Annotated in this window: 49 protein-coding genes, 1 tRNA gene and 1 rRNA gene (1 of these 51 running past the window's edge); 30 read left to right on the top strand and 21 right to left on the bottom strand. The window is 65.1% G+C overall.

Annotation, left to right across the window (positions count from 1 at the left end; genetic code table 11):
- From CH302_RS14090 to CH302_RS14080, 3 genes are all read right to left on the bottom strand, one after another.
- Positions 1–385, bottom strand: the 5' portion of a protein-coding gene (locus tag CH302_RS14090) for an AAA family ATPase (protein WP_037192666.1). The gene continues 347 nt to the left of window position 1, outside the view; only the first 385 of its 732 coding nucleotides appear in the window; the start codon lies at positions 383–385; its stop codon lies beyond the left edge, outside the window.
- 3 nt (positions 386–388) lie between these two features.
- Positions 389–565 carry a hypothetical protein gene (locus CH302_RS30070; protein WP_170945993.1) on the bottom strand — a complete coding sequence of 59 codons (177 nt, stop codon included), beginning with the start codon at positions 563–565 and terminating at the stop codon, positions 389–391.
- Positions 566–639: 74 nt separating this feature from the next.
- Positions 640–716: transfer RNA gene (locus CH302_RS14080), tRNA-Leu, on the bottom strand.
- A 120-nt stretch (positions 717–836) separates the two neighbouring features.
- Between CH302_RS14080 and CH302_RS14075 the strand changes: the two genes are divergently transcribed.
- Entirely contained in the window at positions 837–1,469 is a 633-nt protein-coding gene (locus tag CH302_RS14075) for an ANTAR domain-containing response regulator (RefSeq protein ID WP_037192661.1), read from the top strand.
- A gap of 173 nt (positions 1,470–1,642) precedes the next feature.
- Positions 1,643–2,977: an ABC transporter substrate-binding protein gene (locus CH302_RS14070; protein WP_037192660.1), complete on the top strand. Its 1,335-nt coding sequence runs from the start codon at positions 1,643–1,645 to the stop codon at positions 2,975–2,977.
- 145 nt (positions 2,978–3,122) lie between these two features.
- Here CH302_RS14070 and CH302_RS14065 read toward each other — a convergent pair whose 3' ends face one another.
- From CH302_RS14065 to CH302_RS14050, 4 genes are read right to left on the bottom strand one after another with little or no spacing between them, the layout of a single operon-like run.
- Positions 3,123–3,923, bottom strand: coding sequence for an ABC transporter ATP-binding protein (locus tag CH302_RS14065; RefSeq protein ID WP_032394315.1), 801 nt, complete (start codon positions 3,921–3,923; stop codon positions 3,123–3,125).
- Positions 3,923–5,017, bottom strand: a complete 1,095-nt coding sequence (locus tag CH302_RS14060) for an ABC transporter ATP-binding protein (RefSeq protein WP_230596336.1) — start codon at positions 5,015–5,017, stop codon at positions 3,923–3,925. Before CH302_RS14060 ends, CH302_RS14065 begins: the two co-directional genes overlap by 1 nt.
- Complete coding sequence (locus CH302_RS14055) at positions 5,010–5,999, bottom strand: branched-chain amino acid ABC transporter permease (RefSeq protein ID WP_032404006.1); 990 nt, start codon at positions 5,997–5,999, stop codon at positions 5,010–5,012. Before CH302_RS14055 ends, CH302_RS14060 begins: the two co-directional genes overlap by 8 nt.
- A gap of 7 nt (positions 6,000–6,006) precedes the next feature.
- On the bottom strand, positions 6,007–7,347 hold the full coding sequence (locus tag CH302_RS14050; RefSeq protein ID WP_052047893.1) for a branched-chain amino acid ABC transporter permease: 1,341 nt from the start codon (positions 7,345–7,347) through the stop codon (positions 6,007–6,009).
- A 260-nt stretch (positions 7,348–7,607) separates the two neighbouring features.
- On the opposite strand from CH302_RS14050, the gene polA reads away from it, so the two are divergent.
- Complete coding sequence (gene polA, locus CH302_RS14045; RefSeq protein WP_037192659.1) at positions 7,608–10,349, top strand: DNA polymerase I; 2,742 nt, start codon at positions 7,608–7,610, stop codon at positions 10,347–10,349.
- Between the two features lie 94 nt (positions 10,350–10,443).
- On the opposite strand, the gene trxA is transcribed toward polA, so the two are convergent.
- The 3 genes from trxA to CH302_RS14030 form a co-directional block, all read right to left on the bottom strand.
- Positions 10,444–10,815, bottom strand: a complete 372-nt coding sequence (gene trxA / locus CH302_RS14040; protein WP_037192657.1) for a thioredoxin — start codon at positions 10,813–10,815, stop codon at positions 10,444–10,446.
- An 87-nt stretch (positions 10,816–10,902) separates the two neighbouring features.
- Positions 10,903–11,901, bottom strand: coding sequence for a helix-turn-helix domain-containing protein (locus CH302_RS14035; RefSeq protein ID WP_037192655.1), 999 nt, complete (start codon positions 11,899–11,901; stop codon positions 10,903–10,905).
- 210 nt (positions 11,902–12,111) lie between these two features.
- Positions 12,112–12,618 carry a 2'-5' RNA ligase family protein gene (locus tag CH302_RS14030; RefSeq protein ID WP_037192653.1) on the bottom strand — a complete coding sequence of 169 codons (507 nt, stop codon included), beginning with the start codon at positions 12,616–12,618 and terminating at the stop codon, positions 12,112–12,114.
- 10 nt (positions 12,619–12,628) lie between these two features.
- On the opposite strand from CH302_RS14030, the gene CH302_RS14025 reads away from it, so the two are divergent.
- Positions 12,629–13,726 (top strand): isocitrate/isopropylmalate dehydrogenase family protein, encoded by a 1,098-nt coding sequence (locus CH302_RS14025; protein ID WP_094649964.1) that lies wholly within the window; start codon positions 12,629–12,631, stop codon positions 13,724–13,726.
- Between the two features lie 15 nt (positions 13,727–13,741).
- Here CH302_RS14025 and CH302_RS14020 read toward each other — a convergent pair whose 3' ends face one another.
- Positions 13,742–14,569 carry a class I SAM-dependent methyltransferase gene (locus tag CH302_RS14020; protein ID WP_037192652.1) on the bottom strand — a complete coding sequence of 276 codons (828 nt, stop codon included), beginning with the start codon at positions 14,567–14,569 and terminating at the stop codon, positions 13,742–13,744.
- Positions 14,570–14,784: 215 nt separating this feature from the next.
- Here CH302_RS14020 and rpsA point away from each other — a divergent pair, with 215 nt between their 5' ends.
- The gene (gene rpsA, locus CH302_RS14015; RefSeq protein ID WP_027497255.1) at positions 14,785–16,263 is read left to right on the top strand and encodes a 30S ribosomal protein S1; all 1,479 of its coding nucleotides are present in this window, start codon (positions 14,785–14,787) and stop codon (positions 16,261–16,263) included.
- 156 nt (positions 16,264–16,419) lie between these two features.
- Here rpsA and CH302_RS14010 read toward each other — a convergent pair whose 3' ends face one another.
- Positions 16,420–16,629 (bottom strand): hypothetical protein, encoded by a 210-nt coding sequence (locus CH302_RS14010; RefSeq protein ID WP_032394307.1) that lies wholly within the window; start codon positions 16,627–16,629, stop codon positions 16,420–16,422.
- Between the two features lie 129 nt (positions 16,630–16,758).
- On the opposite strand from CH302_RS14010, the gene coaE reads away from it, so the two are divergent.
- A complete protein-coding gene (gene coaE / locus CH302_RS14005) occupies positions 16,759–17,976 on the top strand; it encodes a dephospho-CoA kinase (protein WP_037192650.1) in 1,218 nt (405 codons plus the stop codon).
- A 16-nt stretch (positions 17,977–17,992) separates the two neighbouring features.
- Here the strand turns inward: coaE and CH302_RS14000 are convergent, their stop codons facing one another.
- Complete coding sequence (locus CH302_RS14000) at positions 17,993–18,538, bottom strand: DUF402 domain-containing protein (RefSeq protein WP_037192648.1); 546 nt, start codon at positions 18,536–18,538, stop codon at positions 17,993–17,995.
- A gap of 77 nt (positions 18,539–18,615) precedes the next feature.
- Between CH302_RS14000 and uvrB the strand changes: the two genes are divergently transcribed.
- Both uvrB and CH302_RS13990 read left to right on the top strand, forming a co-directional pair.
- The gene (gene uvrB, locus CH302_RS13995) at positions 18,616–20,778 is read left to right on the top strand and encodes an excinuclease ABC subunit UvrB (RefSeq protein WP_037192646.1); all 2,163 of its coding nucleotides are present in this window, start codon (positions 18,616–18,618) and stop codon (positions 20,776–20,778) included.
- 19 nt (positions 20,779–20,797) lie between these two features.
- The gene (locus tag CH302_RS13990; protein ID WP_037192644.1) at positions 20,798–21,664 is read left to right on the top strand and encodes an SCO6745 family protein; all 867 of its coding nucleotides are present in this window, start codon (positions 20,798–20,800) and stop codon (positions 21,662–21,664) included.
- Positions 21,665–21,670: 6 nt separating this feature from the next.
- On the opposite strand, the gene CH302_RS13985 is transcribed toward CH302_RS13990, so the two are convergent.
- Together CH302_RS13985 and CH302_RS13980 are read right to left on the bottom strand one after the other, a co-directional pair.
- Positions 21,671–22,528 (bottom strand): ABC transporter permease, encoded by an 858-nt coding sequence (locus CH302_RS13985; RefSeq protein WP_037192641.1) that lies wholly within the window; start codon positions 22,526–22,528, stop codon positions 21,671–21,673.
- Positions 22,525–25,380, bottom strand: a complete 2,856-nt coding sequence (locus tag CH302_RS13980; RefSeq protein ID WP_037192638.1) for an alpha/beta fold hydrolase — start codon at positions 25,378–25,380, stop codon at positions 22,525–22,527. The genes CH302_RS13985 and CH302_RS13980 overlap by 4 nt, the downstream gene beginning before the upstream one ends.
- A 182-nt stretch (positions 25,381–25,562) precedes the next feature.
- Here CH302_RS13980 and CH302_RS13975 point away from each other — a divergent pair, with 182 nt between their 5' ends.
- Positions 25,563–26,015, top strand: a complete 453-nt coding sequence (locus CH302_RS13975; protein WP_032378962.1) for a universal stress protein — start codon at positions 25,563–25,565, stop codon at positions 26,013–26,015.
- Between the two features lie 70 nt (positions 26,016–26,085).
- Here the strand turns inward: CH302_RS13975 and CH302_RS13970 are convergent, their stop codons facing one another.
- The 3 genes from CH302_RS13970 to CH302_RS13960 form a co-directional block, all read right to left on the bottom strand.
- Positions 26,086–28,407 carry a HelD family protein gene (locus CH302_RS13970; RefSeq protein ID WP_037192634.1) on the bottom strand — a complete coding sequence of 774 codons (2,322 nt, stop codon included), beginning with the start codon at positions 28,405–28,407 and terminating at the stop codon, positions 26,086–26,088.
- Between the two features lie 149 nt (positions 28,408–28,556).
- Positions 28,557–29,813 (bottom strand): DoxX family protein, encoded by a 1,257-nt coding sequence (locus tag CH302_RS13965; RefSeq protein ID WP_037192632.1) that lies wholly within the window; start codon positions 29,811–29,813, stop codon positions 28,557–28,559.
- A gap of 136 nt (positions 29,814–29,949) precedes the next feature.
- Entirely contained in the window at positions 29,950–30,639 is a 690-nt protein-coding gene (locus CH302_RS13960) for an MBL fold metallo-hydrolase (RefSeq protein WP_037192630.1), read from the bottom strand.
- A gap of 260 nt (positions 30,640–30,899) precedes the next feature.
- Here CH302_RS13960 and uvrA point away from each other — a divergent pair, with 260 nt between their 5' ends.
- Positions 30,900–33,830, top strand: a complete 2,931-nt coding sequence (gene uvrA, locus CH302_RS13955; RefSeq protein ID WP_037193459.1) for an excinuclease ABC subunit UvrA — start codon at positions 30,900–30,902, stop codon at positions 33,828–33,830.
- Positions 33,831–33,946: 116 nt separating this feature from the next.
- On the opposite strand, the gene CH302_RS13950 is transcribed toward uvrA, so the two are convergent.
- A complete protein-coding gene (locus tag CH302_RS13950) occupies positions 33,947–34,333 on the bottom strand; it encodes a DUF1844 domain-containing protein (protein WP_037193458.1) in 387 nt (128 codons plus the stop codon).
- A gap of 381 nt (positions 34,334–34,714) precedes the next feature.
- Between CH302_RS13950 and infC the strand changes: the two genes are divergently transcribed.
- The 17 genes from infC to CH302_RS13865 all read left to right on the top strand — a co-directional run bounded on the left by infC (position 34,715) and on the right by CH302_RS13865 (position 53,468).
- Complete coding sequence (infC, locus tag CH302_RS13945) at positions 34,715–35,455, top strand: translation initiation factor IF-3 (RefSeq protein ID WP_045199680.1); 741 nt, start codon at positions 34,715–34,717, stop codon at positions 35,453–35,455.
- A gap of 116 nt (positions 35,456–35,571) precedes the next feature.
- Positions 35,572–35,766, top strand: coding sequence for a 50S ribosomal protein L35 (rpmI, locus tag CH302_RS13940; protein WP_008715923.1), 195 nt, complete (start codon positions 35,572–35,574; stop codon positions 35,764–35,766).
- Positions 35,767–35,852: 86 nt separating this feature from the next.
- Positions 35,853–36,242, top strand: coding sequence for a 50S ribosomal protein L20 (gene rplT / locus CH302_RS13935; protein WP_032378959.1), 390 nt, complete (start codon positions 35,853–35,855; stop codon positions 36,240–36,242).
- A 38-nt stretch (positions 36,243–36,280) separates the two neighbouring features.
- Entirely contained in the window at positions 36,281–37,087 is an 807-nt protein-coding gene (locus tag CH302_RS13930; protein WP_037192629.1) for a TrmH family RNA methyltransferase, read from the top strand.
- Positions 37,088–37,193: 106 nt separating this feature from the next.
- Entirely contained in the window at positions 37,194–38,261 is a 1,068-nt protein-coding gene (gene pheS, locus CH302_RS13925; protein ID WP_037193457.1) for a phenylalanine--tRNA ligase subunit alpha, read from the top strand.
- Positions 38,262–38,317: 56 nt separating this feature from the next.
- Positions 38,318–40,804 (top strand): phenylalanine--tRNA ligase subunit beta, encoded by a 2,487-nt coding sequence (gene pheT / locus CH302_RS13920; RefSeq protein ID WP_037192628.1) that lies wholly within the window; start codon positions 38,318–38,320, stop codon positions 40,802–40,804.
- Positions 40,805–40,895: 91 nt separating this feature from the next.
- Positions 40,896–41,453: a hypothetical protein gene (locus tag CH302_RS13915; RefSeq protein WP_037192625.1), complete on the top strand. Its 558-nt coding sequence runs from the start codon at positions 40,896–40,898 to the stop codon at positions 41,451–41,453.
- A gap of 52 nt (positions 41,454–41,505) precedes the next feature.
- Positions 41,506–42,561: an N-acetyl-gamma-glutamyl-phosphate reductase gene (argC, locus tag CH302_RS13910; RefSeq protein WP_037192623.1), complete on the top strand. Its 1,056-nt coding sequence runs from the start codon at positions 41,506–41,508 to the stop codon at positions 42,559–42,561.
- Between the two features lie 32 nt (positions 42,562–42,593).
- On the top strand, positions 42,594–43,796 hold the full coding sequence (gene argJ / locus CH302_RS13905; protein WP_170946009.1) for a bifunctional glutamate N-acetyltransferase/amino-acid acetyltransferase ArgJ: 1,203 nt from the start codon (positions 42,594–42,596) through the stop codon (positions 43,794–43,796).
- Positions 43,793–44,707 carry an acetylglutamate kinase gene (gene argB / locus CH302_RS13900; protein ID WP_037192619.1) on the top strand — a complete coding sequence of 305 codons (915 nt, stop codon included), beginning with the start codon at positions 43,793–43,795 and terminating at the stop codon, positions 44,705–44,707. Before argJ ends, argB begins: the two co-directional genes overlap by 4 nt.
- Complete coding sequence (locus CH302_RS13895; protein WP_037192617.1) at positions 44,704–45,909, top strand: acetylornithine transaminase; 1,206 nt, start codon at positions 44,704–44,706, stop codon at positions 45,907–45,909. The genes argB and CH302_RS13895 overlap by 4 nt, the downstream gene beginning before the upstream one ends.
- A complete protein-coding gene (gene argF / locus CH302_RS13890) occupies positions 45,906–46,841 on the top strand; it encodes an ornithine carbamoyltransferase (RefSeq protein WP_037192614.1) in 936 nt (311 codons plus the stop codon). Before CH302_RS13895 ends, argF begins: the two co-directional genes overlap by 4 nt.
- Entirely contained in the window at positions 46,838–47,353 is a 516-nt protein-coding gene (locus CH302_RS13885; protein ID WP_037192611.1) for an arginine repressor, read from the top strand. Before argF ends, CH302_RS13885 begins: the two co-directional genes overlap by 4 nt.
- A gap of 51 nt (positions 47,354–47,404) precedes the next feature.
- Entirely contained in the window at positions 47,405–48,604 is a 1,200-nt protein-coding gene (locus CH302_RS13880; protein WP_037192608.1) for an argininosuccinate synthase, read from the top strand.
- Positions 48,601–50,049 (top strand): argininosuccinate lyase, encoded by a 1,449-nt coding sequence (argH, locus tag CH302_RS13875; RefSeq protein WP_037192605.1) that lies wholly within the window; start codon positions 48,601–48,603, stop codon positions 50,047–50,049. The genes CH302_RS13880 and argH overlap by 4 nt, the downstream gene beginning before the upstream one ends.
- A 108-nt stretch (positions 50,050–50,157) precedes the next feature.
- Positions 50,158–53,175 carry an AMP-binding protein gene (locus CH302_RS13870; protein ID WP_037192603.1) on the top strand — a complete coding sequence of 1,006 codons (3,018 nt, stop codon included), beginning with the start codon at positions 50,158–50,160 and terminating at the stop codon, positions 53,173–53,175.
- An 86-nt stretch (positions 53,176–53,261) separates the two neighbouring features.
- Positions 53,262–53,468, top strand: a complete 207-nt coding sequence (locus CH302_RS13865; protein ID WP_037192601.1) for a Trm112 family protein — start codon at positions 53,262–53,264, stop codon at positions 53,466–53,468.
- A 29-nt stretch (positions 53,469–53,497) separates the two neighbouring features.
- Here the strand turns inward: CH302_RS13865 and CH302_RS13860 are convergent, their stop codons facing one another.
- Entirely contained in the window at positions 53,498–54,253 is a 756-nt protein-coding gene (locus CH302_RS13860; RefSeq protein ID WP_037192599.1) for an ABC transporter permease, read from the bottom strand.
- Entirely contained in the window at positions 54,250–54,981 is a 732-nt protein-coding gene (locus CH302_RS13855; RefSeq protein ID WP_037192597.1) for an ABC transporter ATP-binding protein, read from the bottom strand. Before CH302_RS13855 ends, CH302_RS13860 begins: the two co-directional genes overlap by 4 nt.
- A 79-nt stretch (positions 54,982–55,060) precedes the next feature.
- On the opposite strand from CH302_RS13855, the gene CH302_RS13850 reads away from it, so the two are divergent.
- The 3 genes from CH302_RS13850 to CH302_RS13840 all read left to right on the top strand — a co-directional run.
- Positions 55,061–55,705, top strand: coding sequence for a DNA-3-methyladenine glycosylase (locus tag CH302_RS13850; protein ID WP_037192595.1), 645 nt, complete (start codon positions 55,061–55,063; stop codon positions 55,703–55,705).
- A 38-nt stretch (positions 55,706–55,743) separates the two neighbouring features.
- Positions 55,744–57,018: a tyrosine--tRNA ligase gene (tyrS, locus tag CH302_RS13845; protein WP_037192592.1), complete on the top strand. Its 1,275-nt coding sequence runs from the start codon at positions 55,744–55,746 to the stop codon at positions 57,016–57,018.
- Between the two features lie 564 nt (positions 57,019–57,582).
- A 16S ribosomal RNA gene (locus tag CH302_RS13840) occupies positions 57,583–57,671 on the top strand; the annotation flags it as partial.

Below are 57,671 nucleotides of genomic sequence, written 5' to 3'. Positions count from 1 at the left end.
AGCCCGGCATGCCGCCGAGGTTCTCGGCCATGTCGAATGCGGTCTCGGCGCGCAGGAAGAAGCCGCGCTTGTTCAGTCGTGGGCCACGAAGCATTCGAGAACCCCGCGGCGTGGTCTCGAGTTCGAGTACCTCGCCGAGCGCGCTGGTCACCTCGTCGAGTCGACGTGATTGCTGCGCTGCCCGACCACCGCGGGCATCGATACCGAAACCCTCGGCGATCGCCTCGACGAGGGTCGATTTACCGGAACCGTTGTCGCCGACCAGAATTGTGACCGGTGCCAGGAACTCGAGTCCGTCGCGAGCGAGGTCGGCGACAGCAGGCACGGTGAAGGGCCAGTCCGATCCGACGTCGTCGGCGTGGACGTGGGCGCGTTCTACGAACATTGTTCAGGCAGTGACCAGGCGGTCGACGTAACCGGTCTCGTGGGCGGTGTCGGCGCTGCAGGTGTAGTAGACCCACTCCGCAGACCGGTCCGCCGAATCCCCGAAACGATGGTCGACCTTCGCTGCGCACAAACTGCCCGCACTGGTGTCATGGCAACGGAGACTGCTGGGTATGTACATGACTCCACTGTAGGCGCGATCATGGGCGGCCATTACCGACCGCTCGATCGTGTGAAGACCGCGCTTCGCTGTTGTGGTGCCCTCGGTGAGACTCGAACTCACACTGGACGGGTTTTGAATCCGTTTCCTCTGCCAATTGGGATACGAGGGCTGGCGTCTTTCAAGCAACGATTGACGAGTTTAGAAGATGCGCTTTCGGGGGCGCGCACCGGTACCCTTCAGATGCTCGACGGCCCTGATGGGCGATGACTGTCAAAGGAGACCGATACAGATGAATGCTCCTGGTGCGCACGGTACTGGCAAGCCCCCGCTTCGCGTGGTGGTCGCGGAGGACGAATCCCTGATCCGACTCGACCTCGTGGAGATGCTCCGGGAAGAGGGTTACGACGTGGTCGGTGAAGCGGCCGACGGTCAGCAGGCGGTGGAGTTGGCCGTCGAACTGCGTCCCGATCTGGTCATCATGGATGTGAAGATGCCGCGTCGGGACGGAATCGATGCGGCATCGGAGATCGCCGAGAAGCGCATTGCGCCCGTTGTCATTCTCACCGCGTTCAGTCAGCGCGAGCTGGTGGAGAAGGCGCGCGATGCCGGAGCGATGGCGTATTTGGTCAAGCCGTTCACCAAAGCCGACCTGATGCCCGCGGTGGAGTTGGCCGCCAGTCGTTTCGGTGAGATCTCCGCTCTCGAATCCGAGATCGTGGATCTGCAGGACCGGCTCGAGACGCGCAAGCTCATCGAGAAGGCCAAGGGCATCCTGATGACCTCGCAATCGCTCACAGAACCGCAGGCGTTCAAGTGGATTCAGCGTGCCGCCATGGATCGCAGGACGACGATGAAGGCCGTCGCGGAGGTCGTGATCGAGACTCTCGGTACCCCCGCGAACAAGCCTGTGGCAGAGAGCTGATCGACCCGCGAAAGCTACGGACACGTAAAACTTCGACTCTCTAGGTCACAGTCAGGTCACGAGCGTCGTTCTAGGCCTTGCGAATCAGCTCCGAGCATTAGCGTCTGACCCACACGTGAGCCACATGTAACTCAGGTGCGCTTCATCGACGAGCAATTTCAAGGAGAACCTAGATGGCAATTCGGACCTATGTCCGCACGGCTGCGGTGCTGAGCGTTACCTCGCTCGCACTGTTCGGCTGTTCGTCGAGCGACGACTCGGGCTCGACCGACTCCACCAGTGCCAGCGGCGGCACTGCAGCCGCGGAAACGACCGTCTCCACCGACTGCACGCCCGAGCAGGCCACTGCCGGGGCAACCCCCGACACGGCACCGCTGGTGGTGGGAACCCTCCTCCCCGAGACCGGAACCCTGGCCTTCCTCGGCCCGCCCGAAGTTGCCGGCGTGCAGTTGGCCATCAACGACGTCAACGAAGCCGGTGGTGTCCTCGAGCAGCCCGTCACGCTCATCCCCGGTGACTCGGGTGACACGACGACAGATACCGCCAACACCACGGTGGACCGTTTGCTCGCCGGCGGCTCCGACGTCATCGTCGGTGCAGCGTCGTCCTCGGTCTCGCTCAAGGTCATCGACAAGATCGCCAGCGCAGGCGTCGTGCAGTTCTCGCCGGCGAACACGTCCGATCAGTTCGTCTGCTACCCGGACAAGGGCCAGTACTTCCGTACCGCACCCACCGACGTGCTGCAGGCACAGGCCTTGTCCCAGCTGATCGCCCAGGACGGCGCGCAGCGCGTGTCCATCCTCGCGCTCAACGACCCGTACGGCACGGGCCTGGCCGCGAACACCGCGGACAACCTCGAAGAGGCGGGCATCGCGGCGGACCAGATCCAGACCACGATCTACGACCCGAACGCACAGTCGTTCAACGCCGAGGTCGACGGTGTGAAGAACTTCAACCCGGACGCCGTGGCCATCATCGGCTTCGAGGAGTCCGCGAAGATCATCACCCGTATGCACGAGATCGGCATCGGACCGTCCGACGGCACGCTGGTCTACGGCGTCGACGGCAACATGGGTAACGCCCTCGGTGAGTCGGTTGCACCGGGTCTGCTCGACACGATGCGCGGCACCACCCCGTTGACCGATGTCGGCACCGGATTCCAGGACCGTCTCAAGGTCGTCGATCCGGCCCTGGTGGACTTCAACTACGCGGGTGAGTCCTACGACGCAGTGATCATCTCGGCGCTCGCTGCAGAGCAGGCCAAGTCGACGGCAGGCACCGACATCGCTGCCAACATCAACAGTGTCACCAAGGACGGCACCAAGTGCACCAGCTACGCCGAGTGCCTTCCGCTCGTCAAGGCCGGAACCGATATCGACTACGACGGAATCACCGGCGCGCTGAACTTCAGTGACGCAGGAGAGCCCGCCACCGGTTCCTACGGCAACCTGGTCTTCGGACCGGACAACACCCTGACGACGGAAGATTACATCGTCGTCGGTGAGTGATCTGTAACTGTCACACAGCCTCTGGGCCCGAGTCCTCGATCAGGACTCGGGCCCAGAGGTTTTCGTATGCGTCGCACGTTCGACGGCAGCGAGAAGGCCCCGGTTCGATGGCGATCGAACCGGGGCCTTCGTCGTTGTCGAGCAGCTACTTCTTCTCTTTGCTTCCTGCCAGTGTGCCGAGGTACAGCTCGATCACCTTCGGGTCGTTCATCAATGCCGGACCGGTGTCGGTGTAGGCGTTGCGGCCCTGATCGAGGACATAGCCACGGTCGCAGATTTGGAGGCAGCGACGGGCGTTCTGCTCGACCATGATGATCGAGACGCCCGCTGCATTGATCTTCTTGCAGCGGATGAACACCTCGTCCTGGAACATCGGTGACAATCCGGCCGACGGTTCGTCGAGCAGCAGTACCGACGGCTCCATCATCAGTGCGCGTCCCATGGCGACCATCTGCCGCTCGCCGCCGGACAGCGCGCCGGCCTTGACCTTCTTGCGCTCACCGAGCAGCGGAAACAGCTCGCTGACGAACTCGAAACGTTCGCCGAACTTCTTGGGACGCAGATAGATTCCCATTTCGAGGTTCTCTTCGATGGTGAGCGACGGAAACACGTTCTGGGTCTGCGGAACGTAGCCGACTCCCTTGGTGACCAATACGTGCGCTTCTGCGGAGGTGATGTTGTCACCTCGCAGTTTGACGCTGCCCTCACGGACGGCGACCAGCCCGAAGAGGGTCTTGAGGAGAGTCGACTTTCCGGCACCGTTGGGCCCGATGATGCCGACGATCTCCCCGTCGTTGAGGAAGAAGTTGCATTCGCTGAGGATGTTGACACCGGGGATGTACCCGGCCACCAGCCCGTCGGCGCGCAGCAGTGCACCCTCGGCGAGTCGCGCGTGCTCCTCGGGTGTCGCGGCGAATTCCGCAGGCGTCAATGTCTGTTCGCTCATCAGTTGTCCTCCTTGGCCCGGTGTGAGCCGCCCTCGGCGACGTCGGGCGTCACTGGGCTGACGAACTCCGGTTCCGAAAGATCGCCTCCCGCTTCGAGTTCCTCTTTCTCGGCCTGCTTCAAGGCCTCGGCCAGTTCGGCGGTGGCTCCGACCGGATTGCCATCAGCGTCGAATTCCAGAGCCTGATCGTGATGGCTTCCGAGATACGCGTCGACGACGGCTCCGTTGTTGGAGAGCTCCTCCGGGGTGGACTCGGCGATGATGCTGCCCTGCGCCATCACCACCACCCAGTCACTGATGTCGCGGATGACGTCCATGTCGTGCTCGACGAACACCACCGTCATACCGTCGTCGCGAAGCGACTTGATGTGCCCCAGAAGTGACTGCGTCAGAGCCGGATTGACCCCGGCCATCGGCTCGTCGAGCATGACCACCGACGGATCGGTCATCAGTGCTCGCGCCATCTCCAGCAGCTTGCGCTGGCCGCCGGACAACGAGCCGGCCAGGTCGTCGGCCTTGGCGTCGAGCTTGAAGCGGCTCAGTAGCTCGTAGGCGCGTTCGGTGATCTGACGTTCCTGGGCCTTCCACGTCCACGGCATGAACGTGTTGATCATGCGTTCACCGCGCTGACCGGTTGCACCCAGTCGAACATTGTCCAGCACAGTCAGTTTCGACAGCGCCTTGGTCAACTGGAACGTGCGCACCACACCTTTGCGGGCCACCTGGTGCGGATGCATCCGACCCAGTTCCTGGCCGTCCATCGACCAGGTTCCGGTGTCGGGTCGATCGAATCCGGTGAGCAGGTTGAACAGGGTGGTCTTTCCTGCACCGTTGGGCCCGATCAGACCGGTGATGCAGCCGCGCTGAATTTCGAGGTGCGCCACGTCGACGGCTTTGAGGCCGCCGAAGGTACGCGAGACGCCGTCGACCACCATGGTGGCGTCCGGCTTCGGCGCGCCGGGTTCGTTGGGCACACCGGCGAACAGGGCGGCGCGTTGATCGCTCGACAACGCCTGGGCAGCGCGTGATTCGAGGGTGCTGGCTTTCTTGCTCGGTGCGGCCGTTGCAGCAGCATCCTTGCTCGGGTCAGGCATTGAGTTGAACCTCTCGCTTGTTGCCGAGAATGCCCTGAGGTCTGAACACCATCAAGACGGCGATCAGGATTCCCAGGAGCACGAATCGCGTGGCACCGACCTGGGCACCGGTGAGGTTGAGCACCGGGTCGTCGCCGGAGATCAATTGCCGCAGAATCGCATCGGGAATGGACAGCAGGAACCAGAAGAGCATCGCGCCCAGCACCGGGCCGAACACTGTTGCCGCCCCACCGAGGATCAGTGCGCCGAAGGCGAAGAACGTCTGCGCGGTCGAGTAGAAGTCGGGGTTGATGGACTGGGTCTGCAATGCGTTGAACACACCGCCCATGCCGCCGATGACACCACCGAGAACCAGTGCCTGCATCTTGTAGACGAAGACGTTCTTGCCCAGTGAGCGGGCAGCGTCCTCGTCCTCACGGACGGCCTTGAGGACGCGTCCCCAGGGGCTGTGCGTCAGGAGGTAGATCACTCCGCACAACAGCAGGACCAGTGTCCAACCGACGAGCATGGCCCACAGGTCGTTGCCCAGGAAGCGCACGCCGAGGAAGCTGTACGACTTGCCGCCCTCGAACGGACTCATGCTGGTGAACGGTCCGGCGAAGCCGGTGATGCCGTTGGTCGACTTGGTCACCGAATCCGTTGCGGTCGAACGGAACACCAGTCGCAGAATTTCCGAGGCGGCGATGGTGACGATCGCGAGATAGTCGGCTCGCAGTCGCAGCGTCGGAATGCCGAGCACCAGGGCGAGCAGCCCCGCTGCGGCGAGTCCCACCAGAATGCCGAGCCAGAGCGGCTGTTCGTAGGTGATCGTGGTGATGCCGACGCCGTATCCGCCGAGCAGTGCGAAGCCGATCTGGCCGAAGTTGAGCAGTCCGGCGTAGCCGAAGTGCAGGTTCAGGCCGATGGCGAGCAAAGCGTAGAAGATGGCGGACGGGCCGACCAGCTGAGCGAGTGAGATCTGAAGTGCACCGATGATATCCATGTGAAGGTCACCCGATCCTTTGTCGCGAGCCGAGGATGCCCTGTGGGCGGACGACGAGGATGAGAATCAAGACGAGCAACCCTCCGATGTATTTGAGATCGGGATTGATGACCAGCGTCGACCACTGCACGAGCAGACCGACGATGACGCAACCGAGGAAGGCGCCGTAGGCCGTTCCCAGTCCACCGAGCGTGATGCCGGCGAACATGAGCAACAGGAGTTTGAAGCCCATCTCCCACTGCACGCGACCGCCGAGTTCGGAGAGCCCGAACAACACGCCGCCGAGGGCAGCCAGGCCACCGCCGAGGCACCAGACGAACGTGACCACGCGCTCGACGTTGATGCCGGAGGACGCGGCGAGGTCCCGGTTGTCGGCCACCGCACGCATGGCCTTGCCGATCTTGGTGCGCTGCAACATCAGTGCAACGCCGACCAGCACGACGATGCTGATGACGATGCAGGCGAGGTTGACGTTGGTGATCGACAGCGGACCCCAGTTGTTCTCGGTCTGAGCCTGGTAGTCGTCGAAGGGTTCGGAGCGGTCCGAGAAGAAGATCAGGATGAGATAGCGCAGTGCGATCGCGAGGCCGATCGTCACCACGAGCTGTGCGATGAGGCCGGTTCGTCGCTTGCGCAACGGCCGCCATATCAGGGCGTTGTTGAGCCAGCCGATCGCGACTCCCACGACGATCGCCAGCAGCGTGGCCGGAATCAGTTGTATCCCGACACTGACGTTGAAGAACCACGCCGCGACGGCACCGAGCGTGACCATTTCTCCGTGCGCGAAGTTCGTCAGACCGGTGGTGCCGAAGATCAGACTCAGTCCGACCGCGGCGAGCGCGATGACGAGGCCGAAGCGAAAGCCGTCGACGGTGGTGCGGACGAACTTCTCGTAGAACGGGATGCTGGTGGCGGTTCTGGCCTCACCGAACGAGAAGATGACGGTGTTGGAACGCCCTGCCTGCACATCGCGCTGGACCTCGCCCTGGACGCTGACCCCGTCGGGGAGCGTTTCCTGAACGACCTGGAATGTGTATGTGCCGGGAGACAATTCGAGGGTCCACCGGCCGCCGGTTTCACTGGTGGTGCGGGCGACTTCGGAGCCGGACGCGTCCAGCGCCGCGACATCGACGCCGATGAGTCGTTCGCCACCGTTGTTGAGAGATCCGGCGACGCTGACCGCGTCCGCAGGCGGTGCCTGTTCGGCGCTGGTCCCCGGTGCTGCCGGGGGAGTGGGGGTAGGTTCCTGGGCCAATGCCGGCGCACTGAACAGCAGCGCGGCAATGGAACTCAGAACGGCGAGTAGGAGTGTTCGCTGGAAGAGCCGAACGGCAGATCTTGCGCGCAACCTCGGCGGTTGCACCTTTCTGGTCCATCGAACATTTGGAGCCACGCACGTCCTCCGGACGGTTGTCGTTGAGTCACGGGTTGGGGATTTACTGCAATTGTCGGACTCTATCCGCTGAAACGACGCAAAATCGGCGACTGAGATTTCCGGAAAGTATCGGTTGTGTTTCGCGGTGCGCGACGCGAGCCGTGAGTGCGTTCGTGTCGTGGCACCTGCATCCGGCTACGAGTTGTCGGACCGGCTCCCTAGACTGATCAATCGTGAGCCCAGTAACGGAGAAAAGTGCAGCGCCGGCAGCCGAGACCGATGCGAAAGCGGGCGGGGAGCGGCCCACGTTGCTGCTCATCGACGGCCACTCGATGGCGTTCCGGGCATTCTTCGCATTGCCTGCGGACAACTTCAAGACCACCAGCGGCCAGTCGACCAACGCCGTCTACGGGTTCACCTCGATGTTGATCAATCTGTTGCGGGACGAGAAACCGACGCATATCGCGGCGGCGTTCGACGTCTCTCGGCAGACCTTCCGCGCCGAGCGGTTCCCCGAGTACAAGGCGAACCGCAGCAAGACGCCGGACGAGTTCGCCGGCCAGGTCGACATCACCAAGGACGTACTCGGGGCCATGGGTATCCCGGTGATGGCAGAGGCGGGCTTCGAGGCAGACGACATCATCGCCACTCTCGTGACCCAGGCGGAGGCGCTGGGCTACCGCGTTCTGGTGGTCACCGGCGACCGCGATGCGCTGCAACTGGTGACCGACAACGTCACGGTGTTGTATCCGCGCAAAGGCGTCTCGGATCTGACTCGCTTCACCCCCGACGAGGTCGCCACCAAGTACGGGTTGACGCCCTCGCAGTACCCGGACTTCGCGGCCCTGCGCGGAGACCCGAGCGACAACCTTCCTGGCATTCCCGGGGTCGGCGAGAAGACGGCCACCAAGTGGATCATCGAATACGGTTCCCTCACCGCGCTCGTCGACAACGTGGACAAGGTCAAGGGCAAAGTGGGAGATGCACTGCGCGCCAACCTGTCGAGCGTGGTGCTCAACCGCGAGCTCACCGAGATGGTGCGCGATGTGCCGTTGCCGTACACCCCAGATCAGCTCGAACTCGCTCCGTGGGACCGCGAGAAGATCCACGCCCTGTTCGACGATCTGGAGTTCCGCATTCTGCGGGACCGGTTGTTCGAGACTCTCGCGTCGGTCGAACCCGAGGCGGAGGAAGGGTTCGACGTCCGCGGTGGCATCGTCGCGCCGGGCGAATTGGCCGCGTGGCTGGCAGAACACGCAGCCGACGGCCGGCGGAGCGGGCTGTCGGTCCTCGGCCCGCGTCGGCCGTTCGACAGCGACGCGACGTCGGTGGCGATCGCCGCGGCCGACGGTGAGGGTGCGTTCGTCACGACGACCGCACTGGACGAATCCGACGAGCAGGCACTCGCCGCCTGGCTCGCCGATCCGGCGCAACCCAAGGCACTGCACGAGGCCAAGTGGGCTCTGCATGCGGTTCGTGGGCGGGGCTGGACCCTCGCCGGGTTGACCACCGACACCGCCCTGGCGGCGTACCTGGTTCGGCCCGGTCAGCGATCGTTCAATCTCGACGACCTGTCGTTGCGCTACCTCAAACGCGAACTCCGGGTGGAGGATGCAGGCGAAGGTCAGATGTCGTTGCTCGACGCCGAGGACACCGCAGACGCGGCGTTCGCGGAGGGCGAGATTCTCAAGGCGCGGGCCGTCATCGACCTGGCCGATGCGCTGGACGCCGAGCTCGCCGCCATCGAGTCGACCACCCTGCTCTCCGAGATGGAGCTGCCTCTGCTGACGGTGTTGGCCGATGTCGAGGCAACCGGTATCGCCGTGAACGGTGATCACCTGCGCGCACTGCAGTCCGGATTCGCCGCTCAGGTGGACGAGGCCGCGAACTCCGCGTACGGCGTGATCGACAAGCAGATCAACCTCGGGTCACCGAAGCAGTTGCAGGTGGTGCTGTTCGAGGAACTCGACATGCCCAAGACGAAGAAGACCAAGACCGGGTACACCACCGATGCCGATGCGCTGCAAGGGTTGTTCGAGAAGACCGAGCATCCGTTCCTCAAGTTCCTGCTCGATCACCGGGACGCGACGCGGATGAAGGTGACGGTCGACGGCCTGCTGAAGTCCGTTGCCGACGACGGACGGATTCACACCACGTTCAATCAGACGGTCGCGGCCACCGGACGACTGTCGTCCACCGAGCCGAACCTGCAGAACATTCCGGTGCGCAACGAGGCGGGTCGCCACATCCGTGACGGCTTCGTCGTCGGGGCCGGGTACGACACCCTGCTCACCGCCGACTACAGCCAGATCGAGATGCGCATCATGGCGCACGTCTCCGGCGACGAAGGGCTGATCGAGGCGTTCAACACCGGCGAGGATCTGCACAGTTTCGTCGGTGCCCGGGCGTTCGGCGTGCCGATCGAGGAGGTCACTCCCGAGCTGCGTCGTCGGGTCAAGGCGATGTCGTACGGATTGGCCTACGGACTGAGCGCATTCGGTCTCGCCGCGCAGCTCAAGATCTCCACCGACGAGGCGAAGCAGCAGATGGAGGCGTATTTCGCGCGGTTCGGTGGCGTCCGTGACTACCTGCGCAACGCCGTCGAGGAAGCGCGCAAGGTGGGGTACACCTCGACGCTGTACGGCAGGCGTCGCTATTTGCCCGATCTGAACAGCGACAATCGTCAGCGCCGCGAGGTCGCCGAGCGGGCCGCACTCAACGCCCCGATCCAGGGCACCGCCGCAGACATCATCAAGGTCGCGATGATCGACGTGCACCGATCGCTGGCGGAGTCGACGCTGAAGTCACGAATGCTGTTGCAGGTGCACGACGAACTGGTACTCGAGGTCGTCGAATCCGAGCGTGAGGAAGTCGAGGCGCTGGTACGCGACAAGATGTCCTCGGCCATCGAACTGTCGGTGCCGCTCGAAGTGTCGGTCGGTACCGGCCGCAGCTGGGACGCCGCAGCTCACTGAATCGGGCCAGCTCACCGATCGAACCCGTGGCACAGCGAAGGGCCGCTCACCGAAAACTCGGTGAGCGGCCCTTCGCGTCGTTCTGTGTGACGAGCTACTCCGCTGCGGGAGCCTGCTCGGCGATCTGCTGGCGCACGACGTCCATGTCGAGTGCCTTGATCTGACCGACGAGGTCCTCGAGCGCAGGTGCAGGCAGTGCGCCTGGCTGTGCGTACACGAGAATTCCTTCGCGGAACGCCATGATCGTCGGGATCGACTGGATCTGCGCTGCGGCTGCCAGCCCCTGCTCGGCCTCGGTGTCCACCTTGGCGTGCACGACGTCGGGGTGTGCGTCGGACGACTTCTCGAACGTCGGCGCGAACTGGCGGCACGGTCCGCACCAGGATGCCCAGAAATCGACCAACACCACGTCGTTGTTCGTCACGATCTCGTCGAAATTCTGCTGGGTCAAAGTCTGAGTGGCCACGCGGTCCCTTTCGATTGATTGCGCTTCTGGATTGTCTCAACGCAGCTACCGGCCGGAATCATCCCGGCCGGGTCGGAGCGCGGCGTGTCAGGCGGGCTGAGGTGCGGCACGGAACGTGCGGCGGTACGAGTTCGGTGTGGTGCATCGCAACCGCACGAAGTGCTGCCGCAGAGCGGCGGCATTTCCGAAGCCGACCACCTCGGCGATCGAATCCATCGGCAGATCCGAATTCTCCAACAGCTGCTGCGCTGCCAGTACTCGTTGGTCGTTGAGCCAGCGCGCGGGTGTGGTTCCGGTTTCGGCCGCGAACTTGCGGGCAAAGGTTCTCGCCGACATGTTCACCCGCGCCGCCAACCGACCGATGGTGAGCTCGGAGTCGAGATTCTCGGTCATCCAGTCCAGCAGCGGAGCCAGCGTCTCGGTGCGAGTGGCGGGCAGGGGACTGGTGACGAACTGAGCCTGGCCACCGTCGCGATGAGGCGGAACGACCATCCGGCGGGCGATCCCGTTGGCCACGACGCTGCCCTGGTACTTGCGCACGATGTGCAGGCACAGGTCGATGCCGGCTGCCGTGCCTGCGCTGGTCAGCACGTTTCCGTCGTCGACGTAGAGGACGTTCGGATCGACCTGCGCGAGTGGGTATTTCGCGGCCAGCAAAGCGGAATGCCGCCAATGCGTCGTACAGGGGCGGCCGTCGAGCAGGCCGGCCTTGCCCAGAACGAACGCGCCGTTGCACAGGCTGGCGACCATGGCACCCCGGTCGACGGCCGCGCGAAGTTTGGCCAGTAACGGCTCGATGGACGAGTTGTATCCGACTCCGCAGACATAGGTACCGTCATCGGCGGCTTCGGTGCCACCGGCCGGAATGATGATCAGATCGGCGCTGTCGAGACTGTCGAGATCGTGTGGCACGTCGATGGTGTAACCGACGCGGGTGCGGATCGGTTGGGGGACGCCTGCGATCAGGGAGAAGTCGTAGGTGGGTAGGCCCTCGTCCGAGCGATCGAATCCGAACACCTCGCAGGCGACGCCCAGCTCGAACTGTTCGGTCAACGGCATCAGCGCGACAACCACTCGTTTCAGCATGAAAAGCAGTATGGCAGAAAGTCGTCGATATATGGCGTTACTGCCACTCGTGCACGCTCTCCGCAGGTTGGAAGCTAGCGGCATGACAATTGTATTGGTAGTTGTGTTGTTGTTGCTCGCCCTCGACGCCCTCGTGGTTGCAGGCTTCGCTCCCGATACCCACGCGGAGGTGACCCAGTTCGGCGATTTCCGGTTCTGAGGTGCCCGGCCTCAGCCGATCCGCCATTCGCGCTTGGCCTCGCCGTCCCATCGGCGCAGCGCAACCGCAGATCCGACCAGATCGTCGACGTCGGCCGAGAGCAGGCGCACCGCCGCTCCTGCCTCCTCGGGCGTCAACCGTCGGGCCACCGTCACGTGCGGTGTCCATCGGCCGGGTTCGAGGTGGTCGAGCGAACGTTCGCCCACGACCTCGTGCAGCCGTGCGTGCAGATCGAGCAACTCGCTCGACGGAACGACCAGTCGGGCCAGGGTGATCGTTCGCCCGCCGAACACGACGAGTCCTCCGAGACGCACATCGAACGGATCGAAGCGGACCGCGTCGCCATCGTCCACCGCGGCCGGCATCGACGACGCCACCGCGACGGTGACATGCGGGCGGTTCGACTCACCGCGGTGGCTGTTCTGGCTCGGGAGTCCAGCGTCGGACAGCGCCGCCCACTCGCGGCGCACCGATGCGTCGAGGCCGGCGTCGAGGAGAAGTTCTGCGGACTGCACCATGGAGGCCATGATGTCTCAGACGGACGGTCCCCATGCAACGGCGCTACGGATCGGAGCCATGACCGGCGACGGCATCGGCCACGAGATCGTTCCCGCAACGATTCGGGTGGTCGACGCGGCCCTCGCAGCCGCCGGTGGACCGGCCGTCGACTGGGTGCACCTGCCGCTGGGGCTCGGTGCCATCGACGAGCACGGAACGCCGATACCCGACAGCACGTTGGGAGAACTGTCCGCACTCGAATGCTGGATTCTGGGACCACACGACAGTGCGTCGTATCCGGAACCGTTCCGATCGCAGTTGACCCCGGGCGGACGAATTCGCAAGAACTTCGACCTGTTCGCCAACATCCGGCCGGCGAAGGCACTGCCCGGCGTACGGGCGGTGTCCCCGCGGATGGATCTGGTGGTCGTGCGGGAGAACACCGAGGGGTTCTATGCCGATCGCAATATGTTCGTCGGCAGCGGGGAGTTCATGCCCACTCCCGATGTGGCATTGGCGGTCGGAGTGTTCACGCGCGCGGCCTGCGAACGCATCGCACGCGAAGCGTTCTCGCTGGCCGAGCGACGCAGCAGGAAACTGACCATCGTGCACAAGACCAACGTCCTGTCGATGACGACGGGACTGTTCCGCGATGCATGCCGCGCCGTGGGAGAGCAATTTCCGCACGTCGTTGTGACGGAGGAGCACGTCGACGCGCTCGCGGCGCATCTGGTTCGGCGGGGCGAGGACTACGACGTCATCGTGGCCGAGAACATGTTCGGCGACATTCTGTCGGATCTGACGGGTGAGCTGTCCGGGTCGCTCGGCACCGCGCCGTCGATCAATTCCTCGGAAACGCAGGCGATGGCGCAGGCCTCGCACGGATCTGCCCCGGACATCGCAGGCAAGAACCGTGCCAATCCGACGGCGCTCTTCCTGTCGGCGGCGATGCTGCTCGAGTGGCTCGCGCCGCGGCATCGCGACGAACGGTTGGCCGCGGCCGCAGGCAGGATCCGACACGCTGTCGACGCCACGGTCGAATCCGGGGTCGCGACAGCCGACCTCGGCGGGCAGGCGTCGACCAGTGCATTCACCGAGGCCGTCGAGGCCCGAGTTCACCGGCGCTGATCGCGGCGCTCCCGGTCAGAGCGGTTTGCGGCTGCTGAAGATCGCGGTGCCCGGAAAGAGTTGCCCGCGCAGTGGGCTCCACTGACCCCACTCACGGTCGAGCCACTCCGGCCAGTCCGGTTCGACGATGTCGCGCACCTCGAGACCTGCGGCGACCAGCTCGCGCACACGGTCACCGATCGTGCGGTGATGCTCCACGTAGTTCGGGGTCCCGTCGGCGTCGTACTCGACGTACGGGGTTCGATCGAAGTACGGAATCGTCGCGGTCAGACCGCCGACGCCGGGATCGTCGGGGAACACCCAGCGCATCGGATGATTGACCGCGAACACCCAGATCCCGCCCGGCCGCAGTACCCGCGCGACCTCCTTCATCACATTGGCGGAGTCCGCGACGAACGGCACCGCCCCGAAGGCCGAGCAGACGATGTCGAACCGCTCGTCGCCGAACGGTAAGGACTCGGCACTGGCCTGGACCAGCGGAACCGTCGATCCGCCCGTGTTCATCGCGTCGACGCCGCGCTGCAACATGCCCATCGAGATGTCGAGGCCGACGGCGTGCGCACCCTGAGCTCCGAGCCAGCGGGCGCACGGTGCGCTGCCACAGCCCACTTCCAGGACGTCCTTGCCCACGACGTCACCGAGCAGATGCACGTCGCCCTCGTGCAGTCCCTCCGGGCACCAGACGAACTCCCCGGATTCGGTCGTCACGCCGAGAAACGCGCCGTGCGTACGGTGGTAGTTGTCGGCGTCGGAATCCCACCAGAGACGACTCGCACGGTCGCTGGCGACCGAATCGATTCGGCCGCGGCCGGGAGTGGACGACGGTGTGGAAAGATCGGTCACACGCCGACTCTAACCGGGTTTGTGCTGGTACTGCGGCATCGCGTACCCTGTTCAACGCGAGTGTGTTCATGCTGCGCCCAGGTCGGGTTCGCTCGACGTCGGCGCATACGGATCCGTCAACGGATTCGCCGAAGATGCTCGTGTTGCACACGTTTCACCAAGTCCGACCGAACATCCATCAACCGATACCCAACCCGTCCGGAGCAACTCAACACATGCCCTCAACCACAACCTCACCGCAGGTAGCCGTCAACGATATCGGCTCCGCAGAGGATTTTCTCGCCGCCATCGACGCCACGATCAAGTACTTCAACGATGGTGACATCGTCGAGGGCACCATCGTCAAGGTCGATCGTGACGAGGTTCTACTCGACATCGGTTACAAGACCGAAGGCGTCATTCCTTCCCGCGAGCTCTCCATCAAGCACGACGTCGACCCCAACGAGGTCGTCTCCGTGGGAGATGAGATCGAAGCACTCGTCCTCACCAAGGAGGACAAGGAAGGCCGTCTGATCCTGTCCAAGAAGCGAGCTCAGTACGAGCGCGCTTGGGGCACGATCGAGGAGCTCAAGGAGAAGGACGAGGCCGTCAAGGGCACCGTCATCGAGGTCGTCAAGGGTGGACTCATCCTCGACATCGGTCTTCGTGGCTTCCTTCCCGCCTCGCTCGTCGAGATGCGTCGCGTCCGCGATCTCCAGCCGTACGTCGGCAAGGAGATCGAGGCCAAGATCATCGAGCTCGACAAGAACCGCAACAACGTGGTCCTGTCGCGCCGCGCATGGCTCGAGCAGACCCAGTCCGAGGTCCGCAGCGAGTTCCTGCACCAGCTTCAGAAGGGCCAGGTCCGCAAGGGCGTCGTGTCCTCCATCGTCAACTTCGGTGCCTTCGTGGACCTGGGTGGCGTCGACGGACTCGTGCACGTCTCCGAGCTGTCCTGGAAGCACATCGATCACCCGTCCGAGGTTGTCGAGGTCGGCACCGAGGTCACCGTCGAGGTTCTCGACGTCGACCTGGACCGCGAGCGTGTTTCCCTGTCGCTCAAGGCAACTCAGGAAGATCCGTGGCGCCAGTTCGCTCGCACCCACGCGATCGGCCAGATCGTGCCCGGCAAGGTCACCAAGCTGGTTCCCTTCGGTGCATTCGTGCGCGTCGAAGAGGGCATCGAGGGCCTCGTGCACATCTCCGAGCTGGCCGAGCGCCACGTGGAGGTTCCGGACCAGGTCGTGGGTGTCGGCGACGACGCACTCGTCAAGGTCATCGACATCGATCTCGAGCGTCGCCGGATTTCGTTGAGCCTCAAGCAGGCCAACGAGGACTACGCAGAAGAGTTCGATCCGTCCAAGTACGGCATGGCCGACTCGTACGACGAGGGTGGCAACTACATCTTCCCCGAGGGCTTCGACTCCGAGACCAACGAATGGCTCGAAGGTTACGAGAAGCAGCGTGAAGAGTGGGAAGGTCGCTACGCCGAGGCAGAGCGTCGCCACAAGATGCACACCGCTCAGATGGAGAAGACGGCCAAGGACGAAGCTGCCGAAGCCGCCAACACCAACTACTCCTCCGAGTCGGGTCAGGCCCCCGCCGATGCAGAAGGCGACGCTCCCGCAGCGTCGGCTCCGGCCTCGACCGGTGGATCGCTGGCCAGCGATGCGCAGCTCGCTGCACTTCGCGAGAAGCTGTCGGGCAACGCCTGATAGAAGTGGTCCACCCGTGAGGGTGTGACACCGAGCCCCGGTTCTCCACGTGAGAACCGGGGCTTTCTCGTTCGAATCAGGTGAGCAGAGAACGTGCGGACACGACAATGGACCCGGTTCGGATGAACCGGGCCCATGGTGGAGGGGGAGTGCGAACTACGCGGCGGTGGCTGGACTCCACTGGCCGACGCTCTCCGTGCGCTTGCGCATGGTGGCGAAGCTGTGGCGGGCGGGGGTCAGGAGGTTGGTGAACCAGTTACGCCGGTGGTCGGCCAACGCCGAGGCAACTTCCGGGATGAGAATGCAATGAACGCCTGCATCCATGCCAAGGCGGTGCCGACCCGGTTGGATCTGATTGCTTCGCATGGGTGTCCTTTTCAATAGCTGTGGGTCGGCACATCGAGGTCGCGCTCGTCGAAGATAACCGACCGGCCTCCGAAACCGGTGCATTTGAGGCTGGTGTGCTTCGGCGTGTTCGAGTGTCAGACTGGGTGCATGCTGAGACTGGGACTGACCGGTGGAATAGGTGCCGGAAAATCGACCGTTGCCAAGGTGCTGACCGAACTCGGGGGAGTGCTCGTCGACTCCGATGTACTTGCCCGTGAAGTCGTGGAGCCGGGAACACCTGGGCTGCAACGCCTGACGGATACCTTCGGAGCCGACATTCTCGCACCCGATGGCTCGCTCGACCGTCCGGCCTTGGCGGCCAAAGCATTCGGTGACGAGGAATCCCGCAAGAAACTCAACGCGATCGTTCATCCGTTGGTCGGTGAGCGCACCGCCGAGATCATCGACGGAGCAGCATCGGATGCCGTAGTGGTGCAGGACATTCCGCTCCTCGTCGAGGGATCGATGGGCCCGTTCTTCCACCTCGTGGTCATCGTGTGGGTCGACGCCGAGGAGCGGGTGCGTCGTCTGACGGGACAGCGAGGTATGCCCGAGGCCGACGCTCGCGCGCGTATCGCAGCGCAGGCAACCGATGATGCGCGCCGAGCCGCGGCAGACGTGTGGATCGACAACACCGGTGCGCCGGGCAGCGTCGACGACGTCGTCCGAGCCCTGTGGAACGACCGTCTGATTCCCTTCGAGCGCAACATCAGGGAGGGGGTCATCGCGCGTGTTCATCCGGAACAGGTGACGGCCGACCCCACGTGGGAATCGCAGGCCCGACGCATCATCTCGCGCCTGGCCCTGGCCTGCGCCGACAAAGCACTCCGAATCGACCACATCGGATCCACCGCAGTGCCTGGCCTCGACGCCAAGGATGTCATCGACATTCAGATCACCGTGCGAGGCCTCGACGACGCTGATTCCGTCGCCGAGCAGCTGCGTGTGGCGGGGTTCCCCCGACGAGAGGCGAGCAACTTCGACCATCCGAAGCCCGCATACGGAATCGGCGGCGAAGCGGATCCGGCCGTGTGGGCCAAGCGTTTTCACGGCAGCGCGGACCCCGGCCGGCCGGCGAACGTGCACATCCGGGTGGACGGCTGGCCGAATCAGACATTCGCACTACTGTTCCGTGACTGGCTGCGGGCGGACGACAGCATCACGACCGAGTACGCCGGAATCAAGCGACGCGCCTCCGAGGCCGCTGCCGGAATCACCGACTTCCGATCGGCGATCGAGGCCTACGAGAACGCGAAGGCCCCATGGTTCGATGTGGCATACCGTCGGGCATGGCAGTGGGCGGAGCAGTCGAACTGGACCGCGTGAATCGGGGTCGACCGACTCAGGACGGCTTGCCGTTCCACTCGGTGGGCATTCCGACGGATGCGAGCCACGCGTTCAGGTCGTAGTCGTGCCGCGTCAGTCCTTCGATGGCGGTGATCGATCTGGCCAGCGCGAGCTCGGCCGTCGGGGTGTCGAGGTGTTGCGCAACCCGAGCGTCGAACAATTCGTCGACGTCCAACAGGTCGTAATCGCGGCCGGTGCGGACACTGAGGTCGAGATAGTGGTCGACGGACGTCCACTCGGTGGTGCCGGCGGTGTACTCGCCGATGTCGACGTAGTAGTCCTGGTCCCTCGCGTGAGCCGGCAGGTAATGGAACACCGAGGCGCGGAGCCCGAGAGCGGGCAGTAGCCAGGACTCGAGGTAATCGAAGTGGGCATGGTCCGAGGGTCGGGCCATGTACAACCCCCACGGCTCGACGCGGTATTCGTCGACGACCCGGACGAACCCCTTGGGATCCACGTTCGTCTTGGCGACGAGGTCGAACGTCTCGTGCTTGGGGGCATGAACGACGGCGTGCGCACCGGCTGACGTGTGAGCGACCATGCCTGTAGAAGCTACCGGGAACGACGTCCTGGGTCTGCCCGACGGAACTTGTCGGTGGTCGCGTCTACGCTTGTGTAATGGCGTTTGCATCCGAACATCCCGTTGTCGCGCACTCCGAACACCGTCCGGTGGGTGCCATCGAGCGCACCGGACCGGCGTTCGAGGTCGTCAGCGAACACGTGCCGGCCGGCGATCAGCCGACCGCCATCGCCGAGCTCGAACGGCGGATCAAGGCGGACGAGAAGGACGTCGTTCTTCTCGGTGCCACGGGTACCGGTAAATCGGCCACCACGGCCTGGCTCATCGAGAAGCTGCAGCGCCCCACTCTGGTGATGGCACCGAACAAGACTCTGGCTGCGCAGTTGGCGAACGAGCTGCGAGACATGTTGCCCAACAACGCAGTCGAGTACTTCGTCTCCTACTACGACTACTACCAGCCCGAGGCGTACATCGCGCAGACCGATACCTACATCGAGAAGGACTCGTCCATCAACGACGACGTCGAGCGGCTGCGGCACTCGGCGACGGCATCTCTGCTCTCGCGCCGCGACGTGGTCGTGGTGGCGTCGGTGTCGTGCATCTACGGTCTCGGTACTCCGCAGTCGTACGTCGATCGGTCGATCGAGCTGGAGGTCAACGTCGAAGTACAGCGTGACGCGCTGCTGAGGCTGCTGGTGGACGTGCAGTACACCCGCAACGACATGGCCTTCACCCGCGGATCGTTCCGGGTTCGCGGTGACACCGTCGAGATCATTCCGTCCTACGAGGAACTGGCGATTCGCATCGAGTTCTTCGGCGACGAGATCGAGGCGCTGTACTACCTCCATCCGCTCACCGGCGACATCGTTCGGCAGGTGGATTCGGTGCGCATCTTCCCGGCCACCCACTACGTTGCCGGTCCGGAGCGGATGGAGCGAGCCGTCAAGGACATCGAAGCCGAACTCGAAGGTCGGCTCGCCGAGCTGGAGGGCAAAGGAAAGCTGCTCGAGGCACAGCGGCTACGGATGCGGACGCAATACGACCTGGAGATGATCAAACAGGTCGGGTTCTGCTCGGGCATCGAGAACTACTCGCGGCACATCGACGGCCGTGGGGCGGGCACTGCGCCCGCCACGCTGATCGATTACTTTCCCGAGGACTTTCTGCTCGTCATCGACGAGTCTCACGTGACGGTGCCGCAGATCGGGGCGATGTACGAGGGCGACATGTCGCGCAAGCGCAACCTCGTCGACTTCGGGTTCCGCCTGCCGTCCGCGACCGACAACCGACCGCTGACGTGGGAGGAGTTCACTCAGCGGATCGGTCAGACGGTCTACCTCTCGGCGACTCCGGGGAAGTACGAGCTGGGGCAGACCGGGGGAGAGTTCGTCGAACAGGTGATTCGTCCGACCGGACTCGTCGATCCCCAGGTCGTCATCAAACCGACCAAGGGCCAGATCGACGACCTGGTCCACCAGATCCGGGAACGCGCGGAGAAGGACGAGCGTGTGCTGGTGACCACGCTGACCAAGAAGATGTCGGAGGATCTGACCGACTACCTGCTCGAACTGGGCATTCGTGTCCGCTACCTGCACTCCGACATCGACACGCTGCGCCGCGTCGAACTGCTCCGGCAACTCCGGCTGGGGGAGTACGACGTACTGGTGGGCATCAACCTGCTCCGTGAGGGTCTCGACCTGCCCGAAGTCTCGTTGGTGGCGATTCTCGACGCCGACAAGGAAGGCTTCCTCCGCAGCGGTACCAGCCTCATCCAGACCATCGGACGTGCCGCCCGAAACGTCTCCGGTGAAGTCCACATGTACGCGGACAAGATGACCGACTCCATGACCTACGCGATCGAGGAAACCGAACGTCGGCGCGAGAAGCAGATCGCGTACAACAAGGAGAGAGGCGTCGATCCTCAGCCGCTGCGCAAGAAGATCGCCGACATCCTCGACCAGGTGTACCAGGAAGCCGAGGACACCGAGTCGGTCGTCGAGGTCGGTGGGTCCGGTCGCAACGCCAGCCGCGGACGTCGAGCGCAGGGCGAGGCGGGCCGGTCGGTCAGCACCGGGGTGTACGAGGGCCAGGACGTGTCGTCGATGCCGCGCGCCGAACTGGCCGATCTGATCAAGAACATGACCGACCAGATGATGAACGCCGCACGCGAGCTCAAGTTCGAGCTCGCCGGCCGACTGCGCGACGAGATCCAGGACCTGAAGAAGGAACTGCGCGGGATGGATGCGGCCGGCCTCAAATAGGTTCGGATACGGTTCAGCGATGGACGCAACCACCGCAGGCCGCACCTCTCGCGCGCTCGAACTGATCCACTCGATGACCTATTTCCTTCCGGAGACGCAGGACGCACTCGTCGCCACCGGGTTGCCGCCGCGGGCCTGCTACTTCGCGGGCCGGGCAGCGCCTCTGGGCCGGGTCGGTGCAGGTGTCGTCACCGCGACGTTCTACAACTTCAACCGAGAGCTGGTGGCGCCGCTCATCCCGGCCGCCTGGGACATCGCATCACCCGACGAGATCATGGCCATCCGGTACGCCACTCTCGATGCCGCCTTCGGTCGATTGCTCGGCCCCGAGGTTCTCACGTCAACGGACATGGCCGAGGCCGCCGACCTGGCATCGATCGCGGCCCGTGGAATTCCCGGTGACGACGGTCGACCCCTGTACGCCGCGTATGCCGAGCTCGACTGGCCGACGGCACCGCACCTGGTGCTGTGGCACGCCCTGACTCTGATCCGGGAATACCGCGGCGACGGCCACATCGCGGCGCTGCAGACGGCGGGCCTGAGCGGTCTCGAAGCGCTCATCACCCATACCGCCACCGGCTACGGCTTCGAGAAGGAGTTCGCGCGCAAGCGTCGCGGATGGTCGACCGAGCAGTGGGACGGGGCGGTCGCGTCTCTGGCCGACCGAGAGTTGCTCTCGTCCGACGGTGCGCTGACCCAGGACGGGAAGGATCTCCGTACGTTGGTCGAGGACATCACCAACGACCTCGCAGTTGCGCCGTGGGCCGCCCTCGGCGAGGACGGTGCCGCTCGGCTGGTTTCGCTCGCGACGCCGTGGCGCGAGACGATCGTCGGTGCGGGCGTCATTCCCGAGGGTGTCTTCGGGCCCGCAATCAAGAAGAAGTAGGCCGCCTCAGCTGGTGATGTCCTTGGTGCCGAAACGTCGCCACGCGATCAACCCGAACACGGCTGCGTACGTGATGGCCGAGAACGAGCCGACCACCATGTCGTTCCAGTCGATGCTCGTGCCGAAAGCGTCGATCCAGGAATTGGCGTAGTGCCCGGGCAGGTAGTTGCGGAGTGATCCCAGTGCCGTGATCTGATCGAGAATCTGCATCAGAATCGACGTCATCACGGCGCCGCCGACGGCCCCGAGAGGGGCGTCGGTGAGCACCGACAGCAGCATCGCGAGGCCGGCGACCCACAGCAGGTTGATCCCGATGTAGGCGACCGCGATCAGCAGCCGTACCAGCGAGGTGCCGTAGGGCAGTCCTTCACCCAGCGGGGTGATCAGCGACTCCGCGCCGTACATCACGGTGCCGATCAACAGTGACACCCCGACGAGCACCAGGATCGCAACACTGGACAGGGTCGCCGACACCAGTGCCTTCTGCGTCAGCAGACGACTCCTGGGCACGGGAATGGCCAGCAGGTACCGCAGGCTCGACCACGAGGCTTCGCTTGCCACCGAGTCGCCGAAGAACAGGGCCACCACCACGATCAGCAGAAAGCCAACCGACATGAACAGAGCGAAGACCGTGAAGTTCATGCCACCGCGGGTGCCGAGCTCGATGAGCCCATCGGCATCCGAGTCCGCACTCGAGCTGCCGACGGTGAAGGCAATGGCCAGGATCACCGGAAGCAGGGCGAGGAAGCCGATGGCCAGCTGAGTGCGGCGACGTCCCAGTTGCCTGCGCAACTCGGTACGGAACGGCAAGGTGCTACTGCCGGTGTACCCGGCAGCGCGCCCGTCTGCGTGTGTGGTGCTCATGAGCGATCCTTGCTGGTGTCGGACCCGGGGGTGTCTCGGTGGACGAGGTCGAGGAACACGTCTTCGAGACGCGTCGACTGCGAGAATCCGCGCACCGAGATCCCCGCGGTGACGAGCTCTCTGATCACGACGGCGGCATCCGCATCGGTCAGGTCGACGGTCACCGTGCCGTCGTCGACGATCACCGCGCCGTCGTGGCCGGAGGCACCCAGCACCGACTGCGCGCGGGTGGCGTCGTCGACCCTGATCTCCGTTTGTCCGCCTGCCGCGGTCAGTTCGCGGACAGTGCCCGAACTGATCACCGATCCGCGATTCATGACGACCACGTGGGTGCAGGTCTGCTCCACCTCGGCGAGGAGATGGCTCGACACCAACACGGTTCGTCCGGTTTTCGCGTAGTTGATCAGCACGTCGCGCATCGTCCTGATCTGCGGTGGGTCGAGTCCGTTGGTCGGCTCGTCCAGGACCATCAGATCCGGCAGCCCCAGCATCGCCTGCGCGATCGCGAGCCGCTGCCGCATGCCTTGGCTGTACGACTTGACCTTGCGTTCGATCGCTGTGCCGAGGTCGGCGATCTCCAGGGCTTCCTCGAGATGAGCGTCCTCGATCGGGCGACCGGTCGCTTCCCAGTACAGCCGCAAATTCTGTGTTCCGGTCAGGTGCGGCAGGAAGCCGGATCCCTCGACGAAGGAGCCCAATCTGGACAGCACCGGGGCTCCAGGCGTCACCTTGTGGCCGAAGACCCTGATGTCGCCGCCGGTGGGAGTGATCAGGCCCATCAACATGCGCAGGGTAGTGGTCTTTCCTGCACCGTTGGGCCCGAGGAGACCGAGAACCTGGCCCTGCTTCACCTCGAAGCTGACGCCGTCGACCGCGCGGAAGCCGTTGGAGTACGTCTTGGCCAGATCGGTGATCACCAGGGGAGTGTCGATCAGACTCTCGTCCACTTCGGCAACTGCGCGGCGTCTGGTCCGTACGACTCCGGCCACGATCGCACCGGCGACAGCGAGCAGGACGACCCCGATGCCGATCAGCGGTGCCACCGGCACGGTGCTGTTGGCGCTCGCCTCCGCGGGGACGGTGGGGAGCGCAATGGTGTTGTCGGCCATGGCCACGCTGAACTGCGCCGGTTCGAGCGGAACGGCGTAGGCCTGATCGGTGGTGGAGATGCTCAGTTCGAGGCGATGACCCTGCTGGACGGTGTAGCTGATGCCAGGCAGCGCAACGGTGACGTCGACGGGGTCGATGCCCTCGGTGGCCGGCAGGCGGATCGCCGAGACCGCACCACCCGGAAGTGTTCTCGTGCCGTTCGGTGCGACGTCGTAGAGCTTCGCGAACAGAACGGCTTGATCGGGTGCGGCCAGAGACGCCACGCGCAGGTTCACTCGCGGGGCACCGGTGATCGTCACGGACGTATCGACTGGATCGCTGGTGAACGTTGCCGATTGGCCCGGCAGGTCCGCGGTCAGGGCTGCTCCGGCCCCGGTCGATCCGAGAGTCGAGAGCACCGAGCCCAATCCGGGTACCGACGAGATCGCCGACGGGGACGCTCCGGGCGGACGAATGATCGACTGGTTCTCCGCAGCGGGAGTGAACGTCACCGATCGGGTCCGGGTGGGGTCGGAGTCGTCGGTCAGCCCCGGGTAGTCGGGAGCTGTCATGCGGCGGTTGCGGTCGCCGCCGCGCTCGTCGGCTGCCCGCTGAGTGGAGTAGACGAACGGCTCGGTGCCGGTACCGGCACCGGTGTCGGTGTCACGCAACGTCGTGTCGAAGAAGTCGGCGATGGCCTGATCGCTCGTGCTGTCCGTTCCGCCGGCGTCGTGGCCGCCGTCGAACCATCGCACGGTGACGTTCCCACCGGCCGCCGCGATCTGACGCGCCGTCGCATCGGCCTGATCCAGACCGAACAGCGTGTCCTGGGTGCCCTGCACCAACAGGGTCGGTGCGGTGATGTTCGACGCCACCGCGATCGGCGAGTGGGCCGTGAGCAGATCGAGGAGTTCTTGGCTGGGAATTCCGGTCACCGCCGATTGGGTGTAGGCGTCGCAGAATTCGGGTGCGAACCGTCCGCAGGCCGAGGTGCCCTCGGCGGTGCCGGAATCGGTGCCGTCGTCGCCGCTGCCGCCGGGCGGTGCACTCGCTGCGCCCACTCCGAAGAACACTCCGGCCCAGCCGCGCTTGAGGACACCGGGTCCGCCGTATTCGGCAGCTGCGGGAGTGACGGTGTCGCCGAGAGCTTCTCGGCCCTCGGCGGAGGTGACGCCGTAGTTGGGGAACAGGGCCTGACCCAGGTCGTTCCAGGTGATCGCTGCGGCTATCGAATCGATACGTGGGTCGGTGCCGCCTGCGCTCAGTGCCAGTGCGCCGCCGTACGATCCGCCGGCGACACCGACGTGCGGGTCACCGGGAGCGTCGAGTTCCACCTCCGGTTGTTCGGCGAGCCAGTCGATGAGTCCACGGGCGTCGGCGACCTCACGATCGGGGTCGTTGAGCGAGATCGAACCCGTGCTGTCGCCGAACCCGCGTGCGCTGTAGGCGAGCACGGTGTAACCGCGCGCCGCGAGGTCACGTGCCTCACCGTCGACCGAGTCCTTGCTGCCGCCGAAGCCGTGGGCGAGCAGCACCGTCGGCGCGGGGGTGACGGCGGGGGCGTAGAGCCGTGCGTCGATGTCGACAGTGCCCGTCGACCCGGGGCTGTCCGGTAGCGTGATGCGCGCATCACGCGTGGATGTGTCGGCGCTCGAATCCTGGGGGAGGACTACGAATGCGAGAGCGGCTACCGCCAGAACTGCAATCACTGCGGCACCGACGGTCATGGCCCGTCTCGACAGTGGCGGGCGGGGAATCGGCATGCAAACCAATGTATGTGAGTGGCGCGGATCGTGTTGTTCCCCAAGTTCACGTGCCGATCGGCCGCTTGCGGCTAATGTCAGCGAATCAGTCCCCGGACCACGTCTTTCGGTCCTGTGACTTGCACCAATCGAGTTGGACCAGAAGTGTCACATCTGTGTGTGACCGACAAATGGAGGAATGAATGAGCGCCTACCGCACCGTCGTCGTCGGGACCGATGGCTCCGAATCGTCACTGCGGGCAGTGGAGAAGGCCGCGGCTCTGGCAGGAGACGCCGATGCCACCCTGGTGATCGCCTGCGCGTACTACCCGGCCGATCCGAAGGACACGTCCGCTGCCGCCGACGCATTGCGCGAGGACGCCTACCAGATCACCGGATCGGCACCGACGCGTGAGATTCTGCGCACCGCGCGCGAGCACGCCACCAAGGCCGGTGCGAAGAACATCGAGGAGAAGGCGATCGTCGGTGCTCCCGTCGAGTCGCTGCTGGCACTCGTGGACGAGGTCAAGGGCGACCTCCTCGTCGTGGGTAACCGCGGCCTGAACTCGTTGACGGGCCGCCTGTTGGGATCGGTCCCGTCGGACGCCGCTCGCAAGTCCACCTGCGACGTTCTGATCGTGCACACCGTCCGCTGATTTCACCCCCGCTCGAGCAACGGCCCGCTCCGTCGAATCGACGGAGCGGGCCGTTGCTGTGTGCGGTTCTCTAGGCTTCCGGCTCGAACGGTTGCAGCGCCGAGAGTTCACCCGGTAATGCGTCGACGTGCACCACGCCGAGTCGCTGCGTGGCTCGGGTGAGCGCCACGTACAGATCGTTCATACCTTTGACCGAATCGGCCACGATGGCACCGGGTTCGACGATCAGGACCGAGTCGAACTCGAGTCCCTTGGCCTCCTTGACCGTCGACACGGTGACCAGCTCCGATGCCAGATGGCGGAATCGGTCGACGTGGCCTGCGGGAACCAGCACGGCGCTCAGGCCCGGGCGCGGGTGATCGGCCACTCGCTTCTCCACCGCGGTGACCAGATCAGCATCTGCCACTCGCTGTGCCCACGGTCGTACTCCGGTGCTGCGAATGGACCGGGGCTCGGACTGCTCGGGATCGATGGCAGCCAACACGTCGTGCGCCACGGCCATGATCTCGGAGGGTGTTCGGTAGTTCACCGTCAGTTCGGTTCGCTTCCAGCGCTTGGCCACATACGGTTCGAGAACCGAACCCCACGACGAGGTCCCGGCGGGGTCACCGGTCTGCGCAGTATCGCCCACCAGTGTCATCCACCGATTCGGTATGCGCCGCATCACCATTCGCCACGCCATCGCAGAGAGTTCCTGCGCCTCGTCGACGATCACGTGCCCGTAGGTCCACGTTCGGTCACCGGCGGCCCGTTCGGCCGTTGTGAGTCGCTGACCCGAATTCTGCCGTCGCGCAAGCTGATCGGCATCGATGAGGTCGTAGGCCATCAGGATCTCCGGATCGAGTTCGTCCTCGAGGTCCTGAGGTGCCGAACCGGTCAGGATGTCCAGTGCACCCTGGGCATCGGCGATCTGACCGCGCCATTGACGTTGTGCCTGTTCACGTTCGGCCGCGTCGTCGACGCCGAGCAGCTCGGCGAGTTCGTCGAGCATGGGAGCGTCGGCCGACGAGAAGCCGTGGCCCCGACGAACGAGCGCCGCACGCTCCACCTCGTCCAGTGCAGGCGCGGCCGAGGCGATCTTCTCGGGTGATGCGAAGAGGTCGCGGAGAACCTGCTGGGGAGACAGGTCCGGCCACAGTTCGTCCACGGCCGCCATGACGTCCCGGTCCTCGCGCATCTCGTCGCGCATGTCCGCGATGTCGTCGGCGCTGAGCAGGCTGGACCCGTCGACGAGGTTCTGCCCGAGTTTCGCGGCCAATTGGTTGGCCAGCTGGTCGATGACCGAGGACACGAACAGCGGCCGAGCCAGGTTGTGTGGTCGCCGCGACGAGCGGGCGCGACCGCGAGCCCTGGTGACGATCTTGCGATCGAGTGTGATGTCGTAGGTGTCGAACTTCAATCGACGGGGCTGCGCGGGGACTTCCTGACGGTCGCGTACCGCTTGGGTCAGCACCTCCACCATCGACAGTCTGCCCTTGACCTCGGTTGCCACGGCCGAGTCCTCGCGTTGTGCGCGGACTCCCGGGTAGAGATCGCCGATCGTCGACAGCAGTACTCCCGTCTCGCCGAGTGACGGCAGCACCTGACCGATGTAGTCGAGGAACGTGGCGTTGGGTCCGATGATCAGCACGCCGCTCTTACCGAGCTGCTGGCGGTAGGTGTAGAGCAGGTAGGCGGCGCGGTGCAGTGCGACGGCTGTCTTGCCGGTGCCCGGTCCGCCCTGAACCACCAACACACTGCGATGCTGCGATCGGATGATCGCGTCCTGCTCGCTCTGGATCGTCTCGACGATGTCGTTCATCTGACCGGTACGGGCGGCATCGAGCGCCGAGAGCAGTGCGCCTTCGCTCGCGACGCCGCCTGCCACGGCTGCGTCGCTCGACGATCGGGCGGAATTCAGGTCGAGGAATTCGTCGGCGATCGACGTCACTCGCCGGCCGCGGGTCCGAATATGTCTGCGCCGCAACACGTTCTCGGGTGCGGCGGGTGTCGCCAGGTAGAACGGCCGGGCCATCGGTGCTCGCCAGTCCAACAGCAGCGTCTCGTAGTCGTTCTTGTCGTCGAGAATTCCGACTCGGCCGATGTAGCGCTCTGGCCGGTCGTCGACCTTGGGGTCGAGGGACTCGGGATCGAGGTCGATGCGTCCGAAGCAGAGTCCGTTCTCGGCGGCGTCGTACTTGGCGATGTCCTCGGTGTACATCTGATTGAACGATTCGCGTTCACTACGGGCCTGCGGAGTGCCGCCGGTCTCCAACAGCACTGCACGCAGTCGGTTCGCGGCGTACTCACGTAAGGCGTCGAGCTGCGTGTACAGCCGCGTCAGATGCGCCTGCTCGAAGTCTTCTTCGAGCGGCACGGCGGAGTCGCTCGATGTGTGGCCGTCGTCCGGCAAAGGGTCTCCTCGGGAGTTCGGCCGAGGCGTAGATATCGCCTCGAAATCAGCCAGAGCAGTCTACGCCGCACAACGGCCCTGCCGCAGAACCGCTGGTTCCGGGGCAGGGCCGTATGTGCGAACGTCGCTGAGTTGCTATCGGCGCGAAACTACTTCGCGTACTGCTGCAGCTTCTTGTCCAAGTTCTTCTGAGCCTTGGCGACTCGCTTCTCGAGCTTGGCGCGAGCCTGCTCGGTCACCTTCTCGAGTTCCTTGCTCTGCTTCTCGGCGCGCTTGCGAGCGCGCTTGCTCAGCGTCTCGACGCGGTCGGACGCCAGATCGGCCCACGTGACTCCGCGCTTCTGCGCTTCGTCGGCGAGGACGGAACCCTTCTCGGCAGCCAGATCGGCGAACTTGGACGCGCGCTTCTGCGCGACATCGGCCAATTCACTGCGGCGATCTGCGGCAACGTCGACGAGCTTGGATCCGCGCTTCTGCGCGAGTTCTGCGAGGTCGGTTCCGCGGTGCGCTGCCTTGTCGGCGAGCTTGGATCCGCGCTTCTGTGCCTCGTCGGCCAGGTCGCTGCCGCGGTCGGCAGCGAGCTCGGCGAGCTTGGATCCGCGCTTCTGTGCTTCCTCGGCCAGGTCGCTGCCGCGATCGGCGGCCAGTTCGGCGAGCTTGGATCCGCGCTTCTGTGCTTCCTCGGCGAGCACGGAGCCCTTGTCGGCGGCCACGTGAGCCCAGCGGCTCAGTGCCGGCTGAGCGACCTCGGCCAGCTCCGAGCCCTTGTCGGTAGCGAGGTCGGCGAGCTTGGCCAATTTGGGCTGGGCGGCGTCGGCGAACTTGGCCAGCTTCGGCTGTGCAGCCTCGGCGAGATCGGCGCTGCGGCTCGCGGCGACGGCTGCGATTTCCTTGACGCGCTCACCGGTCTCGTGGGTGGAGTGCCCCGGCAGTGCCGAGACGACGGTCTCCTGCGCGCGGCGTGCTGCCCGCTTGCTACGCCATGCGACGGACGGCTTGCCCTCGGTGTCGACGGCTGCGATGAGCAGTCCGCCCAGCAGGCTCAGGTTCTTGAAGAAGTGAATACGCTGCGCAGCCTTGGTCTCCGGGTCGGTCTCGTTCCAGAAGGCGTGTCCGGCGAGCGTCGTCGGTACGAGGCTTCCGGCAAGAGCGAGCGAGGCGATGCGCGGTGCCTTGCCGGTGGCCAGCAGGATGCCGCCCGCGACCTGGATTCCGCCGTTGATACGGACCAGCGTCTCCGGGTCGCTCGGCACGTTCGCGGTGACCTCGTTGGGGAGGACGTCCTTGCCCTGCTCGATCAGCGGGGTGGCGGCCTGCGCCTTGCCGGCGGGATTACGGAGTGCGTCGACGCCCCCTGCGATGAAGATCGTAGACATCAGCGGACGGGCGATACGGCGGACCAGCATTGACAGCCTCCTGCATAGTTTCTCGTGTCATCGGCGGTGGAACCAGAACGGCACGGCGGTACGAAAACCTACCGCTGCGCGTCCTTTTGTCACACTATTCATACCCCGTGGTTCTCGGTCTCAAGCACGCCGATCGTCACCAACCCCGTGCGCGCCATTCGTCCAGGTGAGGGCGCTCGGCACCGAGCGTCGTGTCCTTCCCGTGGCCGGGGTAGACGACGGTCTCGTCGTCGAAGCGGTCGAACAGTTTCGCCGTCACGTCGTCGAGCAGGTGGGTGAAATCCTCGGGGCTGCCCGTCTTGCCGACGCCACCGGGAAAGAGCGAATCTCCGGTGAAGAGGTGAGTGCGCGCGCCGTCGGCATCGGTGAGTGCGAGTGCGATGGAGCCGGGGGTGTGTCCGGTCAGGTGCACCACCTCGAACGTGAGCTCACCCACCGACACGGTGTCCCGATCGGCCAGCAGGCGGTTCGGAGCCACCGGTAGAGGTTCGGCGTCGAGTTCGTGGGCTGCGGTCGGAGAATCCGTTCCGCCCGCGATGTCCGCCAGCGCCTGCCAGTGATCGGCGTGCTGGTGGGTGGTCACGATGAGTGAGAGTGTCGGCGCGTTCTCGTCGATGAGCAACGAGATTCGGTCGGCCTCGTTGGCGGCGTCGATCAGAAGCGAGTGACCTGTCGCGGAACAGACGACAAGGTAGGTGTTGTTGTCCATGGGGCCGACCGACATCTTCGTGATCGTCGCTCCGGGAATCGTTCGCCGCTGCGGCTGCGAACCCTGAGAGACGACGCCGGTGTAATTGTCATCGATGACCATGAGGTGCTCGTCCATTTCGAGGACGCTACCGTCGTCGACGGCACGAGGGGCGGCGGGGTCGCGCACATGGAAAAGTGTGTCGGTGCCTGGATCTACCATTGCTACTGCGTGAGGTTCGTCCCTCACCGCAACAGGTTTTCGACGTGGGGTCCACGGTTACACGAGATGTGACCGATGCGTCGGCATCACACGTCATCACGCGACTCGACAGTCGTGCAGTGCTGCGTCCTGCAGCAACTCGGCTGGACGTGCTCGTTCGGAAAGAAGGGAACACAGTGGCGGATCGCCTGATAGTGCGAGGTGCACGAGAGCACAATCTGCGGGGAGTCGACATCGACCTGCCCCGCGATGCGCTGATCGTGTTCACGGGTCTGTCCGGCTCGGGCAAGTCGTCCCTCGCCTTCGACACGATCTTCGCCGAAGGTCAGCGCCGCTACGTGGAGTCGCTGTCCGCGTACGCGCGGCAGTTCCTCGGCCAGATGGACAAGCCGGACGTCGATTTCATCGAGGGCCTCTCGCCTGCGGTCTCCATCGATCAGAAGTCGACCAACCGCAACCCGCGATCGACGGTGGGCACCATCACCGAGGTCTACGACTACCTGCGTCTGCTGTATGCGCGTGCAGGCACGGCCCACTGTCCGGTGTGCAACGAACAGATCGCGAAGCAGACTCCGCAGCAGATCGTCGATCAGGTGCTGGACATGGAGGAGGGCCTCAAGTTCCAGGTTCTCGCACCGGTGGTGCGCACCCGCAAGGGCGAATTCGTCGACCTGTTCGACTCGCTGAACACCCAGGGCTACTCACGTGTTCGCGTCGACGGCGTCGTACATCAGCTCACGAGCCCACCGGTGCTCAAGAAGCAGGAGAAGCACGACATCGAGGTCGTCGTCGACCGCCTGACCGTCAAGTCGAGTTCGAAGCAGCGTCTGACCGACTCGGTGGAAACCGCCCTTCGCCTGGCCGACGGCATCGTGGTGCTCGATTTCGTCGACCGTGACGAGAATGCATCGGACCGCGAACGCCGGTTCTCCGAGAAGCTCGCCTGCCCCAACGGTCACCCGTTGTCCATCGACGATCTCGAACCGCGGTCGTTCTCCTTCAACTCGCCGTACGGTGCGTGCCCGGATTGTGTCGGACTCGGCGTCCGCAAGGAGGTCGACCCGGAGCTGGTCGTTCCCGACGGTGATCTCAGCCTCGCGGACGGTGCCATCGCACCGTGGTCGATGGGCCAGACGTCGGAGTACTTCGGCCGCCTGCTGTCCGGACTCGCCGACGCCATGGGGTTCGACCTGAACGCGCCGTGGAACAAGTTGCCCGCCAAGGTCAAGCGTGCGGTCCTCGAAGGCAGCGATCACCAGGTGCACGTGAAGTACAAGAACCGCTACGGCCGCACGCGGTCGTACTACGCCGAGTTCGAGGGTGTGATGCCGTTCCTGCACCGCCGGTTGGAGCAGACCGAGTCCGAGCAGATGAAGGAACGCTACGACGGCTACATGCGCGACGTGCCGTGTCCCACCTGCAACGGTGCCAGGCTGCGGCCCGAGATCCTGTCGGTGACGATCGCGGCAGGCGACTTCGGGCCGAAGTCGATCGCCGAGGTGTGCGAGTTGTCGATCGCCGACACCGCAAATTTCCTGAACAGCCTCACTCTCGGTCGCCGCGAGGAAGCTATCGCAGGTCAGGTCCTCAAGGAGGTGCAGGCTCGCCTCGGCTTCCTGCTGGACGTCGGCCTGGAATACCTGTCACTGGCCAGGACCGCCGGCTCGCTGTCGGGCGGCGAGGCCCAGCGCATCCGACTCGCCACCCAGATCGGATCGGGACTCGTCGGCGTTCTCTACGTGCTCGACGAGCCGTCGATCGGACTGCATCAGCGCGACAACCGTCGGCTCATCGACACGTTGACGCGGTTGCGCGATCTCGGAAACACGCTGATCGTCGTCGAGCACGACGAGGACACCATCCGCACCTCGGATTGGATCGTCGACATCGGTCCGTTGGCGGGTGAGCACGGCGGGCGCGTCGTGCACAGCGGTTCGTACGAGGACCTGCTGACCAACGAGGAATCACTGACCGGCGCCTATCTGTCCGGGCGGATGGAGATCCCGCTGCCCGACACCCGTCGTGTCGTGGACAAGAAGCGTCAGGTCACCGTGGTCGGTGCCCGCGAGCACAATCTCCGTGGCATCGACGTCAGCTTCCCGCTCGGCGTGCTGACCTCGGTCACCGGGGTGTCGGGTTCGGGCAAGTCCACACTCGTCAACGACATCCTCGCGACGGTGATGGCCAACAAGCTCAACGGTGCCCGTCAGGTTCCCGGTCGGCACACGCGCATCAACGGACTCGACCAGCTCGACAAGCTCGTGCGGGTGGATCAGTCGCCGATCGGACGAACGCCGCGCTCGAACGCGGCCACGTACACCGGTGTGTTCGACAAGATCCGCACGCTGTTCGCGGCGACCACCGAGGCCAAGGTGCGCGGCTATCAGCCCGGTCGATTCTCGTTCAATGTCAAGGGCGGTCGGTGCGAGGCATGCTCGGGAGACGGCACGCTCAAGATCGAGATGAACTTCCTGCCCGACGTCTACGTTCCGTGCGAGGTCTGTGAGGGTGCGCGGTACAACCGCGAGACACTCGAAGTCCATTACAAGGGCAAGACCATCGCCGAGGTCCTGGATATGCCGATCGAGGAGGCTGCGGACTTCTTCGAGGCGATCACGTCGATCCACCGCTACCTCAAGACGCTCGTCGAGGTCGGTCTCGGGTACGTCCGACTCGGACAACCGGCAACGACGTTGTCCGGCGGCGAGGCACAACGCGTCAAGCTGGCAGCGGAACTGCAGAAGCGGTCAACCGGCCGCACGGTCTACATTCTCGACGAACCGACCACCGGCTTGCACTTCGAGGACATTCGCAAGCTGCTCGGCGTCGTGAACGGCTTGGTGGACAAGGGCAACACGGTGATCGTGATCGAGCACAATCTCGACGTCATCAAGGTCTCGGACTGGGTCATCGACATGGGCCCCGAAGGTGGTTCCGGCGGCGGAACGGTTGTGGCGCAAGGTGATCCGGAGGCGGTGGCGGCGGTCTCGGAGAGCTACACCGGCAAGTTCCTGCAGGAGGCGCTCACCCGTGAGTCGGTCGTCGCTCCGCCGGTGAAGGCCGCTCCGAAGAAGCGCAAGCCCCGCAAGGTCGCCGCCGTCCGATGAGCGCAGCGGCCTGCTGGAGGCAGTAGTCCGATTCACACCGCGTGAACGACGAAGCCGCATCCGGTACTCACCGGATGCGGCTTCGTCGGGCTGTATGGACTCGGCTGGTGTTCTGCTCAGTGAACCGGACCCGTGTACTTTTCGCCGGGGCCCTTTCCTGGCTCGTCCGGGTGGGCCGACGCTTCCCGGAAGGCGCGCTGCAGTGCCTGCAGCCCGTCGCGAATGGGTCCGGCATGGGGGCCGAGGTATTCCACCGACGCGGTGACCAGGCCTGCCAACGCAGTGATGACGCGTCGTGCCTCGTCGAGGTCCAGGTAGGGGCTCTCCGCGGGATCCGGCTCGGAGAGTCCCAACTTCTCGGCGGCGGAACTCATCAGCATCACCGCAGCGCGGCTGATGACCTCGACCGCGGGGACCTCGGCGAGTTCACGGACTTCGGGCTCGGTGCCGACTGGGTCGGCACCCGCGGGATCGCCATCGGCGGGAGTGGGGGAGCTGGTCATGCCTACGAGAATCCCACGCCGCCTGCCGCAGGGAGAATCGGGTGCCGACGCTGTCGGGGGCGATCGGGCTCGATTGTTGGTTTCTGGAATCGGCTGGTAGTGTGACTCGACGACCGTCTTCGGCGTGCGCTCCTCGATGGAGTTCACCGCACGGAGGCAGCAAGTGGAGCCCGACTCCCACCGGCACGTAGCCTTCAACAAGCTACTTCCGGTCCGGTCGCGCGACGGAAGTCTTCACCGATTTCCTCCGTGCTTCCTCCCAGTGAGGAGACTGTACGACGACAGTTGTCGTGCGGGTCGACCGGTCGACATCGGGCCCTGCTATCGGATCACACCGAGAGCGGGGTTTTTTCGTTGCAGCGGTTCGTACCGCTGCGGGGAATGTCGAGGATCGACGGCGACGGGCTGTGCCAGTGGCAGGCGGTCGGGTTACACACCACACCGCACTACCTAGGAGGCCCCATCAGCACTGAGACCCGCATCAACGATCGCATCCGAGTTCCCGAGGTCCGGCTTGTCGGACCGGGCGGTGAACAGGTGGGGATCGTGCGTGTTGAAGATGCACTCCGCTTGGCTCTCGAAGCCGACCTCGATCTTGTAGAAGTAGCTCCCGACGCACGTCCGCCGGTCTGCAAGATCATGGACTACGGGAAGTTCAAGTACGAGGCTGCGCAGAAGGCGCGCGAATCGCGCAAGAACCAGACGCTCACCGTCATCAAGGAGCAGAAGCTCCGTCCCAAGATCGACGCGCACGACTACGAGACGAAGAAGCGCAACGTCGTTCGCTTCCTCGAAGCCGGCTCGAAGGTCAAGGTCACGATCATGTTCCGCGGCCGCGAGCAGTCGCGTCCCGAACTCGGCTTCCGTCTGCTGCAGCGCCTGGGCGCGGACGTCGCGGAGCTCGGCTTCGTGGAGACCTCGGCCAAGCAGGACGGCCGCAACATGACGATGGTGTTGGCGCCGCACAAGGGTGCCAAGACTCGCGTCAAGGCACAGGAGAGCGCAGCGGCTCCGCCCGCACAGCGTGCACCGGCCCCCGCGCCGGAACAGCCCGCCGACGCAGCCCCGGCTGCCGAGGCACCGGCCGCAGCAGCTCCGGCTACTCCGGCGCAGACCAACTGAGCCTCGCGCTCTACCAGTAAGACAGCCCTACACCTGCTTCGGTGCACAGGATTTCCGTTGCGATGTGCGGCTGTGCCATGCAACACCGAAGAGCTATTACAGAAGAAGAGGATTTCATGCCCAAGCAGAAGACCCACAGTGGTGCCAAGAAGCGATTCAAGGTGTCCGGCAGCGGCAAGATCCTGCGCCAGAAGGCCGGCCGTCGCCACCTGCTCGAGCACAAGCCCACCAAGGTGACTCGTCGCCTCGATGGTGTCGCCGTTGTCAAGAAGGCCGACGTGCCGCGGATCAAGCGCCTGCTCGGCATCTGATTCGGCCCGCCGCCGACTGATTTCGGTCGGCTTCATCCCATTACCATTCGGGGTTTCACACACCCCCAGATCGACAGGATTCACCAGTGGCACGCGTAAAAAGGGCCGTCAACGCCCAGAAGAAGCGCCGTTCGATTCTCGAAGCGTCCAAGGGCTACCGCGGACAGCGCTCACGTCTGTACACCAAGGCCAAGGAGCAGCAGCTCCACTCGCTGACCTATGCGTACCGGGACCGCCGCGCGCGCAAGGGTGACTTCCGCAAGTTGTGGATCACGCGTATCAATGCTGCAGCTCGCGCCAACGACATCACGTACAACCGCTTCGTCCAGGGCCTCAAGGCCGCGGGCGTCGAGGTCGACCGCAAGATCCTCGCCGAGCTCGCTGTGTCGGATGCTGCGGCGTTCGCAAGCCTGGTCGCCATCGCCAAGGCTGCACTGCCTGCCGATGTCAACGCTCCGGCCGGAGAAGCAGCCTGAGCGAGTCGACGTACGACGACTCAACACCGAAACGACCCGTGGATTCGCTGACCGAGCGAACTCCGCGGGTCGTTTCGGCCGTCAAGCTCGCTCGAGCCGCGGAGCGCAAGAAGACCGGACTGTTTCTGGCCGAAGGCTTCAATGCGGTGTCCGAGGCGGCGCAGTCCCGGTTGGTTCGTGAGCTGTTCTTCACCGCGGATGCTCTCGAGCGCCACCATGACCTCATCGCGTCCGTCGAGGCGGGTGGCGCACGAGTTCATCCGATCACCGACCGTGCTGCGAAGGCGTTGTCCGACACCGTCACTCCGCAGGGCCTGATCGCAGTCACCGAGTTGGTCGACGTCCCGATCGACCGTGCGTTGGCCGGGACACCGCGGCTGGTGGCCGTACCGGTGGAGATGGCCGAGCCGGGCAACGCCGGGACGGTCATCCGCGTCGCCGACGCGGCAGGAGCGGATTCGGTTGTTCTGCTGGGCGATTCGGTGGATCCCCACAACGGCAAATGCGTCCGCTCCTCGGCAGGCAGCGTGTTCCACCTGCCCATCGCTCGGGAGCGATCGATCGAGTCCGGAATCGACGCGTTGCGCAGGGCGGGACTGACCATCGTCGCCACGGCCGCCGATGGCGAAGTGGACTTGGACGACGCCGACGAACTGCTCACGCAACCGACCGCGTGGTTGTTCGGCAACGAGGCGCACGGGCTCCCCGAGTCCGTGACGCGCGATGCCGATCACCGCATCCGAATCCCGATCCACGGCCGCGCCGAGAGCCTCAACCTGGCAACCGCCGCAGCGATCTGCCTGTACGCCAGCGCCAGGGCGCAACGACGCTCCGAAACCCCGTGAGCACGTCTCGCCTAGGATCGATACCTGTCTGCTCCGCGCAGGAGCGAAGCCTGCGCAACGACCGTTCGTGGCAGACACCGACTATTACTCGAGGAGTGCAGCTGTCGTGGCGAAGAAAGAAGCCGGACCCGAGCCGGTAGATCCGAGCGTTCTCGAGGAGTCTGCGCTCGGATCCGCAGTGGACTCGGCCGAGCAGGCGTTCGCCGGCGCGTCGGACCTCGATGCTCTGACCAAGGTCAAGATCGATCATGTGGGTGGCAAGGCTCCGCTGGCACTGGCGCAGCGCGCACTCGGTGCGCTCCCCGGGGACCAGAAGGCGGACGCGGGCAAACGCGTCAAGGCAGCGCGTGATCGAGTGCAGAAGGCCTTCGACGAGCGACGCGCCGTGCTGTCTGCCGAGCGTGACGCCGCCATCCTGGTCGCAGAGACCATCGACGTGACGCTGCCGACCGACCGAGCTCCCGTCGGTGCCCGGCACCCCATCACGATCATTTCCGAACAGGTGGCCGACGTGTTCGTCGCCATGGGCTGGGAGGTCGAAGAAGGCCCCGAGGTCGAGACCGAGCATTTCAATTTCGATGCGCTCAACTTCCTGCCCGACCACCCGGCGCGCACGATGCAGGACACGTTTCACATCGCGCCCGAGGGTTCGCGGCAGGTGTTGCGCACCCACACCTCTCCGGTGCAGGTTCGGTCGATGCTCTCGCGCGAGGTTCCGATCTACGTCGTCTGCCCGGGACGGACGTTTCGCACGGACGAACTCGACACGACGCACACTCCGGTCTTCCATCAGGTAGAGGGTCTTGCCATCGACAAGGGCCTGACCATGGCGCACCTGCGCGGCACATTGGATGCGTTCGCCAAGGCGTTGTTCGGTAACGACACCCGTACTCGCATGCGCCCCAACTACTTCCCGTTCACCGAGCCGTCGGCCGAGGTCGACGTGTGGTTCCCGAAGAAGAAGGGCGGGGCCGGTTGGGTCGAGTGGGGTGGCTGCGGAATGGTCAACCCGAAGGTGCTGCAGGCCAGCGGTATCGACCCCGAGGTCTATACCGGATTCGCGTTCGGAATGGGTCTGGAGCGGACGCTGCAGTTCCGCAACGACATCCCGGACATGCGCGACATCGTCGAGGGCGACATCAGGTTCACGTTGCCCTTCGGTGTTCAGGCCTGACGGAAATTTCTCACCCGCCCCACTTCTTCTCGGATACAAGAAAGAGCTGAGCACACGTGCGAGTCCCACAATCCTGGCTGACCGAGGTCCTGCACGCGGGGACTCCCGACTGGGCCGTGTCGCCCGAGGAGCTCGACGCCGGTTTCGTGCGGGTCGGGTTCGAGGTCGAGGAACTCGATTCACTGGACAATGTGACCGGACCACTGGTGGTGGGTCGGGTGAGTTCGATCGAGGAGCTGACCGAGTTCAAGAAGCCGATTCGCTTCTGCCTGGTGGACGTCGGAGCTGCCGAGCCTCAGGAGATCGTGTGCGGTGCCAGGAACTTCGCCGAGGGTGACCTGATCGTGGCCGCCTTGCCGGGCAGCGTCCTGCCCGGGGGATTCGCCATCGCGTCGCGCAAGACCTACGGCCGCAACTCCAACGGCATGATCTGCTCGACGCTCGAGCTCGGGCTGGGCCGGGATCACTCCGGGATTCTGGTGTTGCCGGAGGGCACGGCCGCTCCGGGTGACGATGCCAAAGTTGTTCTCGGGCTGCAGGACTCGGTGATCGAGCTGAACGTGACCCCGGATCGCGGTTACGCCTTCTCGGTCCGCGGCCTCGCCCGCGAACTGGCCTGCAGTTTCGACCTCCCGTTCGTGGATCCGGCGCGCACGGTCCCCACCGAGGTCACCGGTGATGCATGGTCTGTCACCGTCGAACCGAACTCGGGCGCATCGCGATTCGCGTTGCGCAAGATCGTCGGTATCGATCCGGCGGCGACTACGCCCTGGTGGATGCAGCGTCGACTGCTGCTGGCCGGCGTACGCCCGATCTCGGCGGCCGTCGATGTCACCAACTACGTGCTCCACGAACTCGGGCAGCCGTTGCACGCGTTCGATGCGGCGAAGCTCGACGGCGATCTGGTCGTCCGGCGTGCGAATGCGGGGGAGAAGCTGACCACACTGGACGGCGTCGAGCGTTCCCTCGATCCCGAGGACGTCGTGATCGCCGACGGATCGGGAGCGATCTCGTTGGCCGGTGTCATGGGCGGCGCGTCCACCGAAGTCGACGACTCGACCACCGAGGTCGTACTCGAAGCTGCGTCGTTCGATCCGCTCGCGGTGTTCCGCACCGGGCGCCGTCACAAGCTCTCCAGCGAGGCCAGCAAGCGTTTCGAGCGGACCGTGGATTCGGCACTTCCGGTGGCGGCGCTCGATCGGGCGGCACAGTTGCTGGTCGAGATCGCCGGCGGACGGATCGAGCCCGTGCTGACCGACATCGGCGAAGCCGCCGAATATGCCACGGTCACGATGGACTTCGACCTGCCGGATCGGATCGCTGGAGTGCAGTACCCCAACGGAACCGCTGCTCGACGCTTGACGCAGATCGGCTGCACAGTCGAGGTGTCGGTCGACGACGGCGGGCACGGCCAGCTCATCGTCACCCCGCCGTCCTGGCGACCGGACCTGGTGCAGCGCGCCGACCTGGTGGAAGAGGTGCTGCGGCTCGAGGGGCTCGAACAGATCCCGTCGGTACTGCCGTCGGCTCCGGGAGGTCGTGGCCTCACCGCCGAACAGAAGCGCAGGCGCGCTGTCGGCAAGGCACTCGCGTTCTCCGGGTACGTCGAGGTGTTACCTCCGGTGTTCCTGCCCAAGGGCGTGTTCGACACGTGGGGTCTCGACGCGTACGACCCACGGCGCGCGACCACCGCGGTGCTCAATCCACTCGAGGCCGACCGTCCCGAGCTCGCAACCACTGTGCTTCCCGGTTTGCTCGAGATGCTGAGCCGGAACATCGCGCGCGGTCAGCGAGACGTCTCGCTGTTCGGCATTGCTCAGGTGGTGCTCCGACACGACGCCACCGCAGCTGTGGACGCGCTGCCGGTCGACCGTCGTCCCACCGACGACCAGATCGCCATGCTTCGTGGTTCGTTGCCTGCGCAGCCGGTGCACGTGGGCATGGTGCTCACCGGTCAGCGTGAGTTGTCGGGTCCGTGGGGTCCCGGCCGCGCCGCAGAGGCCGCCGATGCGTTCGCTGCGGTACGTACGGTGGCCGAGGCGTCCGGAGTGCACGTCGATCTTCGTGCGGCACAGCACCTTCCGTGGCATCCGGGTCGGTGCGCGGAGGTCCTGCTCGACGGTGAGGTCGTCGGATACGCGGGCGAGCTGCATCCGGCGGTGCTCGAGCGGGCGGGCCTGCCGCCGCGTACGTGTGCCGTGGAGTTGAGCCTGAGCGCTCTCCCCGTCGTCGAGTCGCTCCCTGCCCCCGAGGTGTCTCCGTATCCGGCGGTGCTGCAGGACGTGGCCGTGGTGGTCGACGCGTCCGTACCAGCGGCGTCGGTGGAAGCCGCGCTCACTATCGGCGGTGGCGACCTGCTCGAGTCGATTCGACTGTTCGACGTCTACGAGGGTGAGCAGGTCGGCGAGGGTCGCAAGTCGCTGGCGTTCGCGCTGCGGTTCCGCGGTGCGGACGGCACCTTGACCGAGGATCAGGCAACGGCTGCGCGCGATGCGGCGGTCGAAGCGGCATCGAAGGCTGTCGGCGCGCAGCTGCGCAGTTGAATCGGCGCAGCCGCGCAGTTGATCCGTGCACGCCCGGGATCGTGTGTCCGTAGCGTGGAGTCACGAGTACCACGGGTGACGGGAGCAGCGCATGAGTGAATTCGGAACAGACGGTGCGGCGACGGATCTTCAGGTGATCGAGGAGATTCTTGCCGCCGTGGCGGGTCGTCCGCGACTCGCCCCGGTGGCAGCAGCCGCGTCTGCTCTGGCGGCCGAGTTGGGTACTGCCCGGCCGGAGCCGATCACGCCCGATCGCGGAGCGCCACCCGGAACGGTTCCCGACGTGGACGTTCCGCAGGTGACGAAGCCGCGGATCGACCAGCCGCTCGGTGATCCACCACCGGGGGCTCCGCTCGGCGGCACGGTACCGGGGATCATCGATGCGGAGCTGGTCGACGACCTGCCTGTCGGTACCGCATACGGTTCCGGTGCGGTGAGCGCGCCGATCGGTGACTTCACCGATTCGGGGGTGCCCACGTGGGACGGTGTGCGCGACAAGGTGGAACAGCGATCGGGCACAGCCGTGGGCGCGGAGGAGTTGGACCGAGAGTCAAGGGCAGGCCGTGACCTCGACGAGCAGTGGAACGAACGCCAGGAAGCCGGCCGAAAGAAGCTCGACGAGATCCGCAGGTCCATGGGCGGACGCTGACACACCGGACCCGTTCATGAATGAGCTTGCATGATGCTGCATAATAAACCGCATGACTATTTCGGAGGCAACGCCGAGGCGCATCGCGGTGGCGGGCGCAAGTGGGTACGCCGGCGGTGAAATTCTTCGACTGCTGCTCGGGCACCCGGGAGTGCGCGACGGTTCGCTGGTCATCGGCACTCTGACCGCGGGCGGCAATGCCGGTGCGACGCTGGGTGAATTCCATCCCCATCTGTTGCCTCTCGCAGACCGAGTTCTCGCCCCGACCTCCGCAGACGAACTCGCAGGGCACGACGTCGTGTTCCTGGGGCTCCCACACGGCAAGTCCGCCGAGCTCGCGCTGCAACTGCCCGAGTCCGTGGTGATCATCGATTGCGGGGCCGATTTCCGCCTCACCGACGGTGCGGCCTGGGAGAAGTACTACAAGAGTCCTCACGCGGGCAGTTGGCCGTACGGCTTGCCGGAGTTGCCGGGCTGCCGTGAGCGGTTGGTCGGTGCCACTCGCATCGCGGTTCCCGGGTGCTACCCGACGGTGTCGTCTCTCGCGCTCGCACCCGCTGTCGCCGCAGGAATCATCGAGCCCCGTGTCAATATCGTTGCCGTCAGCGGTACTTCGGGTGCAGGCCGAGCTCCCAAAGCCGATCTACTCGGTTCGGAGGTGATGGGTTCGGTTCGGGCGTACGCGGTTGCGGGCGCGCACCGCCACACTCCCGAGATCGTGCAGAACCTCTCGGCCGTCGCCGGTAGCGCTGTTGCGGTGTCCTTCACGCCGGTTCTCGCGCCGATGCCTCGCGGAATCCTGGCCACCTGCACCGCGATCACCACCGCCACGCAGGGACAGGCCGTCGAGGTCTACGAGAAGGCGTACGCGGCAGAGCCGTTCGTGCACGTGCTTCCGGCCGGACGACTTCCGCAGACCGGTTCGGTCATCGGGTCGAACGCCGTGCAGATGAGCGTGTCGGTCGATGCGGACGCCGGCTTGCTCGTCGTGATCGCGGCCATCGACAATCTGGCCAAGGGCACGGCGGGAGCCGCAGTTCAATCCATGAATCTTGCACTGGGAATCACCGAGACCGAGGGTCTCTCTACCGTAGGAGTAGCGCCATGAGCAGCGTCGGGAGCCAGGCGGAGGCCGTCGGCATGGTTGCGGGCAAGCTCGTGCGCACGCAGGGCGTCACCTGTCCCGCGGGTTTCCGCGCCGCCGGTATTACGGCCGGTATCAAGGCAAGTGGCAAGTCCGATCTGGCCTTGGTGTTCAACGAGGGTCCCGATTTCGCTGCGGCGGGTGTCTTCACCCGAAACAAGGTCAAGGCTGCGCCGGTGCTGTGGTCTCAGCAGGTGCTCTCCACCGGACGGCTGCGCGCGGTGATTCTGAATTCCGGTGGTGCCAATGCCTGCACGGGTGCGCCTGGCTTCCAGGATTCGCACCGGACAGCCGAGGAAGTGGCGTCCGCACTGAGCAATTGGGGTTCCGAGACGGGAGCGATCGAGGTTGCCGTGTGCTCGACGGGTCTCATCGGTGATCGGCTCCCGATGGACAAGCTGCTGCCCGGCGTGACCGAGGTGGTGCACGAACTCGCGGGCGGTATTTCGGGTGGTACCGACGCGGCGTACGCGATCATGACCACCGACACCGTGCCCAAGCAGGCGGCCGTTCATCATGCCGACAAATGGAACGTCGGCGGCATGGCCAAGGGTGCAGGCATGCTGGCACCGTCGTTGGCCACGATGCTCAGCGTCATCACCACCGATGCCGTCGCCACTGCAGACCAGCTGGACAAGGCGCTGCGCGCGGCGACCCGGATGTCCTACGACCGGCTCGACGTCGACGGCGCGTCCTCGACGAACGACACCGTGCTGCTGCTCTCCTCCGGGGCCAGCGGAGTGGCACCGTCGCAGGAAGAACTCGACGCCGCGGTCCTGGCGGTGTGCGACGACCTGGCCGACCAGATGATGGCAGACGCCGAGGGCGTGACCAAGCGGGTGCGGATCACCGTGTCGGGTGCGATGAGCGAGGACGACGCCCTGATCGGCGCGCGCGCGGTCGCCAGGGACTCGCTGACCAAGACGGCCCTGTTCGGGTCGGATCCCAACTGGGGTCGGGTGCTCGCGGCAATCGGTATCGCCCCGATCGAGCTCGATCCGGATCGAATTGCCGTGTCCTTCAACGGCAATCCGGTGTGCATCGACGGCGTGGGAGCGCCGGGGGCTCGGGAGGTCGATCTGTCCGGTGTCGACATCGCGGTGACCATCGATCTCGGTCTCGGCGCAGGGTCGGCCACCATTCGAACCACCGATCTCTCGCACGCGTACGTCGAAGAGAATTCGGCGTACTCGTCATGACCTCGGCCGCTCTGCAATTGACGGCCGCGCAGAAGGCCTTCACGCTCGCCGAGGCTCTGCCCTGGCTGCAGCGATTCGCGGGCAAGGTCGTCGTCGTCAAGTACGGCGGAAACGCCATGATCGACGACAATCTGAAGCGGGCCTTCGCGGCCGACATGGTATTTCTGCGCACCGTCGGAATCCATCCGGTGGTCGTTCACGGCGGCGGGCCACAGATCTCGGCCATGCTGACCAGACTCGGCCTGGCAGGTGAATTCCGCGGCGGATTCCGCGTCACCACCCCCGAGGTCATGGACGTCGCGCGGATGGTGCTGTTCGGGCAGGTCGGGCGCGAGCTCGTCGGCCTGATCAACGGCCACGGTCCCTACGCCGTGGGAATCTCCGGTGAGGATGCGCACCTGTTCACCGCGACGCGGCGCACCGTGCTGGTCGACGGCGCCGAGACCGATATCGGTCTCGTCGGCGACGTCACGTCGGTGAACCCCGCAGCGGTCTTCGATCTCATTGCGGCAGGACGAATTCCGGTGGTGTCCACCATCGCTCCCGACCGCGACGGCGTCGTCCACAACATCAACGCGGACACTGCGGCAGCGGCGCTGGCCAGTGCCATCGGTGCCGAGAAGATGGTGGTGCTCACCGATGTCGAAGGCCTGTACACGGATTGGCCCGATCGCAGCTCGTTGACCTCCGAGATCGACGCGTCCACGCTCGAGGCGTTGCTGCCCTCGCTCGACGCCGGGATGGTGCCGAAGATGGAAGCGTGCCTGCGGGCGGTTCGAGCCGGTGTTCCGTCGGCTCATGTCATCGACGGTCGCGTCGAACATTCCGTGCTGGTGGAGCTGTTCACCGGTGAGGGAATCGGCACCATGGTCACCCCCGATCACTCGTCTACGTCAGGAGTCACGCCATGACCGGCACCGAGTCCACCCTCGATCTGCAACAGCGGTGGTCGAATTCGTTGATGGACAACTACGGTGTTCCGCGCGTGGCGCTCGTCCGCGGCGAGGGTGCGGTGGTGACGGACGCCGACGGAAAGCAGTATCTGGACCTGCTCGCGGGTATCGCCGTGAACATTCTCGGACACGCCCATCCGGCGGTGATCGAGGCGGTCACCACTCAGCTGTCCACTCTCGGGCACACCTCGAATCTCTATGCGACAGAACCCGGTATCGCGTTGGCCGAGCAATTGCTCGCGCACCTCGGTGCCGGGGCCACCGGCCGGGTGTTCCTGTGCAATTCGGGAACCGAGGCCAACGAGGCGGCGTTCAAGATCGCTCGCCTGACCGGCCGCCCCAACATCGTGGCAGCCGAGAAGTCCTTTCACGGCCGGACGATGGGCGCGCTCGCACTGACCGGTCAGCCGGACAAGCGGACCCCGTTCGAGCCGATGCCTGCCGGCGTGCAGCACGTTCCGTACGGCGATGTGGCCGCGCTGGAAGCCGTCGTCGATTCCGATACCGCCGCAGTGTTTCTCGAACCGATCATGGGCGAGGGCGGAGTGGTGGTTCCGCCCGAGGGATACCTCCTCGCTGCGCGCGAGATCACCGCGAAGCACGGTGCACTGCTTGTCCTGGACGAGGTGCAGACCGGTATCGGCCGAACGGGATGGTTCTACGCCCACCAGTCGGTCGGCATCGTGCCCGACGTCATCACACTCGCCAAGGGCTTGGGCGGTGGCCTGCCCATCGGGGCCTGCATCGGCATCGGAGCGGCGGGGGAGTTGCTGCATCCGGGCAAGCACGGCACCACGTTCGGTGGCAATCCCGTGTGCGCGGCGGCGGCTCTGGCCGTCTTACGCACCATTGCCGACGAGGATCTGCTCTCGCACGCGGACAGCATCGGCAAGACCATCGCGCACTCCATCGAGGGTCTGAATCACCCTCTGGTGAGCCATGTTCGGGGTTCGGGTCTTCTCCTCGGCGTGGTTCTCACCGCCGCCGTCGCGCCGGCGGCCGAAGCAGCCGCGCGCGAGGCAGGCTTCCTCCTCAACGCGGCACAGCCCGACGTGCTCCGGCTCGCACCACCGTTGATCATCACCGAAGACCAAGCCGCGTCGTTCGTGACGGCGCTACCGGCAATTCTCGACGCAGCACAGGAGGCTCATCAGCCATGACCGTTCAGCATTTCCTCCGGGACGACGACATCACGCCTGCGCAGCAGGGCGAAATCCTCGCTCTGGCAGCAGAGCTCAAGCGTGCACCGTTCTCGAAGCGTCCGCTCGAGGGTCCCAAGGGGATCGGTGTCATCTTCGAGAAGAACTCGACACGCACCCGTTTCTCGTTCGAGATGGGCATCGCGCAGTTGGGTGGTCATGCCGTGGTGGTGACGGGCCGCGACACCCAGTTGGGTCGTGAGGAGACGCTGCAGGACACGGGGCGGGTTCTCTCGCGCTATGTCGAGGCGGTCGTGTGGCGCACGTTCGGGCAGAAGCGGCTCGAGCAGATGGCTACCGGCGCAACGATTCCGATCGTCAACGCCCTCTCCAACGAGTTCCACCCGTGCCAGGTTCTGGCGGATCTGCAGACCCTGATCGAACACAAGGGAAATCTGCAGGGGCGCACCCTGGCCTACTTCGGTGACGGTGCCAACAACATGGCGCACTCGCTGCTCATCGGCGGAGTGACGGCCGGGCTGAACGTGCGGATCGCCGCGCCCAAGGAATTTGCACCGCTCGGCTACGTTCTCGACGCGGCGCATGCGCGTGCCGAGGAAACCGGGGCCACCATCACCATCACCGAGGACCCGTTCGAGGCCGCCGCCGGTGCCGACGCGCTCGTCACCGACACCTGGACGTCGATGGGCCAGGAGAACGACGGTCTCGATCGCGTCGCCCCGTTCCGGCCGTATCGAATCGATTCCGATCTGCTCTCGAAGGCCCAGTCGGACGCTGTCGTGCTGCACTGCCTACCCGCGCATCGCGGCGAGGAGATCACCGACGAGGTGCTCGACGGTCCCCAGAGTGTGGTCTGGGACGAGGCCGAGAACCGCCTGCACGCGCAGAAGGCTCTGCTGGTGTGGCTCCTCGAACAGGCCCGACGACCATGAGCGAGGACGTCACTGCGGTGCCGTTGACCGCGTCGACCCGCGCGGGGAGGCAGGCACGGATCATCGCGTTGCTGGCCACGCATCAGGTGCGCAGTCAACCGCAGCTGGCGTCGTTGCTCGCGGCCGAGGGGATCGACACCACTCAGGCAACTCTCTCGCGGGACCTCGAGGAATTGGGTGCCGTGAAACTGCGCGCGCCGGACGGTGGAGTGGGGGTGTACGTCGTGCCCGAGGACGGCAGCCCGGTCCGGGGAGTGTCCGGCGGCACCGACCGTCTCCTGAAGTTGCTGGGGGAGTTGTTGGTGTCCACCGATCACAGCGGGAACCAGGCCGTCCTCCGCACACCACCGGGCGCGGCGCACTACCTGGCCAGCGCTCTGGATCGTGCTGCGATGCCCGAGATCGTCGGGACCATCGCCGGTGACGACACGATTCTGTTGATAGCCCGCGAGCCACATACCGGTGGCGAGGTCGCGGACAAGATCGAAAAGCTTGCTCGACGCGGTAACTGAGATCCGGTTACCCATCATGCGCAACAAGAACAACGAAGGAGCTTGAACACCATGGCCGAACGCGTCATCCTCGCCTATTCCGGCGGACTCGACACCTCCGTCGCCATCAGCTGGATCGGGAGGGAGACCGGCAAGGAGGTCGTTGCCGTCGCCATCGATCTGGGGCAGGGCGGCGAGGACATGGACGTCGTGCGCCAGCGCGCACTCGATTGCGGCGCAGTCGAATCCGTCGTCGTCGATGCCAGGAACGAGTTCGCCGACGAGTACTGCCTGCCGACGGTCCAGTCCAACGCGCTGTACATGGATCGGTACCCGCTCGTGTCGGCCATCAGCCGTCCGTTGATCGTCAAGCACCTCGTCGAGAACGCGCGGGCGCACGGCGGAACCGTTGTCGCCCACGGTTGCACGGGCAAGGGCAACGACCAGGTTCGGTTCGAGGTCGGCTTCAACACCCTCGCCCCCGAGCTCGAGGTGTTGGCACCGGTTCGCGACTACGCGTGGACGCGCGAGAAGGCGATCAAGTTCGCCGAAGAGAACGACATCCCGATCAACGTGACCACCAAGTCGCCGTTCTCGATCGACCAGAACGTCTGGGGACGCGCGGTGGAGACCGGTTTCCTCGAGGACCTGTGGAATGCGCCGACCAAGGACGTCTACGACTACACCGAGGATCCGACGGTCAACTTCCAGGCTCCCGACGAGATCGTTGTCTCGTTCGACAAGGGTCGCCCCGTCGCGATCGACGGCCGTCCGGTCTCGGTACTCGAAGCTATCCAGGAGCTCAACACTCGTGCCGGAGCGCAGGGTGTCGGCCGCTTGGACGTCGTCGAGGATCGGCTCGTCGGCATCAAGAGTCGCGAGATCTACGAGGCACCCGGTGCCATGGTGCTCATCCGCGCCCACGAGGAGCTCGAGCACGTGACCCTCGAGCGCGAGCTCGGTCGCTACAAGCGCCACACCGATCAGAAGTGGGCCGAGCTGGTGTACGACGGCCTGTGGTATTCCCCGCTCAAGGGTGCTCTCGACACGTTCGTGCAGCACACGCAGGAGCACGTCTCCGGCGACATCCGCCTGGTTCTGCACGCGGGCGGGATCATCGTCAACGGACGCCGCAGTGGCGAGTCGCTGTACGACTTCAACCTCGCCACCTACGACGAGGGCGACACGTTCGACCAGTCCGCGGCCAAGGGATTCGTTCAGCTGCACGGACTCTCGTCGAAGATCGCCGCGAAGCGGGACCTGGGCCTGTGACGAATTCGGAGACCTCGCACGGAACCAACGAGGGTTCGCTCTGGGGCGGCAGATTCGCATCGGGGCCGGCCGCAGCCATGGCAGCGTTGAGCAAGTCGACGCACTTCGACTGGGTCCTCGCGCCGTACGACATCCGCGCATCCATGGCGCACGCGCGGGTGCTGAACGGTGCCGGACTGCTCACCCCGCAGGACCTCGAGACCATGCTCGACGGTTTGCAGCGCCTCGCCGACGATGTCGCGTCGGGCGCGTTCGTGGCAGCCGAGTCGGACGAGGACGTGCACGGCGCTCTCGAACGCGGGTTGATCGACCGGGTCGGACCGGAGGTCGGTGGCCGGCTGCGCGCGGGCAGGTCGCGCAACGATCAGGTGGCCACACTGTTCCGCATGTGGCTGCGCGACGCGGTTCGCCGGGTGTCGGTCGGCGTTCTCGATGTGGTCGACGCGTTGGCCACCCAGGCTGCGGCGCATCCGACGGCCGTCATGCCGGGCAAGACGCATTCGCAGGCCGCGCAGCCGGTGTTGCTGGCGCATCATCTGCTCGCGCACACCCATCCGTTGTTGCGCGATGTGCAGCGCTTCGCGGACTTCGACACGCGAGCAGCGGTGTCGCCGTACGGTTCCGGTGCCCTCGCCGGTTCGTCACTGGGTCTGAGTCCGGAGAAGATCGCAGCCGAGCTCGGGTTCGACTCGTCCGCCGAGAACTCGATCGACGCCACGTCCTCGCGCGACTTCGCCGCCGAAGCAGCCTTCGTATTGGCGATGACGGCAGTCGATCTGTCACGATTCGCCGAGGAGGTCATCTCGTGGAGCACCCCCGAGTACGGCTACGTGACGTTGGCCGATGCGTGGTCCACCGGCAGTTCGATCATGCCGCAGAAGAAGAATCCGGACGTTGCGGAGTTGACCCGCGGAAAGACCGGCCGATTGATCGGTAATCTGACCGGTCTGCTGGCCACGCTCAAGGCGCAGCCGTTGGCATACAACCGTGATCTCCAGGAAGACAAGGAGCCGGTGTTCGATTCGGTGGCGCAGCTCGAGCTGTTGCTGCCCGCGCTCACCGGATTGACGGCGACGCTCGAATTCCACACCGAACGGATGGCCGAGCTGGCACCGGCCGGGTTCACGCTCGCCACCGATATCGCCGAATGGATGGTGCGGCAGGGGATTGCGTTCCGCGTTGCTCACGAGGCTGCAGGAGCCTGCGTCCGGGCGGCCGAGGCGCGCGGCGTCGGGCTGGCGGATCTGACCGACGAGGAGCTGGCCGCGATCGATCCGTCCCTCACTCCGGCCGTTCGTGAGGTTCTCACGGTGGAGGGTTCCATCTCGTCGCGGGATGCGCGTGGTGGCACGGCCGCTGTGCAGGTTGCGCATCAGCTCGGGGGCGTGCGGGCCACGGCCGCGACCCTGCGCGCATGGGCCGAGGAACCGGTGTTGCGGCACTGAGTGCGCAATCGATATCCATGCCGGTTTCCTCGAGTGTGATGTGAGAAGCTTTCGTCACGCGAAGATCGATGCCGGTCGTTCGTCGGGGCCGAACGCAGGAGTGTATTTGTGGGACTGAATGCAGACGCCGTACGTGGTCCACTGCGCCGTGCCATCGCCACGGCGCAGAACGGTCTCGAGGTCATCCGTCTCGGTGGTCTCGAGACCGAGGTGGATCCGTCGCCGTTTCGGGTGATGGACCGCGAGCCGATGTATCGGCTTCGGCGGTACTTCCCCGACGATGTGCCTGCCGACAGTCCTCCGGTGGTGCTCATTCCGCCGATGATGGTCTCCGCGGACGTCTACGACGTGACGACCGACCAGGGCGCTGCCGGGATCCTGCACGGCATGGGGCTGGATCCGTGGGTGGTCGACTTCGGCTCGCCGGATACAGAAGAAGGCGGGTGGGGCCGTACGCTCGCCGATCACGTCGTGGCGATCAGCGAGGTCGTCGACAAGGTGCACGAGCACACCGGCCGCGACGTCCACCTGGGTGGCTACTCCCAGGGCGGAATGTTCTGCTACCAGGCGGCGGCGTACCGAGGTGGCCGAAATCTGGCCAGCCTCATCACGTTCGGGGCTCCGGTCGACACGCTCGCCGGTCTGCCTCTCGGGATCCCGGCCGGCGTGGCCACGCGGGGAGCGGAGTTCCTGGCCGACCATGTGTTCACTCGGCTCGCTGTATCGGGGTGGATGGCGCGGACGGGATTTCAGCTACTCGATCCGGCGAAGACCGTGCGATCGCGAGTGGATTTTCTGCGTCAGCTTCACGACCGTGAGGCGCTGTTGCCGCGAGAGCCGCAGCGACGCTTTCTGGCGATGGACGGGTGGGTGGCGTGGTCCGGCCCGGCCGTTGCGGAGTTGTTGAAGCAGTTCGTCGTTCACAACCGCATGATGACCGGCGGGTTCGTCATCAAGGACAGATTGTTGACTCTGGCCGAGCTTACCGTGCCCGTGCTCGCCTTCGTCGGCGAAGTCGACGACATCGGTCAACCGTTGGCCGTGCGCGGCATTCAGCGCGCAGCCCCGCGCGCCCAGGTGTTCGAAACCACTTTGCGTGCAGGTCATTTCGGCTTGGTCGTGGGCAGCACCGCGGCTGCACAGACCTGGCCGACGACGGGAAACTGGATTCGGTGGCGTGAGGACCTCGGACCGAAGCCGGAGGCGGTTCGCGTGATGGAGCGCGAGGGCCACGGCGATTCCGAGAGCGGTGTGTCGATCACCAATCGCCTGATCCACACCGCTGCCTCCATCGCCGAGGTGGGCGTCGGTGTCGGCCGCGGGCTGGCATCGGCGGCGACCGGCGCGGTGCGTGGAACCCGCGAGATCTCTTCCGAGGCCGTGCGCACGTTGCCGAGGCTCGCCCGCCTCGGGCAGATGCAGCCGCACAGTCGAGTCTCGTTGGGCCGCTTGATCGCCGAGCAGGGACGTAAGTCTCCGAACGGAGAGTGCTTCCTGTTCGACGACCGAGTGCACACCTACGACGCTGTCAACGTCCGTATCGACAACGTGGTGCGCGGACTGATCAGTGTCGGGGTGCGACCCGCGTCGCGCATCGGTGTGTTGATGGAGACTCGTCCCAGCGCATTGGCCGCGATGGCGGCGCTCTCGCGGATCGGGGCAGTGCCTGTTCTGCTGCAGCCGGGCAGCGACCTGACCGCAGCGCTGCGGACCGTCGACGTCGACACCGTGATCGCCGATCCGGAAAATGCTGCGGCTGCGGTCCCGGTGGCACCGAACGTTCTGGTGCTCGGCGGTGGTGAGGTTCGGCAACTCGACATCCCGGCCGGCTACGAGGTGGTCGATCTCGAGGCCATCGATCCCGACGCAGTGCGTTTGCCTCAGTGGTACGAGCCGGATCCGGGCCGTGCCCGCGAACTGGCGATGATCCTGTTCACGACGACCGATCGCGGTCTCGAACCGCGATACATCACCAATCATCGCTGGGCGTTGTCTGCATTCGGAACAGCGACGACGGCCGCGCTCGGACCCGGCGATACTGTCTATTGCCTTGCCCCGCTGCATCATTCGGCCGGAATCCTCGTCACGATCGGTGGCGCGCTCGCGGGCGGGTCGCGCATCGCACTCTCCCGTGGTCTCGAGCCGGAGCGGTTCAGCGAAGAGGTGTACCGCTACGGCGTCACCGTCGTGAGCTACACCTGGACGATGATGCGGCAGATCCTCGACGACGGCCGGTTCCCGGTCGACTCCGGCCACCCGGTGCGCCTGTTCATCGGCTCCGGTATGCCGGTGGGGCTCTGGCGACGCACGCTGGCGCGGTTCAGCCCGGCTCGGGTGCTCGAGTTCTACGCATCCACCGAGAACGACGTGATTCTGGCCAATGTGGCGGGCTCGAAGATCGGTTCCAAGGGCCGTCCGCTGCCGGGCAGCGCACGGGTGGCGCTGGCGGCCTACGACCCCATCACCGGCCGCCTCGAAGAGGACGACGACGGCTTCGTCCGGCAGTGCCGCGACGACGAGATCGGGCTGCTCCTCGGCCGACCGAGCGGAGACGGCGAAGCGACCAGTCACGTCATGCGCGGAGTGTTCGAGCCCACGGACGCCTGGATCCCCACCGAGAACCTGTTCCGTCGCGATTCCGACGGCGATTATTGGCTCGTCGACCGCAAGGACACCGTGGTGCGTTCGGCGTGCGGTCCGGTGTACACCCAGCCGATCGTCGACGCGGTGGGTGACCTGGACCAGGTCGACTCGGCCGTGGTCTACGGAGTGCGGGTGACGTCGGATCGGCCACGATCGGTGCGCGTCGAGGCGTCGGCCACCGAGGTGGCGGTCTGCGCCATCTCGCTGCAACCGGAGGCGGTGATCACCGCTCGTGCTTTGACCGACACTCTCGGAGTACTGCTTCCGGCCGAGCGTCCGGCGATCGTGCACGTGGTGACCGAAATTCCGGTGGGACGCGCGTATCGACCCAACGCGACGGCGCTGAAGCAAGCGGGCATCCCGACGCCAAGCGCTCGGTCGTGGTTTTACGACTCGGAGTCGAACAGCTACCGTCGATTGACGAAAGCTGTTGTGGCCGAACGGTTCGTCGGGCGCGAGACCGCGGCCGAAAGATCGTCGTAGGAACGAGACTGCACAGAAGAAAACGGGTTCGGTAGCGTAAGCGAGTACACCACTCCGGTTCGACCGGAGCAGAGCGAAGGACACCTGTGGCAATCGATTCGACACTGCTTTCCATTCTCGCGTGCCCGGTGGACAAGGGCCCGCTGCTGTTGATCGAAGGGGAACTGCTCTACAACCCGCGACTGCGTCGCGCATATCCGATAGAGAACGGCATCCCGGTGTTGCTTGCCGACGACGCCCGCGATGTCGACGACGCCGAGCACGAGTCGATCCTGGCGCGCGCCACGTCCTAGAGCGTGCGGTCGGTCACCGGGTTCGTCGACTACTGGGTTCGTCGACGCAATGTCGCGGCGGCTCCGCTCAGCGCGGCGACGGTGAACGCCGTGACCACGGCGATATCGGTCCACATGGGCCCGGTGACTCCGGGGTACCGGGAAATCTCCTGGAGCGCGTCGACCAGGTAGCTCAGCGGCAGGACATTGCTGATCGTGCTCAACCAATTCGGCATCTGGTCGCGCGGTACCAGGAGTCCGCAGAGAAACAGCTGTGGGATCACGACGACCGGCATGAACTGGACGGCTTGAAATTCGGTGCGGGCGAATGCGCTGCACAGCAGTCCGATGGCGACCCCGAGCATCGCTCCCAGGACTGCGATCACCAGAACCCAACCGACCGAGCCCTCGATGTCGAGCCCGAGAAATCCGAACGCGACGGTGCATGCCAGTAGCGCCTGTCCGACGGCGGCCAGTGAAAAGGCGGACCCGTAGCTCGCGAGTAGGTCCAGTTTGGACATCGGAGTCGTCAGCAGGCGTTCGAGCGTTCCCGAGGTGCGTTCACGCTGCATCGAGATCGACGTGACCAGGAACATGACGACGAACGGCAGGATGCCGAGCATCGTGATCGCGATCCGATCGAACAACGACTGCTGGTTCGGCGGGGTCGGCACGTCTCGGTACAGGAAGTACAGCAACACCATCAGCAGGGACGGAACGAGCAGAACCATGGCCACCGATCGATGGTCGGCTCGCAGCTGTCGCAGGATGCGGCCGGTGCCCGCTGCGTAGATCCGCGCGTTCACGATGTCTGCTCGGTAGATCTGATGAGAGACAGGAATGCGCGATCGAGCGTCGTTTCGTTCGTGCGCTCGAGTAACGCATCGGGGCTCGACTGGGCCAGGACGACGCCGTCGCGCATCAGAACGAGACGGCCACAGTGCTCCGCCTCTTCCATCACATGGCTCGAGACCAACACCGTTGTGCCACTTGCCGCGATATCGGCGAACCGCGACCACAGCTCCGAGCGCAGCACGGGATCCAAGCCGACCGTCGGTTCGTCGAGGACGATCAGCTCGGGTTCGGCGACCAGGGCGCTGGCCAGGGAGACCCGCCCCAGTTGGCCGCCGGAGAGTTCGCCCGCCCGTGACGACGCGTGGTCGGCCAGTCCGACCGCCTCGATGGCCGACGCCACGTCCGCGCGCCGGCGGCCGTACAGCGACCCGAAGTACTGCACGTTCTCGCGAACGGTGAGATCTCGGTAGACGCTCGGTGCCTGGGTCACGTATCCGACTGTGCGGCGCAACGGTGCCGAGCCGGCCGGAGATCCGAGAACTGTCACGGTTCCGCTGTTCACGATCTGAGTGCCGACGATTGCTCGCATGAGAGTCGTCTTGCCGCAGCCCGACGGACCGAGAAGTCCGGTGATGGCACCACGAGGGATAGTCACGGACAGGCTGCGCAGCACCGTTCGCTTACCGCGGCGAACCGTCAGCCCTGTGATCTCGACGGCGTGCTCACCGGTGAACGCCATATCGGCCTCCAGACTTGTCGATGTCGAAGTCATAGCCCCGTCGGCGCTGCGTGGTCAAGGGCGAAGCATCATGGGACGGATGAATGTCGCTGACTTGGAGATCGGAGAACCCGACGACGCAGCCCGACGCATCCTCGGCGGAACCGTCACCGTGGGCGACGTGTCGGTGCGCATCGTGGAAGTCGAGGCCTACGGTGGTCCGCTCGATGGTCCATGGCCGGATCCGGCCGCGCACTCCTTCCGGGGCCCGACTCCTCGCAACGAGGTGATGTTCGGTCCGGCGGGCCGGCTGTACGTATACCTGAGTTATGGCATGCACTTGTGCATGAACGTCAGCTGCGGCCCGGACGGTACGGCAGCCGCCGTGCTGCTCCGAGCGGGTGAAGTGGTGAGGGGCCACGATGTCGTCGAGACCAGGCGCGCCGGGCGCGGTGCTCGGTCCGCACGGGTCGAGGCCGGTTGGGCCCGCGGGCCGGGCAATCTCGGTCGAGCCTTGGGCGTCTCGCTGGCGGACAACGGAACGGACGTGTTCGACGCGTCGTCGGCTGTCACCCTCGAACTACTCGAGCCACGACTGCACGAGAAGGCAGTTGCGTCCGGCCCACGGGTAGGGGTGAGTTCGGCGGCCGATCGTCCCTGGCGCTTCTGGTTGCTCGGGTCGCAGGCGGTGTCGAGCTACAAACGCAGTCCCCGCGCCGCCGCGCCCGGTGGCTCGGAGGCCTGAGCGCCGGCTGGATGCGTCCATACGGGAGGATCGACGTCGTGAGTGAGAACATCATCGACGAAATGACCTGGCGTGGACTGATTGCGCAGTCCACCGATGTGGACGCGCTGAAGAAGGCCACGTCCGAGGGGCCGATCACGCTGTACTCCGGTTTCGATCCGACAGGGCCCTCGCTGCACGCAGGGCACCTCGTGCCGTTGCTGGCGCTCAAGCGTTTCCAGCTGGCCGGCCACCGCCCGATCATCCTCGCCGGTGGTGCGACGGGACTCATCGGTGACCCTCGCGATGTAGGGGAGCGCACCATGAATTCCACCGAGGTGGTCACCGAGTGGGCGTCGCGTATCCGTGGTCAGCTCGAGCGGTTCGTCGACTTGGACGAGAGCCCGACGGGTGCAGTGGTGGTGAACAATCTGTCCTGGACGGGGGAGTTGTCCGCGATCGATTTCCTTCGCGACATCGGTAAGCACTTCTCGATCAACGTGATGCTTGCTCGCGAGACGGTGAAGAACAGGCTCGAGAGCGACGGAATGTCGTACACCGAGTTCAGCTACATGCTGCTGCAGGCGAACGACTACGTGCAGCTCCGCAGGCAATACGGCTGCAGTCTTCAGATCGGCGGCTCCGACCAGTGGGGAAACATCATCGCCGGGGTGGAGCTGAATCGGCGCCAGGACGCCGAGTCGGTGCACGCCATGACGGTTCCGCTGGTCACCTCCGCCGACGGGAAGAAATTCGGCAAATCCACCGGAGGCGGCAGCCTGTGGCTCGACCCGGAGATGACGAGCCCGTACGCCTGGTACCAGTACTTCGTGAACACCGGCGATGCAGACGTCGTGAAGTACCTGCGCTGGTTCACCTTCCTGTCGAAGGACGAGTTGGCAGAACTCGAGTCGGCGACCACCGAGCGTCCGCACGCGCGTGAGGCACAGAAGCGCCTGGCCGCCGAGATGACCACGCTCGTCCACGGCGAAGCAGCGACTCGTTCGGTCGAACTCGCCAGTCAGGCACTTTTCGGGCGAGCCGAACTGACCGAACTCGACGAAAAGACGCTCGCTGCCGCGCTACAGGAAGCATCTGTGGCGGACATCGAAGCAGGTGCACCGAACACCATCGTCGATCTGCTCGTCGCTACGGGGTTGAGCGAGAGCAAGGGCGCTGCCCGACGCGCAGTCAAGGAGGGTGGCGCATCGGTCAACAACGTCAAGATTTCCGACGAAGAATGGACGCCCGGTGCGGACGATCTCCTGCACGGCCGGTGGTTGGTGGTCCGACGCGGAAAGCGGAACTTCGCAGGAGCCCGAATCGCGGACTGAGCTTTTCGTTGTAGTCAGTGGGCGGAGTCACATCCATGTAATTTGGTTACGACGCCCGTCAGGTGGGTGAGTGACCGGTTGCGACCAGGCCGTTCACGCGAATCACGCGTGAACGACCTGGGGATTTGACGCGTTGTTATCCGGGGCGTAACTTTGTCCAGGTCAGAGCGACACGGACGCCAGCCCAGACCGCAAGGCCTGAGCGAAGCGGAGATCGCTTCCGACACCAAGAAGGAGTCAGAGCCGCGAGGTTCGACTTCTTCGCGGATGAGAAGCCAGTTTGACTGTGCTCGATCATCTGATCTAAGCTGGAACGGTTGCCCCGGACACCCACGAGCTTCAGCTCGAAGGTGAATGGTGTGTGCGTGTTCTTTGAGAACTCAACAGTGTGTCGATGAATGTCAGTGCCGAATTTATTTGGTGAAAGCATTCGATGTGTCAGCCATCCGCTTGTGGTGGTTGTTGTCGGGTGTTGTTTGAAAATGCTAGTTGAGTTTTTTTGCTAGTGATTTGACTCTTTATGTTTATGACTGATTTGCAGTTTCGACTGTTGATCGAGAGTCTTTTACGGAGAGTTTGATCCTGGCTCAGGACGAACGCTGGCGGCGTGCTTAACACATGCAAGTCGAGCGGTAAGGCCTTTCGGGGTACAC

Origin of the sequence: Rhodococcus sp. 15-2388-1-1a (assembly GCF_002259145.1) — a bacterium.
GTDB lineage: Bacteria > Actinomycetota > Actinomycetes > Mycobacteriales > Mycobacteriaceae > Rhodococcoides.
Note: the sequence above shows the minus strand (reverse complement) of the source record. Positions and strands in the feature narration are given on the sequence as shown.

Excerpts from the sequence above, each read along its gene's own strand:
- rpsA (WP_027497255.1), top strand. The coding sequence starts at position 14,785 with ATGCCCTCAACCACAACCTCACCGCAGGTAGCCGTCAACGATATCGGC.
- CH302_RS13990 (WP_037192644.1), top strand. The coding sequence starts at position 20,798 with ATGGACGCAACCACCGCAGGCCGCACCTCTCGCGCGCTCGAACTGATC.
- CH302_RS13980 (WP_037192638.1), bottom strand. The coding sequence starts at position 25,380 with ATGCCGATTCCCCGCCCGCCACTGTCGAGACGGGCCATGACCGTCGGT.
- argC (WP_037192623.1), top strand. The coding sequence starts at position 41,506 with ATGACTATTTCGGAGGCAACGCCGAGGCGCATCGCGGTGGCGGGCGCA.
- CH302_RS14025 (WP_094649964.1), top strand. The coding sequence starts at position 12,629 with ATGTCTCAGACGGACGGTCCCCATGCAACGGCGCTACGGATCGGAGCC.
- infC (WP_045199680.1), top strand. The coding sequence starts at position 34,715 with ATGTCGAGGATCGACGGCGACGGGCTGTGCCAGTGGCAGGCGGTCGGG.
- CH302_RS14075 (WP_037192661.1), top strand. The coding sequence starts at position 837 with ATGAATGCTCCTGGTGCGCACGGTACTGGCAAGCCCCCGCTTCGCGTG.
- CH302_RS13855 (WP_037192597.1), bottom strand. The coding sequence starts at position 54,981 with ATGGCGTTCACCGGTGAGCACGCCGTCGAGATCACAGGGCTGACGGTT.
- CH302_RS13960 (WP_037192630.1), bottom strand. The coding sequence starts at position 30,639 with ATGGACGAGCACCTCATGGTCATCGATGACAATTACACCGGCGTCGTC.
- argJ (WP_170946009.1), top strand. The coding sequence starts at position 42,594 with ATGGTTGCGGGCAAGCTCGTGCGCACGCAGGGCGTCACCTGTCCCGCG.
- CH302_RS14030 (WP_037192653.1), bottom strand. The coding sequence starts at position 12,618 with ATGGTGCAGTCCGCAGAACTTCTCCTCGACGCCGGCCTCGACGCATCG.
- argB (WP_037192619.1), top strand. The coding sequence starts at position 43,793 with ATGACCTCGGCCGCTCTGCAATTGACGGCCGCGCAGAAGGCCTTCACG.
- CH302_RS14055 (WP_032404006.1), bottom strand. The coding sequence starts at position 5,999 with ATGGATATCATCGGTGCACTTCAGATCTCACTCGCTCAGCTGGTCGGC.
- CH302_RS13965 (WP_037192632.1), bottom strand. The coding sequence starts at position 29,813 with ATGCTGGTCCGCCGTATCGCCCGTCCGCTGATGTCTACGATCTTCATC.
- CH302_RS13950 (WP_037193458.1), bottom strand. The coding sequence starts at position 34,333 with ATGACCAGCTCCCCCACTCCCGCCGATGGCGATCCCGCGGGTGCCGAC.
- CH302_RS30070 (WP_170945993.1), bottom strand. The coding sequence starts at position 565 with ATGTACATACCCAGCAGTCTCCGTTGCCATGACACCAGTGCGGGCAGT.
- CH302_RS14010 (WP_032394307.1), bottom strand. The coding sequence starts at position 16,629 with ATGCGAAGCAATCAGATCCAACCGGGTCGGCACCGCCTTGGCATGGAT.
- CH302_RS13915 (WP_037192625.1), top strand. The coding sequence starts at position 40,896 with ATGAGTGAATTCGGAACAGACGGTGCGGCGACGGATCTTCAGGTGATC.
- CH302_RS13975 (WP_032378962.1), top strand. The coding sequence starts at position 25,563 with ATGAGCGCCTACCGCACCGTCGTCGTCGGGACCGATGGCTCCGAATCG.
- uvrB (WP_037192646.1), top strand. The coding sequence starts at position 18,616 with ATGGCGTTTGCATCCGAACATCCCGTTGTCGCGCACTCCGAACACCGT.
- coaE (WP_037192650.1), top strand. The coding sequence starts at position 16,759 with ATGCTGAGACTGGGACTGACCGGTGGAATAGGTGCCGGAAAATCGACC.
- CH302_RS13985 (WP_037192641.1), bottom strand. The coding sequence starts at position 22,528 with ATGAGCACCACACACGCAGACGGGCGCGCTGCCGGGTACACCGGCAGT.
- CH302_RS14000 (WP_037192648.1), bottom strand. The coding sequence starts at position 18,538 with ATGGTCGCTCACACGTCAGCCGGTGCGCACGCCGTCGTTCATGCCCCC.
- argF (WP_037192614.1), top strand. The coding sequence starts at position 45,906 with ATGACCGTTCAGCATTTCCTCCGGGACGACGACATCACGCCTGCGCAG.
- CH302_RS14065 (WP_032394315.1), bottom strand. The coding sequence starts at position 3,923 with ATGAGCGAACAGACATTGACGCCTGCGGAATTCGCCGCGACACCCGAG.
- CH302_RS14035 (WP_037192655.1), bottom strand. The coding sequence starts at position 11,901 with ATGCTGAAACGAGTGGTTGTCGCGCTGATGCCGTTGACCGAACAGTTC.
- CH302_RS13880 (WP_037192608.1), top strand. The coding sequence starts at position 47,405 with ATGGCCGAACGCGTCATCCTCGCCTATTCCGGCGGACTCGACACCTCC.
- CH302_RS13885 (WP_037192611.1), top strand. The coding sequence starts at position 46,838 with ATGAGCGAGGACGTCACTGCGGTGCCGTTGACCGCGTCGACCCGCGCG.
- CH302_RS13895 (WP_037192617.1), top strand. The coding sequence starts at position 44,704 with ATGACCGGCACCGAGTCCACCCTCGATCTGCAACAGCGGTGGTCGAAT.
- CH302_RS13850 (WP_037192595.1), top strand. The coding sequence starts at position 55,061 with ATGAATGTCGCTGACTTGGAGATCGGAGAACCCGACGACGCAGCCCGA.
- CH302_RS14070 (WP_037192660.1), top strand. The coding sequence starts at position 1,643 with ATGGCAATTCGGACCTATGTCCGCACGGCTGCGGTGCTGAGCGTTACC.
- CH302_RS14060 (WP_230596336.1), bottom strand. The coding sequence starts at position 5,017 with ATGCCTGACCCGAGCAAGGATGCTGCTGCAACGGCCGCACCGAGCAAG.
- rpmI (WP_008715923.1), top strand. The coding sequence starts at position 35,572 with ATGCCCAAGCAGAAGACCCACAGTGGTGCCAAGAAGCGATTCAAGGTG.